Raw genomic sequence first — 57671 nt, 5'->3', positions numbered from 1 at the left:
GCGCTGCTCGAGCCGCTGACGCGCTGGCTGGTCGAGAGCGGCCGCGCCGTCCCGGCCCGCGCGCTGGCCGAGGCGCTCGCGGCCCTCGCCCGGTTCGAGCGGACGCTCGTGGCGCGGGTCGAGGAGCACGACGCCGTGCTGCTGCCGGCGATGGCGATGACCCCCCGGCCCGTCGGCTGGTACGACGCGGAGGACCCCGAGCGGAACTTCGAGCAGCAGTGCCGGTACACGCCGTACACGTCGATGATCAACGTCGCCGGGCTGCCCGCGATCACCGTGCCCGTCACCTGGACCGCCCCCGACGACGCCGCTTCCGCGGGCCTGCCGATGGGCGTGCAGCTCGTCGGGCGCCCCGGCGGCGAGCACACCCTGCTGGCGCTCGCGGCGCAGCTGGAGGACCGGCTGCGGTGGCCGGACCGGCGGCCGCCGGTGTGGTGAGCAGGCGCCGCGCTGAGCCCCTCAGCGCGGTCGGCCCGCGAGGTGCTCGAGCAGCCGGTCCAGGAACGCCGCCTGCGCCGCGACCACCAGCGGCCGGGCGTCCTCGACCGGCAGCCACCGCAGCTCGTCCAGCTCAGGGAACGTCACCGTGCGCCCGCTGCGGGGCGGCCAGTCGACGGTCACCTCGCTGACCGGCCCCCGCGCGGACGCGAGCCCGTCCAGGTCCAGGTCCGCCGCGCGCGCCCACACCCGCACGACCTTGCCGGCGCGCTGCCGGACCTCGCCGAGGTCCACCTCGTCGCCGGGCGGGGCGGGCACGCCGACCTCCTCCGCGAACTCGCGCAGCGCCGTGTCGTGCGGGTCCTCCCCGTCGAGCGGCTCGCCCTTCGGCACGGTCCACGCGCCCTGCTGCTTGCGGGCCCAGAACGGGCCGCCCATGTGCCCGAGCAGCACCTCGACGCCCGCCGGCCCGGCGCGGTGCAGCAGCAGACCCGCGCTGGTGCGGGCGGCGGTGGTCACGGTCAGAACCCGACCGTGCCCTCGATGCAGGTGACGGTCGCGCCGCCGACCCACACCGTGCCGTCGGCGTCGCGCTCCACGTGGATGCGACCGCGGCGGCCCATGACGGTGCCCTGCGACGCGAGGTACTCCGCCGGCGCGCGCCCGGTCGAGGTGAGCCACTGGCCGACGACGGCGTTGAGGCTCCCCGTGACCGGGTCCTCCGGCACGCCGATGCCGGGCGCGAACCCGCGCAGCTCGAACGCGGCGGGCCCGCCGTCCGGGTACGGGCCGACGACGCCCAGGTGCTCGGCGTCGAGGCGGGCGAAGTCGGGCGTCAGCGCCAGGACCCGCTCCGCGGAGTCGAGCAGCAGGACGTTCCAGCGCGGGCCGTTGTCGAGGAACCGGTGGTCGACCACGCTCTCCGGCGGGATGCCCAGCGCGGCGACGAAGCCCCGGAGCGCGTCCTCGGCGATCGGGGCGTCGGTGCTCGGCGGCGGGGCGGCGAACCGCAGGCCGTGCGGTCCCTGGCGCAGCGTCACGAGCCCGACGCCGCACTCCTGGACGACGTCCGCCGCGCCGCCCGGCCGGCCACCCGCCGCGAGCCAGGCGTGGCACGACCCGAGCGTCGGGTGCCCGGCGAACGGCAGCTCCCCGCCGGGCGTGAAGATCCGCAGCCGGTAGTCGGCCGCCGGGTCGGTGGGCCGCAGCAGGAACGTCGTCTCCGACAGGTTCGTCCAGCGCGCGAACGCGGCCATCTGGTCGTCGGTGAGCCCGTCGGCGTCGTGCACCACGGCCACGGGGTTGCCCAGGTACGGCTCGGCGGTGAACACGTCGACCTGCGAGAACCGGCGGGAGTCAGCGGCTGCCATGCCGTCACCGTACGACGCGCGGGGTCCGGGACGCCGAGGTCGTCACTCCGGCACGAGGTCGTCACGCAGGAGTGACGACCTCGGCCGGGAGTGACGACCTCGTGGGCCGCGGCGCGGGTCAGTCGGCGATGAACGCCAGGATGTCCTTGATCAGGGCCTCCTGGTACGCGCCGGAGATGCCGTGCGGGGCGCCCGGGTAGACCTTGAGCGTGCCGAGCTTGACCAGGTCGATCGTCTTCTCGGCCGCCGCGGCGATCGGGACGATCTGGTCGTCGTCGCCGTGCGCGATGAGGATCGGCACGTCGAGGGCCTTGAGGTCCTCGGTGAAGTCCGTCTCGGAGAACTGCTTCACGCAGTCGTACGCGGCCTGCAGCTCGGCCTGCATGCCCATCCGCCAGAAGTCGTCCCGCAGGCCCTGGCTGATCGTGGAGCCCGCGCGGTTCGCGCCGTAGAAGCTCTCCGAGAGGTCCTGGTAGAACTGCGAGCGGTCCTTCAGGACGCCCTCGCGGATGCCGTCGAACACCTCGATGGGCGTGCCCTCGGGGTTGGACTCGGACTGCACCATGATCGGCGGGACGGCGCCGGCGGTCACGACCTTCGACACGCGGCCCTTGCCGTGCTGCGCGGCGTAGCGGACGACCTCGCCGCCACCGGTGGAGTGGCCGACGACCGTGAGGTCGGTGAGGTCGAGCTGCTCGACCAGCGCCGCGAGGTCGCGGGCGTAGGTGTCCATGTCGTTCCCGCCGTTGGTGCGGGAGGAGCGGCCGTGGCCGCGGCGGTCGTGCGCGATGGCGCGGTAGCCGTTGTCGGCGAGGACCTTGAGCTCGTACGCCCAGCCCTCGGAGCTCAGCGGCCAGCCGTGGCTGAGCACGACGGGACGGCCCTGGCCGTAGTCCTGGTAGAAGATCTCGGCGCCGTCGGGCGTGGTGATGTAGGGCATGGGTCCTCCTTCGGGTCGGGGTCCGGACCGACCGGCCCCGGGACGCTTGCCCGGGACGTCCGTCCCCGGTGACGATTGGACCGCGCGGCGTGGCGTGGTCACCAGGAAGAAGACCGGCAGAACTCGCGACGCGCGGGCTGCCGCGAGCGAGGGCGGGACACGTGGGCGAGCAGGCGCTGGGCGAGGTGCTGCGGGGGCACCGCACCGACGCGGACCTGACGATCGAGGAGCTGGCAACGGCCTCGGGCGTCAGCGACCGGGGCATCGGTGACATCGAGCGCGGCGTCAGCCGGGGGCCGCAGCACCGGACCGTCGAGGCGCTGGCGGACGCGCTGCGGCTGGGGCCCGAGGACCGGGCGGCGATCCTGCGCCTCGCGCGCGACGGCCGCCGCCGGCCGGGGACCAGCGCCCCGCACGCCCTCCCGCTGCCCCGGCGCGTGCCGGACTTCACCGGCCGGGAGTCCGAGCGCGCCGCGCTGTCCGGCGTCCTGTCCCGGGCGCGCGCGGGCGAGGCCGCCCCGGTCGCCGTCCTGACCGGGCCGCCGGGGTTCGGGAAGACCACGCTCGCCGCCCAGGTGGCGCGCGACCTGCGCGGGTCGTTCGCCGAGCAGCTGTTCCTGGACCTGCGGGGCGTCGACCGGGAGCCGGTCGCACCGGACGCGGCGGTCCGCCGGGTCGCCGAGGCGCTCGCGCCCGGGACCGTGCCGCCCGACCCGGGCGCGGCGGTCGAGCACGTGCGCGCGCTCCTCGTCGGCCGGCCGGTGCTGCTCGTGCTCGACAACGCCGCCTCGGAGGACCAGGTCCGGCCGCTCGTCCCCGCGGAGGGTCCCGCGGCGGTCCTGGTCACGAGCCGGCGCGTGCTCGCCGGGCTGGACGGGGTGCACCGGACCACGCTGGACCGGCTCGCGCCCGCCGACTCGGTCGCGCTGCTGGACGCGATCCTGCCGGGGCGGGGCAGCCCCGCGGACCTCCAGCGGCTCGCGACGCTGTGCGACGACGTGCCGCTGGCCCTGCGGATCGCCGGGAACCGGCTCGCCGCGCGGGAGGGCTGGTCCATCGGCGGGCTCGTGCGGCGCATGTCGGTGGACGAGCGGCGCCTGGACTCCCTGGCCGCCGGGGACCTGCGGGTCCGCGCCGCGTTCACGTCGTCCTACGAGCAGCTCGGCCCCGGTGCGCAGCGGCTGTTCCGGCGCCTGGCCCTGGTCGACGCGCCCTCGGCGGGCGCCGGGCTGGCCGCCGCGCTGGTGGGGGAGACCGTCTGGCGCACCGAGGACCTGCTGGACGAGCTCGTCGACCTCAGCCTGGTCCAGCACCTGCCGGGGGACCGGTACCAGCTGCACGACCTGCTGCGCCTCTACGCGCGCTCGGAGCTCGACCACCAGGAGGACGCCGTCACCCACGCCGCGGTGCGGGCCGCCGCGGACGACTGGCTCCTGACGACGACGGTCCGCGCGGGCCGCCGGTTCGAGCCGGAGCACGCGGACGACCCCGACGACGGCGGGACCGGACCCGGGGACGTCGACGTCCGGGACCCGGCGGCGGCGCAGGCGTGGCTGCGGGGGGAGTCGGTGAGCTGGCTCGCGGCGCTGCGGCGGGCGTCGGACGCGGGTGAGCACGCCCGGGTCACGGAGGTCGCGGACGCGCTGCACTGGTTCTCCGACCTCTGGGCGACGTGGGACCGCTGGGCCGAGATCTACGACCGCTCCGCCGACGCCGCGACGGCCCTGGGCGACGACCGCCTGATCGCGGTGCACGAGGGCTACCGGGCGTGGGCGCAGTCGATCTGCCGCGGCGACCTGCCCCGCGCGCGGGCGGCGGCGGACCGGGCGCTCGCGGCCGCCCGGCGGTGCGGGGACACCGCGCAGGAGGGCTGGGCGCTCAGCTACCGGTCGTGGATCTCCTCCCAGGGCGGCGACCTGGCCGCGGCCGAGCGGGACGCCCGCGAGGCCGTGGAGCGCATGGTCGAGGTCGACGACCGCGAGGGCGCCCCGCAGGCGATGCTCTCCCTGGCGAAGGCCCAGTCCCGCCTGGGCCGCTACGACGACGCGGTCGCCACGGCGCGCGCGACGATCGCCCGGGTCACCGACCCGCGCACCCGCCCCCGGGCGCAGGTCGCCGCCTACACCGAGGCCAACGCGCACGTGCACCTGGCGATGACCCTGGTCGAGGCGGGGCGCTGGTCCGAGGCGCGGGCGGTGGCGTCCGAGGCCCTACGGCTCGCCGCACCGCTCGAGGTGCCGCGGATCGTCGCGTCCGCGCGGCTGGCCCGCGGGCGGGCGCTCGCGGCGCTGGGGGAGGACGACGCGGCGCTCGCCGACATCGAGGTCGCGGTCGCCACCCGGCGCGAGCTCGGCCTGGACGGGCCGCTGGCCGCGGCGATCGCCGCGCTGGAGGGGGTGCGCGGTGCCCGCGGCGCCGGCGAGCCGGCGGGATCCGCCGCGGGTTAGGGTGCGAGGCATGTCGACGGTGCGTCTCGGAGTCCTCGGTGCTGCCCGCATCCTGCAGAACGCGGTGGTCACGCCCGCCGCGTCCGTCCCGGAGATCGAGGTCACGGCCATCGCGGCCCGCGACCGGTCCCGGGCCGAGGAGATGGCGGAGCGCGACGGGATCCCCCGCGTGCTGGACGACTACGACGCGCTGCTGGCCGACCCCGACGTGGACGCGGTGTACGTGCCGACCCCCGCCGCCCTGCACGGGGTGTGGATGCTGCGGGCGATCGCCGCCGGCAAGCACGTGCTGTGCGAGAAGCCGTTCACCGCGAACGCCGACGAGGCCGAGGACGTCGCGGCGGCCGCCGCGGGCTCCGGGCTGGTCGTCATGGAGGCGTTCCACTCCCAGCACCACCCGTCGTGGGCCCGGCTGCGCGAGCTGCTGGCCGAGGGCGCGATCGGGGACGTGGTGAGCGCCGAGGCCGACTTCTGCGTGGAGATCGCCGACCGGTCGGACATCCGCTGGCAGGAGTCGATGGGCGGCGGCGCCCTCATGGACCTCGGCGTCTACCCGCTGCGGTTCCTCACCCACGTGCTCGGCGCCCCCACGGTGCGGTCCGCCGAGGCCGTCGAGGTGGACGGCGTCGACGCGTCGATCGTGGTGCACCTGGACCTGCCGGGCGGGGTGGACGGCACCGTCCGCGCGAGCATGGTGCAGGCCGAGGACCACCAGGTGCGGGCGCGGATCACCGGCACCGCCGGGACGATCACGGTCGAGGGGCCGTACGCGCCGCAGAACGGCGGCCGGATCGTCGTCGAGCGCGACGGGGAGACCCGTGAGGAGCCGGTGGACCCGACCGGCTCGTACGTCTGGATGCTGCGGTCGTTCGCGGACGCGGTGCTGCGCGGCGGCGACCCCGTGTCCGGGACCACGCAGGCGGTCGCGGCGATGCGGCTCGTGGACGACGCCTACCGCGCCGCGGGGATGGCGCCGCGGCAGCCGGCGCCGCTGCGCTGAGCCAGCCGGGCTGAGCGTCGCGCCGGGCTGAGCGTCCCGAACTGAGCGTCCCGCGCTGGGCTACCCGCGGAGCCGGAGCCGGAGCCGCAGGGCCCGGCCGGCGACCCCGACCACCAGCACCGCGACGCCGCCGACGACCGCCCCCACGGGGAGCGTCGCCGCGAGCACCGCGCAGCCGGCCACGCCGAGCACCTGCAGCGCGCGCGGGAACCGCCGGTGGGCGGGGTCCTGCGTGAGGGCGGCGAGATTGGCGACCAGGTAGTAGACCAGGACGCCGAACGACGAGAACCCGATGGCGCCGCGCAGGTCGACGGTCAGCACGAGCACGACCACCACCGCGCCGAGCGCCAGCTCCGCCCGGTGCGGCACCCGGTACCGGGGGTGCACGGCCGCGAGCGCCGTCGGGAGGTCGCCGGTGCGCGCCATCGCGAGCGCGGTCCGGCTGACGCCGGCGACGAGGGCGAGCAGCGCCCCGAGGGACGCCGCCACCGCGCCGAGGCGCACCACCGGCACGGCCCAGGACCACCCGGTGGCGTCCGCCATCGCCGCGACGGGTGCCGCGCTCGACGCGACGCCGTCGGGGCCCAGCACCGTCAGCAGCGCCACGGCGACCGCGGCGTACACGAGCAGCGCCAGGCCGAGCGCCACCTGGATCGCGCGGGGGATGGTGCGGGCCGGGTCCCGCACCTCCTCGCCCATCGTGGCCAGGCGCGCGTAGCCGGCGAACGCGAAGAACAGCAGCCCCGCCGACCCGAGCACCCCGGACCAGACCGCGCCGCCGGGGGCCGTGACGCGGGCCCAGGACGGGTCGCCGCCCAGCAGGGCCGCGAGCACGGCCGTCACCAGCGCCGCGAGCGCCACGGCCACGACGACCCGCGTCAGCCGGGCGGTGCGCGTGATCCCGCGCAGGTTCACGGCGGTGAGCGCCACGACCGCCCCGGCCGCGGCGGGCCGCTGCCAGCCGGGCGGCACCGCGTACGCCGCGAACGTGAGCGCCATCGCCGCGCAGCTCGCGGTCTTGCCGACCACGAACGACCACCCCGCCACGAACCCCCACCAGGGGCCGAGGCGCTCGCGGCCGAACACGTACGTGCCGCCGGACGTCGGGTACTGCGCGGCGAGCTGCGCGGACGCGGTGGCGTTGGCGTACGCGACGGCGGCGGCGATCACGAGCCCGACCAGCAGCGCCGACCCTGCCGCCTGCGCCGCGGGGCCGAACGCGGCGAACACCCCGGCGCCGACCATCGAGCCGAGCCCGATCAGCACCGCGTCCCCGGTCCCGAGGCGCCGCACCAGACCTGCGTCCGTCACCCGTGCGTCCCCCTCCGCGTCGACCCCGGCGTCAGTGTGCCGGACCCGGGTGTCCGGGAGGTGACGCGACGGGGAGGGGGAGCCGGGGTCAGCCCTCGATCGTCGAGCCTGCGGGGATCTCCCCGGGGGCACCGTCGGCCTCGACGACCGCCGCACCCGTCGCGACGACGCCCGCGCCGAACGTCCAGTCGCCGTGCACCGTGAACGACGTCGCACCGCGCAGCGACGGGGCACCGCCGGCGAACCGCTGCTCGAACGTCCCGACCGTCTTGTAGACCTTCGTGTCGAGATCCACGAGCGGGGCCTTCTCGACCGCCAGGCGCAGCGTCGAGTCCTCGGCCAGGTCGTACGCGTCGGACCGGATGAGCAGCAGGTCGTTGGTGGTCTTGACCGGCAGGAACCGCTCGCGGCCCACGGCGATCGCCGTCGCGCCCTCGAACACCTCGATCGCGGCGCCCATGGCCGTCTCGATCTGGAAGACCTCGGGGGAGGAGGGGTCCGTCGGGTCGACCGTCTTGACGTTGCGGATCAGCGGCAGGCCGAGCACGGCGCCCCGGGCCTCCAGCGCGGCGGCGATCTGCTCCAGGTCGAACCACAGGTTGTTCGTGTGGAAGTACGGGTGCCGGTGCTCGTCGGTGAAGTAGTCCATCTCGTCCGCCGGCGTCTGCGCGGTGTCGCGCAGGATGAGGCGGCCGTCGGACTTCCGGACCGCGAGGTGCCCGCCCTTGCGGTCCGCGGCGGTGCGGCGGCACAGCTCCGCGGCGTACGGCGCGCCCGACGCGGCGAACCAGCCGGCGATCGTCGGGTTCGGCGCGGCGCCGAGGTTGTCGGAGTTCGACACCGAGGCGTACCGGAAGCCGGCGTCGAGCAGCTGCTGCAGCACGCCGGACGCGAGCAGCGCCGTGTACAGGTCCCCGTGGCCCGGGGGGCACCACTCGAGCGTCGGGTCGGCCGGCCAGGAGACCGGGGTCAGGTCCGAGGTGAGGAGCTTCGGCTCCTGGTTCTGCAGGAAGTCCAGCGGAAGGCCGTCGACCGCGAGGCCCTCGTGCTTCGCCAGCGCGGCGAGCGAGTCCTCCTGGGTCCGGAACGAGTTCATCAGGATCAGCGGGAGCCGGGCGCCGGTCTCGGCGCGCGCGTGCTGCACCTGCTCGACGATGAGGTCGAGGAACGTCTTCCCGTCGCGCACCTCCAGCAGCGACTTCGCCTTGTCCATGCCCATCGAGGTGCCGAGGCCGCCGTTGAGCTTGATGACCGCGGTCTTCGCGAAGGCCTCGCGCGCCGCCTCGGGGTCGATGTCGAGGTCCGCCAGCTTCGGCGGGTCCAGCAGCGGGTCGATGGTGCCCTCGGGGATGAGGCCGGTCGCCCCCGCCTCGAGCTCGCGGTAGTAGTGGGTGAACACGTCGATGGCGGTGGGGGCGACGCCCGCCGCCGCCATCTTGTCCTGGGCCTGCCGCAGTCCGGAGTCGCTCATGACCCTGATCCTAGGAACACCGGGTGAGGCGCGGCGACCGCCGGTGCTGTGACGTGCCGGACGGACCGCCCGCCCCCGTCAGTCGCCGACGTGCTTGCCGTAGCGCTGGCGGGCGGCCTCGCCGGACGTGCCGACCAGGTCCCCGATCACCTTCCACGACGTCCGCTCCTGGCGGGCGGCGGCGATGGCGTCGGCGAGCTCGCGTTCGGCCTCCGCGCGCCGGTAGGCCGCGAGGCGCACCGCGGTGACGGGCGAGACGGTGTCGCGGTCGCCCGGGGCGGGGTCGTAGGACTCGAACTCGTCGGCGAGCTGCTCGGACCGGGCCAGGATCTCGTCGAGCGATCGGGGCATCGTCGTCACCTCCGGAGGAACTTCGTGCGGGCGGGGATGCTCCGCTGGTACAAGGTAACTTGCGGACAGCGCGGTGGGAAGGCGCAAGGCCGTCGTCCACAGGCCCGCCCCGCGGCTCGGCTCCCGCGTCAGTCCAGCGCGCCCCGGACCGGGGCGAGCGCCCGGTCCAGCAGCTCCGGCAGCCGCGTCCGCCCGGCGCCGGCGTGCGCCCACGCCTCGACCGCCGCCACCAGCGCCCCCGCCCACGCCGTCCCGGCGACGCGCGCGTGCAGGGGCTCGACCCCCCGCGCGGCGGCGTAGGCCGCGAGAACCCCGCCGAGGTCGGCGGTCCGGCGCGCGGCGGCGAGCCGGAGGTCGTCGCCGAGGCCCATCGCGTCGGCCTGGGTGAACGCGAGGGCGACGTGCTCGGCGGGCAGGTCGGCGGCCAGCTCGTGCAGGGCCCGCGCGACGGCCTCGCCGACCGTCATGGACGTCCCGGACGTCCCCGACGTCCCGGCCAGTGCCGCGCGCAGCCGGTCCACGCGCTCGTCGAACGCCGCCCACAGCAGGTCGGCCTTCGCGGGGAAGTAGTTGAAGAAGGTGCTGCGGCTGACGCCCGCGCGCTGCGTGATGTCCGCGACGGAGGTCGCGGCGTAGCCGCGCTCCAGGAACAGCTCGCCCGCGGCCTCCTCCAGCATCGCGCGGGACGAGGCCGGCGGTCGGCCCGTGCGGCGGGCGGCGGGGTCGGGCACGCCCGTCATCGTAGGACGCGGATCACACCGCGGACGCGGGTCGACGCGCCTCGCCGGGCCTATTGTTGGACGCAGTGCAACAACGGCGCCGAGTGCTGCGCCGACCCCCGGACCCCCGAAGGCGGACCCCGTGCCCCACTCCCTGCGACCCACCCGCGCGCGCCTCGGTGGCGCCCTGGCCGCCGGCCTCGTCCTGGCCCTCGCCGCCTGCTCCGGCGGCTCGGACGGCTCGGGCGGCGCCGACGACGCCGCGGCGACGGACGGCGGCACCCTGGTCTACGCGACCGGCGACGCCGAGCCGACCTGCCTCGACCCGCACGTGGGCGGCAACTACCCCCAGGCGCTGATCAGCACCCAGTACCTCGAGCCGCTGGTCGGACGCGACGCGGACGGGACGATCCTGCCGTGGCTCGCCACGGAGTGGACCACGTCCGAGGACGGCCTGACCTGGGACTTCACGCTGGCCGACGACGTCACGTTCACCGACGGCACGCCGTTCGACGCGGAGGCCGTCAAGGTCAACGTGGAGCACCTGCAGGACCCGGACACGCAGTCGTCGACGGGCTACCTGGCGATGCAGAAGGTCCAGCAGGTCGAGGTCGTCGACGCCACGCACGCGCGGTTCCACCTGACCGAGCCGGACGCGGCGCTCCTGGAGTCGCTCAGCCAGCAGTGGACCGCGATGGAGTCGCCGACGGGGATCGCCCGGGGCATGGACGCGAACTGCGCGGAGCCGGTCGGCACCGGCCCGTTCGTCGTGGACGAGTGGACGCCGCAGCAGCAGGTGGTGCTGGTCCGCAACGACGAGTACGTCAACCGGGACCCGCAGTCCGACCACGACGGCGTCGCGCACCTCGACCAGATCGTGTGGCGGTTCATCCCCGACGCCGCGACCCGGTACGCGGCGCTGCGCTCCGGCGAGGTGCAGGTGATCGACAACCCGCAGCCCGACGCCGTCGCGCAGGCCGAGGAGGGCGGGGACATCACGCACGTCGACGCCCCGCGACCGGGGTCGTCCAACCGCATCGAGCTGAACAGCCTGCAGGCGCCGTTCGACGACGTGCGGGTGCGCGAGGCGTTCGTCCGCGCGGCCGACCCGGAGCCCGGCATCGAGACCCTGTTCGCCGGCACGGCCACGCGCTCGACCTCCCCGCTGTCCAGCGTCGAGCCGGTCGCGTACTCCGACGCGGACCTGTTCACGACCGACGCCGACGCCGCCGACGCCCTGCTGGACGAGGCGGGCTGGACGGAGCGCGACGACGAGGGCTACCGGACGAGGGACGGGCAGCGCCTGACCGTGCGGTTCCCCGTGAGCACCAACCAGTCGGTCGCGGCGGAGCAGTCCCTGTTCGAGCAGATCCAGGCGAACACCAAGGAGGTCGGCTTCGAGGTGGTCCTCGAGCCGATGGACCTGTCCGGCTGGTACGGCGCCCTGGGCGCGCACGAGTACGAGGCCGTGTCCGCGCCGTACACGAAGGTGGGCCCGGACGTCCTGCGGATCCTCTACCACTCCGAGGGCACCGTCCCCGCGCCCAGCGGGTACTTCGCGAACCACGCCGGCGTCACCGACCCGGCGCTGGACGACCTGCTGGACCGGGCCGCGACCACGTCGGACGACGCCGAGCGCGCGGACCTCTACGAGCAGGCGCAGAAGATCGTGCTCGAGGGCTACTACATCCTCCCGCTCTACGACCAGCAGAACCACTTCCTGACCCGCGGCGTGACCGGCGTGCGGACCCTCGACACGGTGTCGACGCCGACGTTCCTCGACGCGCGGCTGGGGGCCTGACGAGCGCGACCACGGCGGCCGCCCCGGCCCGGCGGGCGGGCCCGCGGCCGCCGGGGTGGCTCCGCTGGCTGCTCGGCCGGCTCGGGTCCGCCGTGCTGGTCGCGTGGGTGGTCGCCACCGCGGTGTTCTTCGCGCTGCGCGCCGCCGGCGGGGACCCGACCGAGGCGATCCTCGGCGGGCCGGGCTCCCAGGCCGGGCCGGAGGCGGTCGAACGGGCGCGCGCCGAGTACGGGCTCGACCAGCCGCTGCTCGTCCAGTACCTCGTGCAGCTGTGGCGGGTGCTGACGCTCGACCTCGGCGACTCGTACTCCCGGAAGGTGCCCGTCGCGGACCTGCTCGCGGAGCAGCTGCCCGGGACGATGCTGCTCGCCGTGCTGGCGCTGGTCGTCGCGTGGGTGCTCGCGCTCGCGGTCGCGACGCTGGCCGTCCGGGCGACGGGGCCGGTCGGGCGCGCCTGCGCGGCCCTGCTGCGCGGCACCGAGGTGGTCGCCGCGGTGGTCCCGCACTTCTGGCTGGGGGCGGTGCTCATCGTGGTGTTCTCCTCGACGCTGGGCTGGTTCCCCGCCACGAGCAGCGGCACCGACCCGGCCGGGCTCGTGCTGCCGACCCTGACGCTGGCCGTGCCCGTCGCCGGGTTCCTCGGCCAGGTGATGCGGGACTCCCTGGAGGAGGCCGCCGCCGCGCCGTTCGCGACCAGCGCCCGCGCACGCGGGGCGTCGCCGACGCGGGTGCTGTGGCGGCACACCCTGCGGCACGGGGTGCTGCCCGCGGTGTCGCTGTCCGGCTGGGCGTTCGGGTCCCTGCTCAGCGGCGCCGTGGTGGTGGAGACGCTCTTCGGCCGCCCCGGCCTGGGCCGGCTGCTGCTGGACGCGACGATGCAGCGGGACGTGCCGGTGGTGGTCGGGGCCGTCGTCGTGGTCGCCGTCGCGTACGTCCTGGTGATGCTGCTCGTCGACCTCGCGGAGCGGGCGCTGGACCCGCGGCTGCGCGGCGCGGCCGGGCCTTCCGGGACGCCCGGCGCCGTGGGCGCGCGCGTGCCCGGCGCAGGGGAGCCGGCGGTGCTCGGATGACCGCCGCGACGCTCGACCGGGCGCGTGCCGTCCGTCCGGCCGGTCGCATCGGCGTCGTCCTGCGCGGCCTCGGCGTCCCGGGGGTGCTGGCGGCGCTCGCGGTCGTCGGGATGGTCGTCGCGGTGCTCTGGCCGGAGGTGCTCGCACCGGGCGACCCGAACGCCATCGACGCGCGGGCGGCCTTCACCGCCCCGGGGGCCGCGCACTGGTTCGGCACCGACGAGTCCGGCCGCGACGTCTACACGCGCGTCGTGCACGGCGCCGCCGCCTCCCTCGGCATCGGCGCGGCGGCCACGGCCATCGGCGTCGGCGCGGGGCTCGTGCTCGGCTTCGCCGCCGGGCTGGGGCCGCGCTGGCTCGACGCCGCGATCGGCCGGGTGCTGGAGGTGCTGTTCGCGCTGCCGACCCTGGTGCTGGCGCTGCTGCTGGTGGCGGTGCTGGGCGCGGGCGTCGAGGCGTCGGTGCTGGCGGTCGGCGCGGCGACGGCTCCCGGGTACGCGCGGATGCTCCGGGCACGGGTCCGGTCGGTCGCGTCCAGCGGCTACGTGGAGGCCGCGCGCCTGGAGGGGCACGGCCCGGGGCGGGTGCTGCTCCGGCACGTCGTGCCCAACACCCTGTGGCCGCTGGTGTCGGTCGCGACCCTCGGCATCGGGCAGGCCGTCGTGTGGGTGTGCGCGCTCAGCTTCCTCGGCCTGGGCACGCTGCCGCCGTCGCCGGAGTGGGGCGCGATGCTGAACGCCGGGCGGGTGTACATCGACACCGCGTGGTGGCTGACGGTGTTCCCCGGGCTCGCGATCACCGTGACCGCGGCGTCGCTGACGGTCCTGGGGCGGCGCGTCGGGGCGGTGGCCGCGTGACGCGGGCGCCGGTCCCGGCCGGCGGGGCCGTGCTCGACGTCGCCGGGCTCCGGGTGCAGTTCCCCGGCGGCCCCGAGGTGCTGCGCGGCGTCGACCTGCGCGTCGGCCCGGGGGAGTGCGTGGCCGTGGTCGGCGGGTCCGGGGCAGGCAAGTCCGTCCTGGCCCGGACGCTCGTCGGGCTCGCGGCCGAGGGCGGCCGGGCGCAGGTCCGAGCGGAGCGGTTCCGGCTCCTGGGCCGCGACGCCGCCGCCCTCACCGCGCGCCAGTGGCGGTCCGCGCGCGGGCGGGACGTCGGCCTGGTGCTGCAGGACGCGCTCGGGTCGCTGGACCCCCTGCGCACCGTGGGCGCGGAGGTCGGCGAGGCGCTCGACGTGCCGCGGCCCGGTGGCTCCCGGCCGTCACGCGTGGACCGGGCGGAGCGGGTGCTGGCGGCGCTCGCGGACGCCGGCCTGCCGGACCCGGCGGTGCGCGCGCGGCAGCGGCCGGGCGAGCTGTCGGGCGGCATGCGGCAGCGCGCCCTGATCGCGTCCGCGCTGGTCGCGGACCCGCCGCTGCTCGTCGCGGACGAGCCGACCACGGCGCTCGACGCGACGGTCGCCGCGCGGGTGCTGGACCTGCTCGCCGGGCTCCGCGACCGCGGGACGGCCGTGCTGCTGGTGACGCACGACCTCGGTGCCGTCGCGCGGGTCGCGGACCGCGTCGTGGTGCTCCGCGACGGGCTCGTCGTCGAGGAGGGCGCGACGGCCGCGGTCCTGGCCGCGCCGCGGGAGCAGTACACCCGCGACCTCGTGGCCGCCGCGCGGCTGGGCGACGGGCCGGGCGCGATGCCGCCCCCGGGGGAGGTCGTCCTCGAGGGGCGGGGCCTGCGGCGCGCGTTCCCGCTGCCCGGGGGCGGGCGGGTCGACGCGGTCGACGGCGTGGACGTGCGGGTCCGGGCCGGCGAGGCCGTCGGCCTGGTCGGCGAGTCCGGCTCGGGCAAGACCACGCTCGCCCGCCTGCTGCTCGCCGCGGACGTCCCCGACGCGGGGGAGGTGCTGCTCGACGGCCGGCCGTGGTCCGCGCTGCCCGAGCGCGCGCGCCGGCCGCTGCGGTCCGGAGTGCGGCTGGTGCCCCAGGACCCGCTCGGCACCGTCGACCCGCGCCTGACCGTGCGGGACGTGCTGCGGTCCGCGCTCGCGACGGCGCCGCTGCCCCCGGCGCGCGCGGACCGGGACGCGGCGGCGACGGCGCTGCTCGACCGGGTGCACCTTCCCGCGTCGGTGCTCGACCGCCGGCCGCGCACGCTCTCGGGCGGTCAGCGGCAGCGGGTCGCGATCGCCCGGGCGCTCGCGTCGGACCCGCGGGTGCTGCTGCTGGACGAGCCGGTGTCGGCGCTCGACGTGCAGGTGCAGGCGGCGGTGCTCGACCTGCTGGTGGAGCTGCGGCGCGAGCACGGGATCGCGATGGTGCTCGTCTCCCACGACCTCGGCGTCGTGCGGCGGGTGTGCGACCGGGTGCTCGTCATGAGCGCCGGCGTCGTCGTCGAGCAGGGCACGGTTGCCGAGGTGCTCGGCGCCCCCCGGCACGACGTCACGCGGGACCTGGTCGCCGCCCGCGCGTTCTGACGCCGCAGGGGCCCGGCCGGGCCGGCGGCGCCCCGGGGTGCGGGGCGCCGCGGACCGGTCAGACCGTGACGACGATCTTGCCGCGCGTGTGCCCGGTCTCCAGGGCGCGGAACGCGTCGGCGGCGTGGTCGAGGTCGAAGGTCTGCGAGACCTCGACCTGCACGACGCCCCGCGCCGCGAGGTCCGCGAGCTCCGCCAGGCCGGCGGGGTCCGGGCGGACCCAGACGTACTGGCCGCCCAGCTCGTCGCGGGCCCGCGCGTCGGTGATCGACACGATGGTGCCGCCCGGGGCCAGCAGGTCCGGGGCGGTGTCGATCGCCTGGCCGCCGACGTAGTCGAGGATCACGTCGAAGCCCTCGGGCGCGACGGCCCGCGCAGCCTCGACGAGCCCGTCGCCGTACGCCACCGGCTCCGCGCCGAGCGCGCGCAGGTACGCGTGGTTGCCCTCCGACGCCGTCCCGACGACGCGCGCCCCGGCGTGCACCGCGAGCTGCACGGCGATCGACCCGACGCCGCCGGCGGCCGCGTGCACCAGCACCGTCGACCCCTCGCCGAGCCCCGATCGGCGCACCGTCTGCAGCGCGGTCAGCCCCGCGAGCGGCAGGCCCGCCGCCGCCTCGAACGACAAGCCGGCGGGCTTCTTCGCGGCGGTGCGCACCGGCACGGACACGTACTCCGCGAGCGTCCCGTCCGACACGACGTCCTTGCGGGCGTACGCCAGGATCTCGTCGCCGGCCTCGAACTCGGGGGTGTCCAGCCCGGGCTTCACGACGACGCCCGCGACGTCCCACGCGGGCACGGCGGGCAGGTGGGTGTCGATCAGCCCCTGCAGGTACCCCTCCCGGACCTTGTAGTCCACGGGGTTCAGCCCCACGGCGACCACCTTCACCAGCACGGTGTCCGGGCCGATGTGCGGCTCCGGGCGCTCGACGACCTGCAGGACCTCGGCCCCGCCGAACTTCTCGTACACGACTGCCTTCATACCGACTGCGAACCCGGCGCCGGCGCGGTGCATTCCGTCGCGGGTGCCGGGAAAGGCGTGACCGCGGACACCCCGCGGTTCTACGGTGGAGGCGTCCGAGGGCACGGGGGATGTCGTCGACACCCCGCCGGAAGACTCTCGGCGCGACTCGAGAGGCGTGGTCGAGATGGATTTCTGGACCGACTTCTGGGACATCATCTGGTGGTTCGTGTGGGCGTTCGCGTTCATCGCGTACCTGTTCGCCCTGTTCTCGATCATCGGGGACCTGTTCCGCGACCGAGAGCTCTCCGGCTGGTGGAAGGCCGTCTGGCTGGTCTTCCTGGTGGTGCTGCCGTTCGTGACCGCGCTCGTGTACCTGATCGCCCGCGGCCGGGGGATGGCCGAGCGCAGCGCCCGCGCCGCGAGCACCGCCCGCGCCGCCGGCGAGGAGTACATCCGCGACGTGGCCGGGGCCGCGCCGGGTCAGCAGATCGCGCAGGCGAAGATCCTGCTCGACGACGGCGCGATCGACCGCGCGGAGTTCGAGGCGCTCAAGGCGCACGCCCTGGCGCAGGCGCGGGGCGCGTCGAGCAACGGGTCGGACGGCTCGGGGGTGCACCGGGCGCCCGCCGCCACGGCCTGACGGCGCCTCCTCCCCTCGGCCGGGTGGACGGTTCGGACCGACTCGCCGTCGGCGTGTCCGCTCGCACCGTCCACCCGATGGTGCGCGGCGCCGGGCTCAGTCCGGCCGGCCCGACCGCTGCGACCGCTGCACCGCCGCGAGGAACAGCCGCCCGACGACGCCCAGGAACGCGAGCCCGCACACCATCTGCACGGTGGTCACGACGCGGGCGGCGCCGGAGACCGGCGCGATGTCGCCGAACCCGACCGTCGCGAGCACCGTCATCGTGAAGTACAGCGCGCCCAGCTTGTCGAGCGGCTCGGTGAACGAGGCCGGCGCCGCCTCCGAGAGCGCCGCGTACCCCGTCGCGAACACCGTCACGAACAGCACGGCGGCCACCACGAAGGCCTCGACCGCGCGCAGCATGGGGTACGGCGACCGGATGACGGCCCGCACCTGCCACACCAGGACGGCCACGAGGACGACGAGGCCGACCACCAGCAGGGTGAGCACCGCGGCGGTCGGCCGGTCGGCCGGGCGCACCGCGTAGACGAGCAGCAGCAGCAGCGTGGTCGCCGCGGTGCGCGCGGCGGCCCTCGCCTGCTCCGCGCGCGGTGGCGGCACTGCGGGCGTGCCCGGACGGGATGCTGCCGGCGGTGCCGTCATGGAACGACATCATGGCCGCCCGCGCGCCGGGGCGGGAGGTCTCAGGCGGTGAGCAGGTGCGGCATCGCCGCGACCGGCGTCTCGAACCACACGGTCTTGCCGCGGCCCGGGTGCAGGTCGATGCCCCACCGGGAGGCCAGCGCGTCCACGATCCGCATCCCGTTGCCGCCGGTCCGACCGGCGTTGCCCGGGCGGACGACCGGCAGCGTGGGGTCGGGGTCCGTGACCGTGACGCGGACGCAGTCGTCGTGGCACTCCGCGGTCAGGGAGATGTGCCGGTGGGCCCGGGTGTGCACGACCGCGTTGGTCAGCACCTCGCTGGTCAGCAGCTCGACCGTGGCGGCCTCCTCGGCGCTGGCGTGCGCGCGCGTCGCCCGCTGCACGACCCAGGTGCGGCCCTCGGCCACGGCGTGCGGCTCCGGGTCCAGGACGAGCCGGTCCGGACGGTGCGTCATGGTCGATCCTCCCGGTCGCTCTGCTACGACGTCCGGTCCAGGGTGCGGCAGCGACGGGCTGCGCGCATCCGGGCGGGGGCGGGATCACCCCCGCGGTCACCCGGGGTCGCCCGCGGGCGGGTCCTCCGGCGGGGGCACCACCCGCACCCGGGCGATGCGGCGGCCGTCGACCGCGGTCACCTCGATCCGGTGCCCGTCGACCTCCACCGCGTCGCCGACGTCGCCGAGCCGCCCGAGGCGCGCGATCACGAACCCCGCGACCGTCTCGTACGGGCCGTCCGCCAGCTGCACGCCGGTGAGCTGGGTGAACTCCTCGATCGTGATGCCGGCGTCGTACGACCCGGGCGCGCCCTCGCGGGCCTCGGCACCGGAGGAGCCCGGCATGTCGTACTCGTCGCGGATGTCGCCGACGAGCTCCTCGACCAGGTCCTCCAGGGTGACGATCCCGTCCGTGCCGCCGTACTCGTCGACGACGACGGCGATGTGCACGCCCTCGCGCCGCATCCGGGACAGCGACGGGAGCAGCTTGTTGGTGCCGGGCAGCACGACGATCTCCCGCATGACGTCGCGCACCCGGACGCCGTCGCGGCCCTGCGCCTCGAGCAGCTCGCGGATGTGCAGGAACCCGAGCACGTCGTCGAAGTCCTCGCCGATGACGGGGTACCGCGACCACGGCTGGTCGCGCACCCGGTCGAGCGCCTCGGCGAGCGACAGGCGGGCCTCCAGGAAGTGCACCTCGCCGCGCGGGCGCATCACCTCGGCGACGGACCGGTCGGTGGCCTCGAAGACGTCGGTGAGGATCCGCCGCTCGTCCTCGGGCAGGCCCTGGTGGGCGATGACGAGGTCCCGCAGCTCGGACTCGGTCATCTCCTCCCCGGTCGCGTGCGGGTCGCCGCCGAACAGCTTGACCAGCAGGTTCGTGGACGCCGACAGCAGCCACACGACCGGCCGCACCAGGGACGCGAACCGGTCGAGCGGCGGCGCGACGGCCAGCGCCACCCGGGCGGACTGCTGCAGGCCGATGCGCTTGGGCACGAGCTCGCCGAGCACGAGCGACAGGTAGGCGATGATCAGCGTCAGCACGATGAGGGCGATGGTGTTCGCCAGGCCGGGGGAGGCCCCCAGCGCCTCGATGGCCGGGGCGAAGTCGGGCGCGATCGTCGACGCGCCGTAGGCGGCCGAGAAGAAGCCGGCGACGGTGACGCCGATCTGGACGGCGGCGAGGAACCGGTTGGGGTCCCGCGCGACGGACGCGACGCGCGCGCCGCGGGCGCTCTGCCGCTCGAGGTGGTTGATCTGGGTCTCGCGCAGGGAGACGAGCGCGATCTCGCTGCCGGCGAACACCCCGCCTACGAGGATGAAGAGCAGGACGAGGGCGATGCTGCCCCAGGTCTCGGAGTCCATCAGCGGCGAGCCCCCGTGCCGGACGCGCGCGGGGTGCGGGCTCGCCGCACGGGACTGCAGGGCAGATCGGGAGGGGACATCGCCCCATTCCAGACAACGCTCCCCGCGGCGTCAACCGGACCGCCGGGCGCCTCGCACAGGATGCGCACAGCACCCGCGCGAATCCGTTCGCCGTTCCGGCCGTCCCGGGTGGTCAGGATCCCTAGGCTGACCTGGCGCCGGACCACCTGGGACCGGCGACCGCGTGCCGCGGCGGACGGCGCAGCGTTGTGAGGATCGGGGCGAGGCGCGAGTGGTCGACGTGGCAGCACGCTGGGTGCCGGGGGCGACGTGGGCCCGACGGGGCGCGCGTCCGGATGGTCCGGCGGGCGGTGCCCGCGCGCGCCGGCCGCTCACGGTGCTCACCGTCGCGGCTCTGGTGATCGCGCTCGGTGCCTGCAGCGGGGGCGACGACGACGAGCGGCAGCAGGTCGCCGCGGCGCTCGCCGACGCCCTGGCCACGGGCGACTTCGCGGGCGTGCCCCTGGACGGCACGACGGCGGGCGCGGCCGCCGAGCGGCGCACCGCGGCGTACGAGGGTCTGGACCCGTGGGTGCCGCAGGTCGAGGCCGGCGAGGTCGTGGCCGCCGAGGACGACGAGACCACCGCGTCCGTCGAGCTGGCCTTCACCTGGGACGTCGACAGCAGCGACGCGGACTGGACCTACACGACGCACGCCCGCCTGGTGCGCGTCGACGACGAGTGGCGGGCCGCGTGGTCGCCGATGCTGCTGGCGCCCGACCTCACCGACGCCGAGGTGCTGTCGGTCCGGCGGGTGCAGGCGGAGCGCGCGGACGTGCTGGGCGCGGGCGACGCGGTGATCGTCGAGGCGCGGCCCGTCTTCCGCGTCGGCATCGACAAGACCCGGGTCCCGGCCGCCGAGGCCGACGCGGCGGCGCGTGGGCTGGCGGGCGCGCTCGGGCTGGACGCCGAGGCCTACGCCGGCCAGGTGGCGGCGGCAGGGGAGAAGGCCTTCGTCGAGGCGATCGTCGTGCGCGAGGGCGACCCGGCGTACGACGTGGCGGCGCTCGCGGCCCTGCCCGGCGTCAACGCCGTGCCCGCGGAGCTGCCCCTGGCGCCGACCCGGGCGTTCGCGCGGCCGGTGCTCGGGACGGTGGGCCCCGCGACCGCGGAGATCGTCGAGGAGTCGGAGGGGGCGATCCAGGGCGGCGACCTCACCGGCCTCGGCGGGCTGCAGAAGCAGTTCGACGAGCAGCTGCGCGGGCTGCCCGGGCTCACCGTCGTCGCGACCTCGGGCGGGGCAGCCGAGCGGCAGCTGTTCCACGTGGAACCGACGGCGGGCCGGCCGCTGCGCACGACGCTGGACCCGGCGGTGCAGCAGGCGGCCGAGGACGTGGTCGCGACCGTCACCGGCAGCGCGAGCGCGGTCGTCGCGATCCGGCCGTCGACGGGCGACGTGCTCGCCGCGGCGAGCGGCCCCGGGGGCGGCGGCCAGAGCACGGCGACGCTCGGGCTGTACGCGCCCGGGTCGACGTTCAAGGTGGCGACGTCCCTCGCGCTGCTCCGGGCGGGCCTGACCCCCGACAGCGTGGTGACCTGCCCCGAGACGGCCTCGGTCGACGGCCGGGAGTTCCAGAACTACCCCGGCTACCCGGCGTCCGCGCTGGGCGACATCACCCTGCGCACCGCGGTGGCGGAGTCGTGCAACACCGCCTTCCTCACCGCCGCCGACCAGGCGCCGCAGGAGGCGCTGGCCGCCGCCGCGCAGGCGCTCGGCCTGGTGGAGGACGCCGACCTGGGCTTCGCCGGGGCCCTGGGCTCCGTGCCCGCCGAGGCCACCGGGGGCACCGACCACGCGGCGTCGATGATCGGGCAGGCGCGGGTGCAGGCCACGCCGCTGGGCATGGCCACGGTGGCGGCGTCCGTCGCGGCCGGCGCGCGCGTCACCCCCCGGCTCCTGCTGGACGAGGGCGCGACGCCCACCCCCGCGCCGGAGCCGGCCCAGCCGCTCACCGCACCGGAGGCGGAGGCGCTGCGGGCGATGATGCGGGCGGTCGTGACCGAGGGCGGCGCGACGTTCCTGCAGAGCGTCCCCGGCCCCGAGGTCATCGCGAAGTCCGGCACGGCGCAGTACGGGACCGGCGCCGACCTGCAGAACCACGCCTGGATGATCGCGGCGCAGGGGGACCTCGCGGTCGCGGTGTTCGTCGAGACGGGCGACTTCGGGTCGACGACCTCGGGTCCGCTGCTCGACGCGTTCCTGCGCGCGGTGCCGCAGGGCTGACCCGTCCCGCCTTCCCGCGTCAGGCCCGGGGCATATGCCCGATTTGGCCTGAGTGGGTGAAATGCGGCGTCTGTTCCTCGATCTGCTGGAGGAACCCTTCCGCCACGGCGGGCCGCGGGCCTACAGTCGGGATCGTCAGCGACAAGGGCAAACCCTCCGCGAGGAGGGGACGCAAAGCCACGGGACCCCCGCAGGTCAGCCGGGCTGCCGAACGAAGGACTCGTCATGGAACAGCGCGGCTTCTACGAGCCGGCCGAGCGGGACCGCACCGGTTCCGGCCTCCGCCCCGACGTCACGGGACGCACCGCCTCCCGTCTCACCTCCTGGTCCCGGGTCGCCGCCGCGCTCGCGGCCAGCGGTGACCTGGTCCCCACCCAGCGGGAGTGCACCGCGGCGTCCTGACCGGCGCTACAGCTCGCCGACGCGCTGCAGGTACCGCATCGACGCCCAGCCGACCGGGATCCGCAGCCAGTAGGTGAGCACCCGGAACAGCACCGCGACCGAGGTGGCGACGCCGGGGTTCACGCCCACGACCGACAGCGCGCCGGCGAGGGCGATCTCCGTCGTGCCGATGCCGCCGGGGGTCGGGGCGACCGACCCGGCGGTGTTCCCCACGAGGAACACGATGGCGACCTGCACGAGCGACAGCTCCTGCCCGAACGCCAGCAGGCACACCTCGAACGCGAGCACGTAGCCGAAGGTGGTCAGCACGTTGCCACCCAGGCCGATCGCCAGGCGGGTCGGCTGCCCGACCACCTCGATCAGCCGCGGCCAGGTCTGCCGCAGCGTGGGCAGCGTCTTGGTGCCCACCCACTGCCGCACCCGGGGCACGAGCATGGCGGCGGCGACCAGCGCCGCGAGGACCCCGACCGCGACGATCACGGTGGGGGAGACCGTGAACCGCTCGAGCTGGTTCGTCCCGGAGGCCACCGACAGCACGAGCAGCAGCAGCATCGTGACGATGAACTGCGCCACCTGGACCAGCGCGACCGTCGCCGTCGCCAGGGACGTCGAGGTCCCCCGCCGGGTGAGCAGCCGCAGGTTCAGCGCGGCCGGGCCGATGCCCGCGGGGGCGGCCAGCGCCACGAACGTCGCGGCGGACTGCGCGACCGTCGCGCGCCAGACCGACAGCTTCACCGGGGAGAACGCGACCAGCGAGAGCCCGGCGCCCAGCAGCGTGAGCATGCCGAGCGCGAACGCCAGGACGCTGAGCCGCCAGTCGGTCGTCGCGAGCGCGTCGAGGATCGTCCGGAGGTTGATCGACGTCAGCAGGATGATGACCGCGGCGGTCGTCAGCAGGATCGTCAGGACCGCCCGGGCCCCGAACCGCACCAGCTGCACCGGCTCGACGTCGGCCTCGGGCAGGCGCGCGACCAGCGCGGAGCGCAGCTCGGTCAGCACCTCCTTGTGGGCGCGCAGCTCCTCGCGGGTCCGGCGGGGCAGCGCGATGGTCTGCAGCAGCGGGCCGATCGCGGCGATCTGGTCCTCGCGCAGCACGGCGACCGCCGACTCGAGCGCCCGGGTCGTCCCGACGCGCAGCGCGAGCAGCGCCACCAGCTGGGTCCGGTCCATCCGGCGCGCGAGGTCCGAGGACGCGACGTCGCCCTGCTCCCACCCGACCAGCCAGACCGTGGGCCGCGCGCCGCCGTCCGACACCAGGATCACGTCGCTGGTCAGCGCGCGGTGCGCGAGCCCGGCCTCGTGGGCCCGGCCGAGCTGCGCCCAGATCTCCCGCAGCACGTCGTCGCTGATGTGCTCGGGGTCGAGGTCGGCGAGCGGCACGGCGTCCGCGACCCGGTCCTGCACGAGGATCATCGACGAGTCGGCCTCCGCGATGCCGCGGAGCCGCGGGGTGCGGACGCCCGCGGCCGTGGCCGTGTAGGACAGCAGCGCCGCGCGCTCGGCCGCCTGCCGCAGCGACACCACCGACCGGCCGTCCAGGCCGCGCAGCCGCAGCGACCGCCACAGCCGGCTCAGCGAGCCGACGACCTGCCGGTCGCCGTCCAGCACCAGGACGTCGAGGAGCTGCCCGTCGGTCGTCGTCATCTCGTACACGCGGTGGTCCGCGGACCGCACGACCGCGCGCGCGGCCGGGGTGCCCACCGTGCCCGCGACCTGGGCGCTCTCGCCGTCGGGCCGGTCCTCGTCCTCGCCGGCCACCCGGACCAGCAGGCGCGGGTGCCAGCCGGCACGGCGCACGCCCGCCACCAGGCTCGCGCCGTACGCGCGCTCGGACCGCACCCCGGACACGTACCGGACCGCGAGGCCGGTCGCCCGGCCGAGGAGCAGCGCCACCGCGACCCCCGGCAGGGACACGCCCGCGGTGATCACCATGATCCCGACGGCGACCCACACCAGGTTCCAGGACCACGCGACCGTCCGGCGGCGGGTGCGCGGGCCGGTCGCGGTGAGCAGGCCCGCGATGAGCGCGATGTACCCCGGGATGGTGAGCGTGAGCTCGCCCGCCAGCCGCACCGACAGGCCGGCGACGAGCTGGTCGGAGCCCAGGTTCTCGATCAGCCACGCGACGCCCGAGGTCACGAGCACCGCCGCGATCGCCGCGACCGACGCCTCGATCATCTGCCGGCCGAGCCGCCGCAGGGCCAGCTCGGTCAGCACGGCCAGCGGGACGATGAAGGTGACGACGCTCTCGAGCAGGGCGACCGGCACGATGAGCAGCTGGCGCAGCAGCGTCGCGAAGCCCTGGACGTCCTCGGCGACGCCCGTCGTGGTGTTGTGCGCGTAGGTGGCGAGCACCATGACCGCGACCGCGCCGAGCAGGCTGAAGACGACGCCCAGCAGGTCGCTCGGGTGGTGGACCCGGACCTCGGGGGTGTCGACGACCTGCGGCCGGTCGAGCCCGTCGGCGGGCGTCGGGATGCGCGGTCCCGTGGCGGGGCCCTCGGGTCGACCGGGCGCCGCCGGCGCGCTGGTCGAGGCGTCGGGCATGACGTGGAGTCTAGGCAGCGAGGCGCCACTCAGAGGGGCTCCCCGCCGCACCCGGCCGCATGTCCGTCCCTGAGGATGACGGCGGCCGGGTGGTGCCTCCGTCGCGGGGATGACCTGCGCGGACTAGCGTGGCGAGCACGAGGAGCACGGCACGTTCGACGAGCGGGAGGCGCACGTGGCCCAGGACCTGGACGACCGGCTGGCATCGGTGCTGCGGTCGGTGTGGTGGCTGCCGGTGCTCCGCGGGCTGCTGATGATCGTGCTCGGCCTGCTGCTGCTGGTGGAGCCGCTCGGCACCCTCGTCGCGCTCGTGTGGGTGTTCGGCGTGTTCGCGGTCGTCGACGGAGTCGTCGTGCTGCTGCAGGCGCTGCTCGCCCGCGGGAAGCCGGGCTTCGGGTGGCTGGTCGCCGAGGGCCTGGTCGACATCGCGTTCGGCGCCCTGATCATGCTCTGGCCCGACGTGACCGCGCTCGTCCTGTTCTACCTGCTGGCCCTGTGGGTGCTCGTGCTGGGGGTCACCGCCGTCGTCGTCGCCGTGGTCCAGTACCGGGCGCGCGACCTGGCGTGGTCCGGGACGCTGGTGTTCGGCCTGGTCGGGTTCCTGTTCGGCCTGCTGCTGGCCATCAAGCCGCAGGGCACGGTCGACGTGATCCTCACGGTGTACGGGCTGTTCGCCTTCGTCGCGGGCGTCGTGATGCTCGTGTCCGGCTTCGCGACGCGGACGCTGGCGCGCCAGCTGTCGTCCGGTGGCGCGCCCCCGACGGCCGGGTCCACGGCCGCCGACCTGCCGTGAGGCGTCAGACCAGCCCCAGCGCCGCGCGCCACTGCGCCGGCACGAGCGCGTACCCGACGAACGCCACCACGTCGAGCACCGTGTGCGCCACGACGAGCGGCATGGTCCGCCGGCGCCGGCGGTAGTACTCGGCGAACACCAGGCCCATGACGACGTTCCCGACGAACGGCCCGATGCCCTGGTACAGGTGGTACGACCCGCGGAGCAGGGCGCTCGCGGCCAGCACGGCCGGCGTGCGCCACCGCAGGTCCCGCAGCCGCTCCATCAGGTAGCCGACCACGACCACCTCCTCGAGCAGCGCGTTCTGCAGGGCGGCCAGCACCAGCACCGGCACGGTCCACCACGCGGCGTTCAACGCGGCCGCCTGCACCTCCACCGTGATCCCCACGACCCGCCCGAGGGCGTACAGGCCCAGGCCGGGCAGCCCGATCAGCGCCGCGAGCCCCAGCCCGACGCCGAGGTCGCGGCCGGGGCGGGCGCCGTCCAGGCCGATGCGCCGCACCGCGCTGCGCCCGTTCGCCGACAGCAGGTACAGCGCGAGCGCGACGGGCACGAGCGCGAACCCGATCGACAGGAGCTGGTAGGTCAGGTCGAGGTACGGCCGTGGCGACCGGCTGGCGTTCAGGGTCGCGGACTGCTCGGCGAGCGGGGCGTCCTCGGTGAGGCGCGCGACGATGTTCACCAGGGCGTACACGCCCGACTTCCCGAGCGACAGGCCCAGGACGATCCAGATCTCCGCGGTGAGCCGGCGGCGCCAGGCGCGGTCCGAGACCGGCGGCGTCCCCGGGCGGGGTGCCGCCGGCGCGGGTGCCGCGGGCCCGGGCGCGTCGGGATCGGGCGCGGGCAGGGCGGCGGCGGTCACCCGCGCAGCGTAGGACGCCGCGCTGGACGACGCCCGGGTGATCGCTGAGCGGCACCGGGAAGCGCGGGTCCCGGTCGTGCGCCCCCGTGCGGCGCGCACCCGCAGAACCGCGGCTCTCCACCTCCACCCCTTGCGGCGCGCGCCCGTCAGCGACTACTTTGCAGCACAAAGTTGTTGGCGCCCGCAGAGCCCCGGTCGAAGGACACCCGCATGACGCAGCCCACCGACGCCGGCCCGGCCGACGCCCCGCTCGACCCGGCGGCGGCCCGCGCCATCATCGACGCGCAGCGCACCCGCGTCCGGAGCGGTGCGTACACCGACGACCGCGTGATCTTCGGCATCTGGGCCGTCGCCTGGTCCGTCGGCTACGGCGTGCTGTGGGCGACCAGCCGCGACGGGGTCGCCGCGATGCCGTGGTGGGCGTGGGCGGTGTTCGGCGTCCTCATCGCCGCGGGGGTGGCGACGACGATCGTGCACTCGCTGCGCCGGATGTCCGGCCTGGAGGGCGTCAGCCGCACCACCGGCGCCCTGTACGGCTGGTCCTGGTTCGTCGCGTTCGTCGGCGGGCAGGGGATCGTGGCCGGGCTGGCGGGCACGGGGCTGCCGGACGAGACCATCACGCTGCTCGCCAACGGCGTCTCGGCGCTCATCGTCGGCGTCCTCTACATGGCCGGGGGCGCGCTCTGGCAGGACCGGGCGCAGTTCGCCCTCGGGGTCTGGATGGTGCTCGTCGCCGCGGTCGCGACCGTCGTGGGCATGCCGGCGACGTTCGCGGTCATGTGCGTGGCGGGGGGCGGCGGCATGGCGCTCGGTGCGGTGCTGGCGCACGCGGCACGGCGGCGCGGCGGGTCCGCCCGTCGGGGGGCGCGCGCATGACCGACGCGGACCTCGACCCCGTGATCCACGCCCAGTCCCGGCTGCGGGTCGTCGCGACGCTCGCGGCGCTCGCGCCGGGTGACCGCCTGACCTTCCCCCGCCTGCAGCAGCTGCTCGACATGACGGCCGGGAACCTGTCCACGCACCTGCGCAAGCTCGAGGAGGCGGAGTACGTGACCGTGCAGAAGACGTTCGAGGGCCGCACGCCCGCGACGTACGTGGAGCTCTCGGCCGAGGGCCGTGCCGCGTTCGAGCGGTACTCCCGGGCCCTGACCGAGCTGCTCGGCGGTTCGCGATGACCGCCCTCGTCGAGCTCGACCACGTGACCCGCCGGTACGGCGACGTCGTCGCGCTGGACGACGTGTCCCTGCGGGTGCACGAGGGGGAGCTCGTCGGCCTGCTCGGCCCGAACGGCGCCGGCAAGTCGACGCTGCTGTCGCTCGTCAGCGGCCTGCGACGTCCCGACAGCGGCACCGTCCGGCTCTGCGGTGGCGACCCGCGGGACCCGGCCGCCCGCGTCGCGCTGGGCACCACCCCGCAGGAGACCGGGCTGCCCTCGACGCTCCGGGTCGGCGAGGTGGTCGACCTCGTGGCCGGGCACTACCGCGACCCGATGCCGCGCGGGGAGGTGCTGGAGCGGTTCGGCCTCACCGGCCTGGCCCGGCGCCAGACCGGCGGGCTGTCCGGCGGGCAGCGGCGCCGGCTCGCCGTGGCCCTGTCCCTGGTCGGCCGGCCCCGCGTCGTGCTGCTGGACGAGCCGACCACCGGGCTGGACGTCGAGGCCCGGCACACCCTGTGGGAGGCGCTGCGCGACTACCAGTCCGACGGCGCGACGGTCCTCGTGACGAGCCACTACCTGGAGGAGATCGAGGCGCTCGCCCGCCGCGTCGTGGTCATCGGGTCCGGCCGCGTGCTCGTCGACGACCAGCTCGCCGCCGTCCTCGCGATGGCGGCCGCCCGGCGGGTGCTCCTCGAGGTGCCGCAGGACGCCGAGCCCGCGCTCGCGGCCCTGCCCGGCGTGCTCGACGTGCAGCGGGAGGGCCGGCGCACCGTCCTGCTGGCGTCCGACGCCGACGCGGTGGTCCGCGCGCTGGTGCGCGACGACGTGCCGTTCCGCGGCCTCGAGGTGCGCGGCGCCTCGCTCGAGGAGGCCTTCCTGGCCCTCACCACCACCGCACCGGAGGAGACCCGATGAGCACCGTCCCCCTCCCGCTGCGGGCGGGCACCCGGTCCTGGCTGGCGCTCGCGTGGCTGCACACGAAGTTCCAGCTCCTGGAGTCCGTGCGCGTCCCGATCGCCGTGATCGGGAACCTGCTGTTCCCGTCGCTCGCCCTGCTGTTCTTCGTGGTGCCGCAGCCGGCGGTGTCCGGGGACCCGCTCGCCGCGGTGGCCGCCGTCGCGCAGCTCGGCACGTTCGCCGTCATGTCGGCGTGCCTGTTCACGCTGGGCGCCGGGGTGTCCGAGGACCGCCAGCTCGCGTTCGACCCGTACGTCCGGACCCTCCCGGCCGGCGCGGGGCCGCGGCTCGCGGGCCGGATCGTCAACGGCATCGTGTTCTGCCTGGGCGCGCAGGTGCCCGTGCTGCTGATCGCGTGGCTGCTCACGGACGCGTCGACCGCGCCGTGGCGGGCCGCCGCGGGGATCGCGCTGGTGCCGGTCGTCGCGGTGCCGTTCCTGCTGCTCGGGCTGGCGATCGGGTACTCCCTGTCCGCCAAGGCGGCGATCGCCGTGGTGCAGGCGGTCCTGTTCCCGCTCGCCTTCGCCGGCGGGCTGTTCCTCCCGCCGCAGGCGTTCCCCGACTGGCTCGACACGCTGTCGCAGGCGCTCCCGTCGCGGGCCGCGCGGGACCTGGTGGTCCAGGTGACCACCGGCATCGAGGGCTCGGCGGTGGCGCTGCCGGTGCTGCTGGGGTGGACGGCGGTGTTCGCGGTCCTCGCGGTGCTGGCGTACCGGCGGGACGAGGGGCGCCGGTTCCGCTGAGCCGGGGAGGGGCTGAGTGGACCACGCAGCGTTCCGTTCGTCTCCTGCGGCGCACCACTCAGTTCGGCCCCTGACCTGCCACCCATTTCGTCGCTGAGCGCCTGCTGAGTGGCGCCTGCACGCCTCACTGGTCGTGCACGGGACCCCGTCGGGTCGTCGTGCTGGCGACTCAGGGAGTTCCGTGGTGGGTGCGGCGTGCCGGGTGCTGGTGTCTGTCCTTCTCGTCCTCGGTGGCGCGCTCGGGCTCGCCGGCGAGGCGTCGGCCGGCCCGCCGCGCCCGGTGTCCGCCGACCTGCGGTGCGATCCGGGTGACCGCTCGTGCGACCAGGACGGCGACCGGATCCCCGACGCGGTCGAGCAGGCCGTCTGCGGGTCCGTCACCTGCGCGACCGGGCACGAGGACGACGACGGCGACGGCGTCCCCGACTGGGTCGAGCGGCTGGCCTCCCGGTCCACGACCGCCGTCGACCCCGGTGCCGACCGGGACGCCGACGGGATGCCCGACTACGCCGAGCGCCTGACCTGCGGTTCTGCGGTCTGCGCGACCGGCCGCGAGGACGTCGACGGCGACGGCGTGCGCGACTGGGCCGAGGTCGTCATCTGCGGGGACGCGACCTGCGCCACCGGCTCGGAGGACTACGACGGGGACGGCGTCTCGGACGCCGACCAGCTGCACGCCTGCGTCGTCTACGACCGGGGCACGTGGTGGGGTGACCTCGCCCGCACCGGCGGTGACTGGTGGCCGCTGCTGCTCGCGGCGCTCGGCGCCCTGGGTGCCGGCGCCTGGCTGGTCCGGCGCCGGTCGGCAGCCCTGGCCACCGAGAGCGGCCCGGGCACCACCGAGCGCTCCGAAGGCGCGCGGTGACGGCGCCGGGCACCGCCGGTCGCCTCCGCGCGCTCCGGGGGTGCCGCGTGCTGCGGGTCGGCGTCGGGAGTGCGGTCGCGGGGACGCTGCTCGTGACGATGGCGGGGCCGGTCGCGGCGAGCGAGCCGGCGGGCCTCCTGACGAGCGAGGAGGTCGTCGCACTGGCCCGGGAGTGGGCCCTGCAGGCGACCGAGGCGGCCCCGAGCCCGGAGCAGGGCGGGCCGACCAATCCAGCGGATCCGGTGGAGGAAGCCGCGCCCGACCCGCTCACCGGCGCCGAGGTCGGCGACGTGCTCGCCGACCTGACCCGGACTCTCACGCAGCCCGCTCAGGCCCCGGACGGCACCGTGGCCGCCGGGTCGGGCGGCACCGTGGTCGCGGCGGATCTGGGCGTGCGGGCGCAGTTCTCGGGTCACGACGTGGCCACCGACCTGGCCGTACGGGTCGACGACCTGCCCGGGACCACCTCGGCCCGCTCCCGCTCGAGCATCGACCCGGGCCTGCCCGCGGACGCGGTGCTCCTGGTGGACCCGTTCGAGGTGGTCGCCTCCGGGCCGGACGGCTCGACGGTGACGTCCTTCCCGGCACGGTTCGCGACCGTCGCCCCCGAGACTCCCGAGGACCCGTCGATCGACACCGACGTGGTCCCCGGTCTGCGGCTCGAGGTCGCCGTGGACCCCGAGCGCGTGTCGGCGGCCGGGGTCGACCGGGGGAGCGTGCGGTTGTTCACCCGTGAGTCCGGCGACTCCGCCTGGACGCAGGTGCCGTCCTACCTCGACGCCGAGGCGTCGCAGGTCGTCGGTGAGCTCGACCACCTCTCGCAGTTCGTGGTCGTCGGCACCCCCAACGACCCGGACCCGCGCCCGCGGATCGTGCTGGACCCGGACAACGACGCCGCGGACACGACCGCACCGAACGGCGCGCACGTGACCGAGCTGCCGTACAACATGCAGCTCGCGACCGGGTTGCAGAGCCTGTTCTCGCAGGCGTGCCACGCGGACGTGGTGCTGACCCGCGACGGCAGCTCGCCGACGGTGTCGCGGGACCTGCGCGCGGGGATCGCGGCCGCTGCGAACCCGCACCTGCTGCTGACGATCGGGTTCAACTCCTTCGACGACGACCCCAGCGGCAGCGAGAGCGGCGGCGGGTCGCGGGTGTACTTCCGTGAGGACCCGCTGTCGATCGACGCGGCCCTGCGGTTGAACGACGAGCTGCCGGGCTACACCGGCCGCCCGTCGCTGCCGATCAACGTGCACCCCCTTCTGCCCTACCCCGAGTACGCGGGCCTGCCGGGTGCGAAGGTGCACCTGGAGGCGCTGTTCCTGAACCACAACTACGACTGGCCGGTGATCGAGAACGGCTTCGGCCACATCGTGAACGGCGTCTTCACCGGCCTCGGCAAGCACCTCGAGGGCCAGGGCTTCAACTGCACCGACTACTTCGGGGGCGGCTGGCCCGACCGGCCCAGCGCGGCGGAGCTGGCGCGGTGGCGGCTGCTGGGCCACATGAACTACCTGGTCTACGGGGCCGACCCGGTGTCCTTCTCGACGGGCAACCTGTTCGAGGACGAGCCGCTGTTCACGCTGCCCGGCCGGGGCGCCGGCGACACCGAGCTGACCCTGTTCTACAACTCCCAGGACGGGCGACCCACGCGGGTCGGCGCGGGCTGGTCGTTCGACCTCGGAGGGCGGGCGCAGCGGTTCTCGGACGGCTCCGTCATGGTCGTGCGCGGCGACGGGGCCTCGTTCGTGTACGAACCGGACGGCGCCGGTGGGTTCACCGCCGACCCCGGCAACACGTCGACGCTGCGGGAGGCCGCAGGCGGGCGCCTGGAGCAGACCGACGCGGACGGCACCCGCCGCGTCTACGACACCAGCGACCTCGAGGGCATCGGCGAGCTGGTCTCGATCACGGACCGCACGGGGAACACGACGACGCTGACCTACGGCGTCCCGGACGGCGACGACGCCTTCGTCCCGCTGACGGCGATCACCGACGCCGCGGGTCAGACGATCGCCGTCACGAACGACGGCGCCGGGCGGGTCACCGGGTTCACGCTGCCCGACGGACGCACCTGGCGTCTCGGGTATGACGGCGCCGGCGACCTGACCGTCATCACCGACCCCGACGGGCGAACCCGCACCTTCACCTACGACGCGGCCCACCAGATGCTCACCGCCACCGACCGCGCGGGGGTGCGGTACCTGCGCAACGTCTACGACGGCGCCGGTCGGGTCGTCGAGCAGTACGACGCCCAGGACAACCGGCGCACCTGGAGCTACGCGGACACCCCGGACGCCGACGGTCTGCGCCACGTCGTCTACACCGACAACGAAGGCCGTCCCGCGACGTACTGGTTCGACGCGAAGTACCGGGTCGTGAAGACGCAGGACACGGCAAGGCAGGTGGAGCGGTTCACGTACGACGGCGCGGACCGGCAGACCAGCTACGTCGACGCCGAGGGCCGCCGTACGACCTACACCTACGACGCCGCCGGCAACATCGCCACGGAGACCGGTCCGGACGGGACCGCCAGGTCGTACACCTACGACGTGGGCGGCGAGGTCACCTCGGTCACCGACCCGGGCGGACCTGACGGCGGCGACCGGACCACGACGTGGGCCCTGTCCCCGGCCGGTCTGGTGGACGCGGTGGTCTTCGCGGACGGCACGCGCTCCACCGCGACGTACGACGCGGCCGGGGACGTGCTGTCGCAGACCGACCCCGAGGGGGGCACCAGCACCTACGTCTACGACGGCCGGGGCAACGTCGTCTCGGCGACCGATCCGACCGGCGGCGTCACCAGGTACGCCTACGACGCGGCGAACCGCCTGATCGCGGTGACGGACCCGGTCGGTGCGACCACGACGTACGCCTGGGACGCCGGCGACCGTCTGGTCACGCAGGCCGACCCCGACGGTGGCGTCGTGTCGATCACCTACGACGCCAACGACCACCCGCTGACGGTCACCGACCCCACCGGAGCGGTCACCGCCTACGGGTGGGACGACATGTTCCGCCTCACCTCGGTCACCGACCCCGAGGGTGGCGTGACGACGTACACGTACAACACCGAGGACGCCCTGGTGTCCCAGACCGACCCTCTGGGCGGGGTCGTCACGTACGAGCTCGACGGTGCCGACCGTCCCGTGACCGTGCTGGACCCGAACGGCGGTGCATGGGTGATCACCTATGACGCCACGGGGAACGTGCTGACCGAGACCACCCCCGAGGGCGGCACCACGACGTCGACCTACGACGACGCCGGCCGCCTGGAGTCGGTGACCGACCCCACCGGTGCGACCACCGCCTACGCCTACGACGCGGTCGGCCGGCTGGTCGCCGAGGTCGACCCCACCGGCGCGAGGACGACGTACGCGTACGACGTCATGGACCAGCTCGTCGCCGTGACCGACCCCGCCGGGGAGATCACCACGTACGCGTACGACGACGCCGGGGACCTGACGTCGGTCGTGGACCGGCGCGGACAGACGTGGGCAGCAGAGCACGACGCCTCCGGGCGGCTCGTCAGCCAGGTCGACCCCCTCGGGAACCGCACCGCGTACGAGTACGACCTCGCGGGCAACCTCGCATCGGTGACCGACCCGCTCGGCGCGGTGACCGGCCTCGAGCACGACGCGATGGGACGCGTCGTCACGCAGACCGACCCGCTGGGCCACGTCACGTCGACGGCCTACGACCTCGCGGGACGGGTTGTGTCCGAGACGGACGCGCTCGGCGCGGCGACGGTCTACGCCTACGACCTGGCGGGGCGCCTGGTGTCTCGCACAGACCCCACCGGTGCCGCCGTGGCCTACACCTACGACGCAGCCGGCCGGCAGACCAGCTACGCCGACCCGAACGGCACGCCCACCCGGTACGCCTACGACCCCGCGGGGCAGCTGGTGTCGGTGCAGGAGGGCGCGGGAACCGAGGTCGAGGCGACCACCGGGTACGCCTACGACGGCGACGGCAACCTCACCGGCATCACCGAGGCCCGCGGTGGTGTCACGTCGTTCGCGTACGACGCGGCGGGTCGCGTCGTGTCGGAGACGAACCAGGTCGGCTCGGTGTGGACGACCGCCTACGACGCCGCCGGCCGGGTCGAGCGCGCCCAGGACGCCAACGGCCATGTCACGCGCTACACCTATGACGCCCGCGGCGACCTGGCGACCACCCGGTACGCCGACGGCACCACGGTCGACCTGGAGTACGACGCGGAGGGCCTGCCCATCGCCATGACCGACGCCACCGGCGCGACGGCCTGGGCGTACGACGCAGCGGGTCGCCTCTCGAAGCAGACGGACGGCAACGGGCAGACCCTCGAGTACGCGTACGACGCGGCCGGTCAGGTCACCGGGCTGACGCTCCCGTCGGGCGACACGGTTGCCTCCACGTACGACCTCGCGGGTCAGCTGGTCGCCCAGCACACCCCCTGGGGCGACCTCGACCACACCTGGGACGCGAGCGGTCGACTCACCGCGACGGCCCGCACCGAGGCCGATGGCGCGCAGGGCGTGGAGTCGACCTTCGCCTACGACCCCGCGGGGCGGATCACCACGCTCGCGCATCTGACGCCGCGGGACCCGGACGCGGACGCCGCGGTGCCGACCGAACCGGCGGTGGCGGTCACACCGGTGCGGCGCGGCGGGGCGGAGTGCACGTCGGCGGACGCCTACCTCGCGAGCCGCACGGTGCCCGAGGCCGGTGCGGGCGTGCGCTGCCAGGCGGCGGCGGACTACGCGAAGAACCGCGTGCTGCCCGTGCCGGACCCGGTGGCCACCGACGGCGAGGGCATCCGCCTCGACTACACGTACGACGACGCGTCCAACGTCACCAGCCGCACCCGCACCACCGGCCACGTGGCAGGCGCGACCGACCCCGTGGGGACCAGCGCCCTGCCCGGACCGGCGGCGACCCACAGCACGCAGTACACCTACGACGCCCTTTCCCGACTGACCGCCTCCGCATCGAGTGACGGGGACGAGGCCCACTACGGGTACGACGCGACAGCCAACCGGACGTCGTGGTCGACCACGGTCGCCGGCGAGTCCACGCAGTGGTCGGCGACGTACGACCAGGCGCACCGGCTGGTCGCCGCGGACGTCGTGCGTGGTGGAGCCACCGCGCACGTCCAGTACGCGGTCGACCGCAACGGCGCGCGCCTGTCCGCGTCAGCCACGGGGGACCCGGCCCTGTCAGCGGACCTGCGGTCGAGGGCGACGTACGACGCGGCGGGCCGGATCAGCTCGTACGCCACGGACGACGCCGCCACGACGTACACCCGCGACGGCCTCGGACGAGCCGTCGGTACCGCGACCCAGACCGCGACGGGCACCGTCGCGGAGACCTGGACCTTCGACGGTCTGACCGGGGTCGCCGGACGCTCCGGCGACGACACCATGGCCGTCATCCGCGACCAGCTCGGAACGCTCGCGCTGGGAACGGATGAACGCCTCGCCGGCACGCTCGACGGTCCCACCCGGTGGGGCCTGGTCGACGCACTCGGCTCGGTCATCGCGCAGGCATCCGGCGCCACCGGCACGACCTCGATCACGCAGGCGATGGAGTACAGCGACCTCGGCGGCAGCGAACCGGACACATCGGGGTGGGGCTCGGAGGTCGGGTACTCCGGCCAGGACACGGACCTGGCCACCGGCACCGTCAACTACCACCAGCGCCTGTACGACCCTGTGACCGGTAGCTGGGCCTCAATGGACGCGTGGCGGGGACTGCTCGAGGCACCGGCCACCCTCAACGGCTTCGCCTTCCTCACCGGCAACCCCACGTCCCAGATCGACGTCCTGGGGTTCGCGGGCATGCTGATCGACGGCATGTGGGGCTCGCCCAGGTCGTACGCAGCCGCGAAGAACGCTCAGGCCAAACCAGCAAGCGCTGGATACGCGCCGGGTTGGCGCCCCGGATACTCACCCAAGGAAACCCGAGCGCAGAGCGCGAGCCCGCTTCGCGCCAAGAGAACGGTGGCTGCACAAGCGAGCCCGGTCGGACTCGTGCACAAACCGAACGCGCGCGAAGCGCTGACACATGCGGAACGCACCCTCGGCAACATGCATATCCGGCTCGATCGCGTCGCTGACTCCATCTGGAACTCGGCCATCACGCTCGCGACGCGCGAATGGGGGTTCGACTGGGGGACCGCTAGCGCAGGAATCATCAATATCGCGTGGGGAGCCACATCGTTTGCCAGCGGCGTCGCGGGTGTTTTGGCCGGAAGTGTCGCGACTGCGACGGTCGCCGGCATTCCCATAGGCATCCCCGTGTTGATGGTGTCCATGTACAAGGTCGTCAGCGGCGGGTCGAAGACGACGCGTGGAGTCAATCAACTCGTGCAAGCGTTCGGCGCCGGGACGTGCACGGAAGCGTGCGGCACGGCTGACAATCTCAAGAGAGCAACAATCAAGGTGCTTCCGGGCGGACAGCTAGCGTATGACGCCGGGGTTCTCGACTGGCTCGGCGGAATGCCATAGCGCCGGGAATATGATAAAATCGAGACCGCGGCCAGAGGGAGGAGCTCATGTATGCCGCGTGATCAAGCACAAGTGAAGCGACACATGATCAACTCGCGGCACAGTGTCAAAGATATCGCTGACATGCTGTTCCCCGGGGCGTTCGTGTGCTCAGTAGTAAAAGGCAGGCATCCGATACCTGCTGTCTCGCGCGCGCTCATTTTAGCGGCAGTCTCGGCATATTTCGGCGGCAACTTCGATCGCAAACTTGCGCGCGCATCCGGCGTCCTTACGCTCGCATTCAATCGAGAATTCGCGGCCGTCTTCACGTCCTCGGCCGCGTCGAAGGGGGAGCCTACGATCCACGTGGAGGACGCTCGCGATAGTTTCCATTTAGTGAGGCGCGGCGGCAAGTTTGCCGTTTTCGCGGTGGAAGGCGTTCATTATGTGATGTGTGGCGTCTGTTGTGAGGCGCTCGTCTCCGAACCCTGGTTTATGGACGAGTAGATGAGTGGCGCACTGCAGCGAGCTATATCGTCCACCCGATGCCACGGTTATTCAATGGCGACTGAGCTCAACGTTAGGCTGGTCGACGTCTCTGGGCACAAATTGTTGATGTGCGCGCAATGCGCTCGAGAGTTGGAGGCGCAGTGGGCGTCATGACGGTCGTGCGTACCGCGGCAGACACGAGTCGGCGACGTTGGCCACGAGGACGACTTTCCGGTGCGAAGCGCTCGGAACCCCGAAACGGAACTATGTATGTGAGAAACTGATGGAGCACATGCCGGAGAGGCTACGCGCCGATAATGCTGCCGATCTAGTCGTATGCGCGCGCAGAATCCTCGGCGATACCGCTATGGATCCACGAGTTAGCGGAGTTGTTCTTTCGGACGAAATCACTACATTCGCGGAGGTGAATCGACCTCAAGACAGCGATCGCCTCACCCCGATCCCCTTGTCCGGACAGTTGCTCTTCGGTCGAGATGATCGCGGTAATCCGCAAGGTGAGTTGATTTTCTGGATTGACAGCCGAAAAGTCGTAATTGAGATTGAACTCGTTTGGTATACCGAGATGCCTCCGAGTGTCTGGCCGACCGGCGAGATGCTGTGGCGATAAGGTGAGCACACCCTGGAATCGTGCGACCGCACCTACAGGCGCACCGACTCCTCGCCGCGGACGTCGACCGGGGTGGTGCCATCGCGCACGCCCAGTACGCCGTGGACGGGAACGGCGCGCGCTCGTCCGCGTCGGGGACCGGCGACCCGGCCCTGTCTGCGGACGTACGTTCGAGTGCGAAGTACGACGCGGCGGGCCGGATCAGCTCGTACGCCACGGACGACGCCGCCACGACGTATACCCGCGACGGCCTGGGACGAGCCGTCGGTACCGCGACCCAGACCGCGACGGGCACCGTCGCGGAGACCTGGGCCTTCGACGGTCTGACCGCGGTCGCCGGACGCTCCGGCGACGACACCATGGCCGTCATCCGCGACCAGCTCGGAACGCTCGGACTGGGTTTTCGATCGACTGAGGTTCACATTATGAGCACATGGCACGCGGGCATCGAATTTGAACAACTCAAGGGTGTCAGTGCCGCATGCTATTCGAGACCCGGGTTCATCTGGGCTGCCAGCTTTCTTGCGTTCCTGCTGATCGGGGTGATCTGCGGCCTCATATTCGACGAGTCCTTCGTGGATTCGCCCTTGTCGCTCCTGGTGATCGTCCCGGCTCTGATCTCGGGGACAGCAATGGGTGGCTATTCGGCAGGGTATGAGGTGAGGCTGAAGCAGGAGGCGCGGGCGGGATATGCGACGGTGTACGGTCGCTCCGTCGATCTTGTCGAGGTGGATTGGCTTTCGAGTCGCGTGATCCGACTCGCGAGCGAACCGCGGTAGAGTCGCGAAGAGCACTCGCGTCGTATCGCTCTAGTACGGGGGGCTGCGCGCCACGACGACTCATCAAGCACTGCGTGATGAGTCTTCATCGCGAGGATTTCCTCCAGATATGCAAAGATGCTTCTCGCGCTAATGGCGCCCGTGGTTGCCGCTGCGGCGACGCCGGCTCTAGGTCGGTCGGCATGCTACACACGCTTGATCGCCGCTGGACTGTGCGCATGGATGGGCCTCAGCCACGGGGGCGCATCATTGTCGTCGCATGGTTCGATCCCGCGAGCTCTGATCTCGGCTCTCATCGGGGCCGCGCTGGCTCCGTGGGCGTTGATTTGGGAGCAGATGGTCGACGTGAGAATGGGGACATAGTGACTGACGATCGCCGATCGTATGAGCGCCTCTCGCGACGTAACAAGCAGGTAGTCACCGCAGTTGCCTATCTATCAATAGCGATCGGTGCAACCCTGCTCACAATATCGGGAGCGAAGGGAACGAACGTTGACGGCCCCGGGCCTGGACTGGAGATCATCGTGCTCTTGGGTCTGAATCCGGAAGGAGAAGCGGACGCCTTCTGGCTCTGGTTCGGGCGTGTGATGATCTACTTGTGCCTCATTTTGATTGCGGGTGGTGGCGTCGTCCTCCGCGGACGAAATCGGTCACGTAGATAGGAAGCACGTGCGAACGGCGATGCCCCCTGAGGTCTACCGCTCACCAGGCGGCACGGTCACTCGGTGGCGGCGACACATCCACACCACCCCCGGGCGAGGACGAGCGCCGACGGTGAGTGCGGAAACGCGTCGCTCGTCGACATCTTTGGGTACATGTTGTCGAAGTGCTCGCACGCGAGCGCAGCTCTTCGTCAGCCCCGCGCGAGCGCCGCCACCGCCGCGGCGACCACGTCCGGGTCCGTCACGGTGTGCCCCGACGCCCCGCCGCCCCCGGGGCCGCCGTCACCGGCGACGGCCCGGCTCGCCGAGAGGTGCACCGCGTCGACCCCCGCGGCGACCAGCGCCCCGATGTCGACCGGGCGCACGCCGCCGCCGGCCTGGATCTGCACGGCCCCGGCGGTGTGCTCCACCATCGCGGCGAGCCGTCGCACCCCGTCGATGCTCCGGGAGGCGCCGCCGGAGGTCAGGACGCGCGTGACGCCCGCCGCGGCCAGGTCGTCGAGCACGGCGAACGGGTCCTCGACCGCGTCGACGGCCCGGTGGAAGGTCACCTCGCGGCCGTCGGCGGCCGCGACAAGCACGCCCAGGGCGGCCGTGTCGACCGCGCCCGACTCCGTGAGCACCCCGACGACGACGCCGTCGACGCCGGCCTCGACGCACGCGCGGACGTCGCGGACCTGGACGTCGAGCTCGTCGGCGTCGTAGACGAACGACCCGGGGCGCGGCCGGACGAGCACGTGGATGCCGGGGGGCGTCCCGCCGGCGGCGGCGCGCGCGTCCCGCTCGGCGACCAGCGTCGCCAGCAGCCCCGCGCTCGGGGTGATGCCACCCGTCGCGGCGAGGGCCGCGCAGACCTCGGTGCGCGCGGCCCCGGCGTCGGCCGCGATGCGGTAGCCCGCCAGGTCCTGCACGGCGATCTCGAGGACGGGGCGGCGCGCGGTCACGCAGATCTCCTTCACTGGGCGCCGGGCGGACCGGCGGCGGTCAGGTGCACCGTAGCGGCTGACCGCCGCCCCGCGGCGGGACCGTTCAGGAGAACCGGCGCAGCCGCAGCGAGTTCGCCACGACCAGCACCGACGAGAACGCCATCGCCGCGCCCGCGATCATCGGGTTGAGCAGGCCGAGCGCCGCGAGCGGGATCGCCGCGACGTTGTACGCGAAGGCCCAGAACAGGTTCTGCTTGATCACCCGCAGCGTCGACCGGGACAGGCGCACCGCCTGGGCGGCCGACCGGAGGTCCCCGCGGACGAGCGTCACGTCGGCGGCCTCGATGGCCACGTCCGTGCCGGTGCCCATCGCGAGGCCGAGGTCCGCGGTGGCGAGCGCCGCGGCGTCGTTCACGCCGTCGCCGACCATCGCGGCCCGGCGGCCCTCGGACTGGAGCCGGCGGACGACGTCGACCTTGTCGGCCGGCAGCACCTCGGCGATGACGTCCGCCTCCGGGATGCCGACCTCGCGGGCGACAGCGCGGGCCGCACCGGCGTTGTCCCCGGTGAGCAGCACCGGGCGCAGACCGAGCGCGCGCAGCTCGTCGACCGCCTGCCGGGACGTCGCCTTCACGGGGTCGCGCAGCACCAGCACGCCGCGCGCGGCGCCGTCCCACGCGACCTGCACGGCGGTGGCGCCGTCGGCCTCCGCGGCCGCGAACCGCGCGGCGAGGTCGTCGTCGGCGGGCACGCCCTCCTGGGCCAGCCAGGCGGGGCGTCCGACGAGCACCCGGCGGGACAGCGCGACGCCGGAGTGCGCCGCCCGGACGACGCCGCTGACCCCGAGGCCCGCGGTCGCACGGAAGTCGTGCACCTGGTCCGAGCCGATGCCCACGCCGTCGCCACCGACGCCCGCGGTCACGGGGGACACGGCGGCCGCGGCCTCCGCGACGGCCCGCGCGATCGGGTGCTCGGCGAGCGCCTCGACCGCCCCGGCGTACCGGAGCACCTCGTCGGCGTCCGCGCCCTCCGGGACGAGCACGTCGACGAGCGCCATGCGGCCCTCGGTGACGGTCCCCGTCTTGTCGAGCACGACGGTGTCGACGGTCCGGGTCTGCTCGAGCGTCTCCGGGCCCTTGATGAGCACGCCGAGCTGCGCGCCGCGGCCGGTGCCGACGAGCAGCGCCGTGGGCGTCGCGAGGCCGAGGGCGCACGGGCACGCGATGATCAGCACCGCGACGGCGGCGGTGAACGCCGCCTGCGCCGAGGAGCCGGACAGCAGCCACGCCCCGAGCGTCGCCAGCGCGAGCACGAGCACCACGGGGACGAACACCGCGGAGATCCGGTCGGCCAGCCGCTGCACGGGCGCCTTGCCGGTCTGCGCGGCGGCGACCAGGCGGCCGATCTGCGCGAGGCGCGTCTCGTCACCGACCCTCGTCGCGCGGACCACGAGGTGGCCGCCGGTGTTGATCGTCGCGCCGGTCACCTCGTCGCCGGGGCCGACGTCGACGGGCACCGGCTCGCCGGTCAGCAGGCTGGTGTCGACGGCGCTGGTGCCGGAGACGACGACGCCGTCCGTGGCGACCTTCTCGCCCGGGCGCACCGCGAACTCGTCACCCGCGCGCAGGCGGTCGACGGGCACGCGCTGCTCGGTGCGCCGGCCGTCCGCGCCCGTGACGAGCAGGGCGACGTCCTTCGCGCCGAGGTCCAGCAGCGCCCGGAGGGCGTCCCCGGCGCGGCGGCGGGACCGGTGCTCGGCGTAGCGGCCGGCCAGCAGGAACGTCGTGACGACCGCGGCGACCTCGAAGTACAGCTCGGGCATGTGGCCGCCCATGTCGGCCGCGGGCCAGAGCGTGGGCTCCATGGTCATGCCGAGCTCGCCCGCCCCGCCGAGCAGCAGCGCCCACAGCGACCAGCCGGTCGCCGCGACGATGCCGATCGACACGAGCGTGTCCATCGTCGACGCCCCGTGCCGCGCGGCCCGCACGGCCGCGCGGTGGAACGGGTACGCCGCCCAGGTCGCCACCGGCAGCGCGAGCAGCGCGACCAGCCACTGCCAGCCGCGGAACTGCCACGCGGGGACCATCGACAGCAGGAGCACCGGGACGGTCAGCACCGTCGCGACCCGCAGCCGGCGGCGCAGGTCGGTGCCGCGCGCGTCGGTCGGGGCGGAGGTGTCCTCGTCGGGGTCCATGTCGTGGCCCGGGGCCATGCTGTGGCCGGACAGCGCGTGCTCGCGCGGGTCCATGCCGGCCATGTCGTGCCCGGCCATGTCGTGGCCGTGCCCGTGCGCGGTGCCCGTGGGCTGCCCCGTGTGCTCCGTGTGCGCGGCGTGCTCGGCCGGCGCCGCGGTCGCTCCGGGGACGTCCCGGCGGCCGGTCACCCGGGCGTCGTACCCGGCGGCGCGCACGGCCTCGACCAGCGCGTCCGTGCCGGGGGTGCTGCCGTCGTCGGCGGCGGACACCTCGACGTGCGCGGTCTCCAGCGCGAGGTTCACCGTGGCCCGGGCGCCGGGCACGCGGTTCAGCCGCTTCTCGACGCGCGCCACGCAGGACGCGCAGGTCATGCCCTCGACGGCCAGGTCGACCGTGGCGACGGGCAGCGGGCGTGCGGGGGTGGTCTCGTCGGTGGTCACAGCAGCGACCCCCTCGGGGTGACGGCGTACCCGGCCTCGTCGACGGCGGCGGCGATCGCGTCGTCGGCGAGCGGGGCGTCGGACGTCACGGTGACCGGGGACGAGCCCCCGGCGACCAGCTGGACCTGCACGTCGGTGACGCCGGGCAGCGCGGTGAGCTCCTCGGTGACGTGGCGCACGCAGTTGCCGCAGGTCATGCCGTCGACGGCGAAGGTGGTGGTCTGGCTCATGGGGGTGGTCCTCTCGGGTTCGGTGGGGGTCAGGAGCGGACGAGCCGGGCGATGGCCTCGGAGGCCTCGCGGACCTTCTCGGCGCCGGCCTCGGGGGACTGCCGGGCGGCGTCCACGACGCAGTGGCCCAGGTGGTCCTCGACGAGGCCGATGCTCACGGCCTGCAGCGCCTTGGTCACGGCGGCGACCTGGGTGAGGACGTCGATGCAGTAGACGTCCTCGTCGACCATGCGGGCGATGCCCCGCACCTGGCCCTCGATGCGCTTGAGGCGCTTCAGGTACTCGTCCTTGTCGCCGCTGTAGCCGTGCACGTCGTGCTCCCTCCGTGCGGGCGCCGACGCGCCCGTCACGATCCCCAACGGTATACCCCCCCGGGGTATTCCCCAGGGCCGGAGGTCCCAGGTGGTGGTCCCGGCATCTCCGAGTGAGCCGGTGGTAGATGTGGGGGACAGCGCACGAACCTGATGCACCGATGGGGGCGAGGAACAGTGGAGATCGGCCCGTACCACATAGTGGGACCGCACGATGATGAGCAGGAGCCGGACGTGCTCGTCCTCGACACCAACGTCGCGATCGACATCGAGCGCTTCTACTTCGGACGGGGTGGAGTCGATCCCATCGCATTGCGCGCGCTGCTCGAGCGGTTCCCGCATCGCGGAACACGTCCGGTCCAGTTCTCTTACGGCTGGGCGGTCGCCGAAGCAAGCTATGTCCGGGGTCGCGGCGTCGACGAGGTCAAGTACCGCTCGATCGACTATGCGTGCGACGTGGTCGCCAACTGGTCGCCGGAGGACGTGCAGAGAGCCTTCGATGATCGACGTCCACCGGTGGCACGGGACAAGAGGTGGCCGAGAAGGGTGCCGCTCCCGGACAACCCGGCCGATCCGAGGGTCGCGCTGGTGGCCCCCTACGGTGCACTGCTCATGCTCGCCCACCTCGACGCTCGACGAAGCACGGGGCACCGCCAGGACGGTGAGGTCGCTCTCCGTGAGTACGTGCGGTGGTTGACCGATGAGCTCGGTGTCCGACAGGCCTACCCGATGACCTTGGCAAGCGGAATCTTCGTGGGCACAGGGCTCTCGAACGAGTCCGCACGGCGGGTGCTCAAGATCTCGGGTGCGGCTGACCCGGACAGACTCGCAAGCACGGCTTGGAATGCGGCGTGGGACGTCCTCCTGACCAGCTTGGGTGAAGGACTCACCTACGGGCTCGCACCGGTAGCGGGAGGCCGCCTGCACAAGGTCGTCACCAGGAACGTCGACCCCATCAACCTCCGCCGTGATGTCGAGGCGCGAGTGATCGTGGACACGGGCACGTCGAAACTGCCCTTCGTATCGTCCAGGGTCGACGTGTCGAAGCGAGCCAACGAGAGGGCCGTCACCGAGATCCTGGAGATGGATCCACTCGAGGCGTTCTCGCGGCACCAGCGAAGTCCCGAAGCGATGTTGACGCAGGCCGCCACTGCAGTCGCGCAGCTCGAAGAGCGCATGGGGGTGTCCCAGAGACTGTCGTTCGACGGATGGAACCTGCGCCCGCCGGCGTAGGGACAAGTCGCCCGAGGTGCTTCAAACTGCGGGCGGGTGCACGACGGTGCACCCGCCCGCAGCGGTGTCATCGCTGGCGCGCGGAGGTCAGACCAGCGCCCGCCACGCCTCGCGGCGCCGCGCCTGCTCGGCGGGGTCCGGGACCGGGAGGCTCGCGAGCAGCCGGCGGGTGTACTCCTCGCGCGGGGCGCCGAGCACCTCCTCGCCGGTGCCCTGCTCGACGAGCTTCCCGCGGTGCAGCACCGCGATCCGGTCGGCGAGCAGGTCGACGACGGCCAGGTCGTGGCTGATGAACAGGCACGCGAACCCGAGGGACTCCTGGAGCTCGGCGAACAGCTCGAGCACCCGCGCCTGCACCGACACGTCCAGCGCGGAGGTCGGCTCGTCGGCGATCAGCAGCTCCGGGTCGAGCGCGAGCGCCCGGGCGAGCGACGCGCGCTGGCGCTGGCCGCCGGACAGCTCGTGCGGGAACCGGTCGCCGTACGCCTTCGGCAGCTGCACGGACTCCAGCAGCTCGTCGACCCGTGCCCGGGCCGCGCGGGCGTCGGACGCCCGGCCGTGCACGACGAGCGGCTCCGCGACGCACTCCGCGATGGTGAGCAGCGGGTTGAACGACGTCGCCGGGTCCTGGAACACGAACCCGATCCGGGGCCGGACGGGCCGCAGCTGCCGCTCCTTGACGCCGTTCATCTCGACGCCCAGCACCTCCAGCGAGCCGCCGGTCACCCGGGTGAGCCCCGCGATCGCCCGGCCGATCGTCGTCTTGCCGGAGCCGGACTCGCCGACCAGGCCGACGACCTCGCCCGGGCGGATCGACAGCGACACCTGGTCCACGGCCCGGAACCCGGGCTGCCGGAGCCGGCCGGGGTAGGTGATCTCCAGGTCCCGCGCTGCGACGACCGGCGCCTGCTCCGCCCAGCCGGGCGCACGGGCCTCGGCACGGGCCCGGGCGTGCGCGCCGCCCTGGCCGATCCGGGGCACGGCGTCGAGCAGCGCCCGGGTGTACGGGTGCGCGGGCGCGCCGAACAGCTGCGCGACCGGCGCCTGCTCGACGATCTCGCCCTGGTACATGACCGCGACGCGGTCGGCGAGGTCGGCCACCACGCCCATGTTGTGCGTGATGAGCACGATCGCGGCGCCGAACTCGTCGCGGCACCGGCGCAGCAGGTCGAGGATCTCGGCCTGCACGGTGACGTCGAGCGCGGTCGTCGGCTCGTCGGCGATGATCACGCCCGGCTCCAGGACCAGGGCCTGCGCGATGACGATGCGCTGCTTCTGGCCGCCGGAGAATTGGTGCGGGTAGTGGTCGATCCGGTGCTCCGGGTCGGGGATGCCGACGCGGCGCAGGATGTCGATCGCCTTGGTCTTCGCCTCCGCCCGGCTGAGCTTCTCGTGGGCGCGCAGGCCCTCGATGATCTGCCAGCCGACCGTGTAGACGGGGTTCAGCGCGGTCGACGGCTCCTGGAACACCATCGCGGCGTCCCGCCCCCGCACCCGGCGCAGGCCCGGCTTGTCGAGCGCGATGACGTCATTGCGGTGCGCGCCGTCCCGGGAGGACAGCACGACGGCGCCGCGCGTGGTGGCGGTCTCCGGCAGGAGGCCCAGGATCGTCTTGGCGGTGACCGACTTGCCGCTGCCGGACTCGCCGACGACGGCCAGGACCTCGCCGGCGCCGACCGACAGGGACACGTCGTCGACGGCCCGGACGTCGCCGGCGTCGGTCGCGAACGACACCGACAGGCCGGTGATCTCGACCAGCGGCGCGGAGGCCGGGCCGGTGCTGCTCGTCGCGGTGCTCATCGGCCCGCCTCCGTCCCGGGCTCGAGGCCCTCCAGGCCGCCGGGCGCGGTGAGCGCACCGCCCGGCACGACGGACGTCGCGGCGACGTCCCCGGCCACGTCGGCCGACGCGCGGCGGTTGCGCAGCCGCGGGTCCGCCAGGTCGTTCAGCGACTCGCCGACCAGCGTCATGCCGAGCACCGACAGCACGATGGCGACACCCGGGAACACGGCGGTCCACCAGATGCCGCTGGTGACGTCGGCGACCGCGCGGTTGAGGTCGTAGCCCCACTCGGCGGCCTTGGTCGGCTCGATGCCGAAGCCCAGGAACCCGAGGCCGGCGAGCGTGAGGATCGCCTCGGACGCGTTCAGCGTGATGATCAGCGGCAGGGTGCGGGTGGCGTTCCGGAGCACGTGCTTGGTCATGATGCGCCAGTTGCTCGCGCCGATGACGCGGGCGGACTCGACGAACGCCTCCGACTTGATCCGGATGGTCTCGGCCCGCACGACGCGCAGGTACTGCGGGGTGAACACCACCGTGATCGACAACGCCGCCGCGAGGACGCCGCCCATCATGCTCGACTGGCCGCCGCTGATGACGATGGCCAGCACGATCGCGAGCAGCAGGCTCGGGAACGCGTAGACGGCGTCGGCGATCACCACGAGGACGCGGTCCAGCCAGCCGCCGAAGTACCCGGAGATCAGGCCCAGGAGCACGCCGATGAACAGCGACGCGACGATGGCGATCACGATGACGAGCAGCGCCGTGCGGGAGCCCCAGATGACGCGGGACAGCACGTCGTAGCCGCCGACGGTGGTGCCGAACCAGTGCTCGGCCGACGGCGGCTGCTGCGCGCCGAAGCGCCCGTCCGCGTCGCGGAGCTGGCCGTAGCCGTAGGGCGCGAGCAGCGGGGCGAAGATCGCCCCCAGGATCAGCAGCGCCGTGAGGACGAGGCCGGTGACGAGCATGCCGCGCTGCAGGCCGACGGACTGCCGGAGCTGGTGCACGACGGGCAGGTTGCGCCAGGTGCGGCGCACGGGGGCCGCCGCGGGGGCGGGGGTCGCGGTCGCCATGTCAGTACCTCACCCTCGGGTCGATCAGCGCCGCGATGACGTCGACCAGGAAGTTCGTGACGGCGACGATCACCGCGAGCATGACGACGATGCCCTGCACGGCCACGAAGTCGCGGGCCTGCAGGTACTCCGAGAGCTGGAAGCCGAGGCCGCGCCACTCGAAGGTCGTCTCGGTGAGCACCGCGCCCACGAGGAGCATCGCGATCTGCATGCCGATCACCGTGACGATCGGGATGAGCGCCGGCCGGTACGCGTGCTTGCGCAGCAGCCGGGACTCCGCGACGCCGCGCGACCGGGCCGCGTCGACGTAGCCGGAGCCGAGCGTGCCGATCACGTTGGTCCGGACGAGCCGCAGGAACACGCCGGCGGTCAGCAGGCCGAGGGCCAGCGCGGGGAGGATCGCGTGCTGCAGGACGTCGACGACGACGTCGGGGTTCCCGGTGCGGATCGCGTCGATCAGGTAGATGCCGGTCGGGTCGTCGAGCTGCCGCATCTCGATCTCGGAGCGCGTCGACGCGCGCCCGGCGACCGGGAGCCAGTCGAGCTGCACGGCGAACACGAGCTTGAACAGCAGGCCGGAGAAGAACACCGGGGTGGCGTAGCAGGCGATCGCGAACACGCGGAGCACGGCGTCCGGCACCCGGTCGCGGAAGTACGCGGCGGCCAGGCCGAACGGGATGCCCACGACGAACGCGACGATGAGGGCGTAGAACGCCAGCTCGAGCGTCGCGGCGCCGAAGGTCGTGATGACCTCGGTGACGGGCCGCGTGTCGCTCAGCGTGGTGCCGAAGTCGCCGCGCAGCAGCTGCCCGAGGTACTCGACGTACTGGGTCAGGACCGGCCGGTCGTAGCCGGCCTGGTGGATGCGCTCCGCGAGCTGGTCGGCGGGGAGCCGGCCGCCCTGCGCGGCGGTGATCGGGTCACCGGTGGCACGCATCAGGAAGAACACGACCGTCACGAGGATGAAGACGGTCGGGATGATGAGGAGGAACCGGACCAGCAGGTACCGGCCGAGCCCGCCGCCGGAGCGCCTGCGGGCCTGTCGGACGACGGGGGAGTCGCCGTCGGGTGCGGTCCCGGACGGCACGCCCGTGGGCTGCTGCGGTCCGGTCAGTGAGGTGGAGGTCATGTCTCTCGTTCGTCCCTGTGACGACCGACGCGGGCCGCTCGGGAGGTGAGCGGCCCGCGTCGGGTGTCAGGTGAGTCGATCAGCCGTTGGACAGTGCGCCGTAGCGGAACTTGAACGAGGCGTCGAGGGTGTCCTCGGCCCCCTCCACGCCGGAGCCCACGACGGCGACCTGCGCGCCCTGGAGCAGCGGCACCGTGGACAGGTCCCCGGCCACCGTCTCCTGGATCTGCTCGATGAGCGCGGTGCGCTCCGCCGGGTCGGCGGTGACGGCCTGCTGGAGGATCAGGTCGTTCACCTCCTGGTTGTCGTAGTGGTTGCCCAGGAAGTTCTCCGTGAGGAAGAACGGCGTCAGGTAGTTGTCCGCGTCGGAGTAGTCCGGGAACCAGCCGAGCTGGTAGGCCGGGTAGACGTCCGAGGTGCGGTCCTTCGCGTACTGCACCCACTCGGTGGTCTGCAGGTCGACCGCGAACAGGCCGGTGGACTCGAGCTGGTCCTTGATCAGCGCGTACTCCTCGCCGGAGGACGGGCCGTAGTGGTCGTTGCTGTACTGCAGCGACAGCTGGACCGGGGTCTCGACGCCCGCGGCCTCGAGGCGCTCGGCCGCCTTGTCGGCGTCCGGGCCGCCCTCACCGTCGCCGTAGAGGGGCTTGAGCGCCTCGGTGGCGCCGGTCAGGCCCTCGGGGACGAACGAGTACAGCGGCGTGTACGTGCCCTTGTAGACCTGGTCCGCGATCTCCTCGCGGTCGACCAGGTCGGCGACGGCCTGGCGGACGGCGAGCGCCTTGGCCGCGTCGGCCTCCGGCGTCGTCGCGCCGAACGGCTGCGTGTTGAAGTTGAACGTGATGTAGCGGATCTCGCCGCCGGGGCCGTCCACGACCTTCACGTTGTCGTCGCCGCGCAGGTCCTCGATGTCCGTGGCGGACAGGCTGCGGAACGCGACGTCGACGTTGCCCTCCTGGACGTCGAGCTTCAGGTTCGAGGAGTCGGCGTAGTACTGGACGCTGACCTCCTCGGTCTTCGGCGCGCCGAGCAGGCCCTGGTACTCCGGGTTGGCCTGGTACGTGATCAGCTCGTTCTGGCTGTAGTCCGTGATCGTGTACGGGCCGGCGAAGGCCTCGCCCGCGACGATCTCGTCGTCCGGCGTCAGCGCGTCGGCGGCGAAGACGTCCTCGTCGACGATCGGGCCCGCGGGGCTCGACAGGATCTGCGGGAACACCTGGTCGTCCGGGGACTTCAGGGTGAACACGACGGTGGTGTCGTCCGGCGCCGCGACGCTGGCCAGGTTGTAGAGCAGCGAGCCGGGGCCGTTGCCCTCGTCCGCGCCCGACTCGAAGATGGCGAGCTGGCGGTCGAACGTGAACTTCACGTCGGAGGACGTGAGCTCGTTGCCGTTCGCGAAGGTCAGACCCGGCTTCAGCGTCACCGTGTACTCGGTGGGCGAGGTGAACTCGGCCGACTCGGCGATGTCCGGCTCGACGTCCGGGCTGCCGAACGGCGTGTTCATCAGGAACGGGTAGACCTGGTTCATGACGGCGAACGAGCCGTTGTCGTACGAGCCGGCGGGGTCGATCGTCGTGATCTTGTCCGTCGTGCCGATGAGCAGCGAGCCGCTGCCGCCGCCGTCGCCGTCCGAGGCGTCGTCGTCGCTCCCGGACCCGCCGCCGCACGCGGCGAGGACCAGGGCGGTGGCGACGAGGCCGGCGCCGGTCGCGAAGCCGCGTCGGCGGCCGTGGGGAACCGCAGTCATGCGTGTACCTCTTCCCTGAAGTGATGGCCCCTACCCGCTGCCGGTGGCAGATCCGCCCGGCCGGAGCCGGGCGTCGCCCTGCGGCGGGGTGGTCGTGCGCTCACGAGCGCGGGGGCGCACGTGACGAGGGTCTTAGGGATAGCACAGAGAACGTACGAACAGGACATTCCTGTGTTACAGGCGCATTTCAGGAAGGTCACGGTCCAGGTCAGCGCCGACGCCCGCCGGGTGGTGGCGCGGCCGCGGTCAGGGGGTCGGCGGGGTCGCCTCCGCCGCCGCGCGGGCCGCCGCGGGGAGCGCGTCGACGACCCGCTCCAGCGCCGCGTCGTCGTGCGCCGCCGACAGGAACCACGCCTCGAACGCCGACGGCGCCGCGTAGACGCCGTCGCGCAGCAGGCTGTGGAAGAACGCGGGGTAGCGCCACGACTCCGAGGCGAGCATCTCCGCGTAGTCCCGGGCGCCGGCGTCGGTGCCGAGCACGGTGCTGAACAGGTTCCCGGCGTGCTGCACCGCGTGCGGCAGCCCCGCCGCGGCGAACGCGTCGTCGACCGCCGCCTGGAGCGTGGCGGAGGCGACGTCCACCCGCGCGTACACGGCGTCGTCCGCGAGCCGCAGCGTCGCGAGCCCCGCGGCGACCGCCACCGGGTTCCCGGACAGCGTGCCGGCCTGGTAGACCGGGCCGACCGGGGCGAGCGCGTCCATGACCTCCGCCCGGCCGCCGAGCGCCGCGACCGGCAGACCGCCGCCGACGACCTTGCCGAACGTCAGGAGGTCCGGGTCCCAGCCCTCGCGCTGCGCCTCGAGCCCCCACCAGCCGGCGGGGCCGACGCGGAAGCCGGTGAGCACCTCGTCCTGGATGAGCAGCGCGCCGTGGGCGTGCGCGATGCGGGCGAGCGCGGCGTTGAAGCCCGGCGCCGGCGGGACGACGCCCATGTTCGCGGGCGCCGCCTCCGTGATGACCGCGGCGACGGTCGGGCCGTGCTCGGCGAACGCCGCCTCGACGGCCGCGAGGTCGTTGTAGGGCAGCACGATCGTCTCGGCGGCGATCGACGCCGGCACCCCGGCGGACCCCGGCAGCGCGAGCGTCGCGACCCCCGAGCCCGCGGCGGCCAGCAGGCCGTCGGCGTGCCCGTGGTAGCAGCCGGCGAACTTGATCACGCGGTCGCGCCCGGTCACGCCGCGGGCGAGCCGGATCGCGGTCATCGTGGCCTCGGTGCCGGTGGACACCAGGCGCAGCCGCTCGATCATCGGCACGCGGGCGCGCACGGCCTCCGCGAGCTCCACCTCGCCGAGCGTCGGCGCACCGAACGACAGGCCGCGCCCGGCGGCCTCGCGGACCGCCTCGACGACCTCCGGGTGGGCGTGCCCCAGCAGCGCCGGGCCCCACGACCCGACGAGGTCGACGTACTCGCGCCCCTCGACGTCCGTGACGTACGCGCCGCGCGCGGACGCGAGGAACCGGGGCGCCCCGCCGACCGACCCGAACGCGCGCACCGGCGAGTTCACCCCGCCGGGCACCGAGGCCCGGGCCCGCTCGAACAGCTCCTCCGACGTGGTCATCGCCACTCCTCCCGCAGCCAGCAGGCCAGCTCCACGGCCCAGTAGGTCAGCACCTGGTCGGCGCCGGCGCGGCGGATGCCGAGCACCGACTCGGTGATCGCGCGCCGCCGGTCCAGCCAGCCCTGCGCGGCGGCGGCCTCGACCATCGCGTACTCGCCGGACACCTGGTAGGCCGCGACGGGCACGGTGCTCATCGCGGCGACGTCGGCCAGCACGTCCAGGTACGCCCCGGCGGGCTTCACCATGACGACGTCGGCGCCCTCGGCGATGTCCAGCTCGACCTCGCGGACCGCCTCGCGCCGGTTGGCGGGGTCCATCTGGTACGTGCGGCGGTCGCCCTCCAGCGTGGACTCGACCGCGTCCCGGAACGGCCCGTACAGCACGCTCGCGAACTTCGCGGCGTACGCGAGCACGGCGACGTCGGTGCGGCCGGCGGCGTCGAGCACGTCGCGGATCACGCCGACCTGACCGTCCATCATGCCGCTGGGGGCGACCATGTGGGCGCCCGCCTCGGCCTGGACCAGCGCCATCTCGGCGTAGCGCACCAGCGTGGCGTCGTTGTCGACCGTGCCGTCCGCGGTGAGGACGCCGCAGTGGCCGTGGTCGGTGAACTCGTCGAGGCAGAGGTCCGCCTGGATCACGAGCGCGTCCCCGACCTCGGACCGCACGTCCGCGATGGCGGCGTTGAGGACGCCGTCGGGGTCCGTGGCGCCCGAGCCGACGGCGTCCCGCACCTGCGGGACGCCGAACAGGTTGACGCCCGCGATCCCCGCCGCGGCGGCCTCGGCGGCGGCGCGGCGCAGGGAGTCGCGCGTGTGCTGCACGACGCCCGGCATCGAGGCGATCGGCTGCGGCTCGGAGAGGCCCTCCTTGACGAACATCGGCAGCACGAGCTCGGCGGGGTGCAGCCGCACCTCGCTGACCGAGCGGCGCAGCGCCGGCGTGCCGCGCAGGCGGCGGGGGCGCGTCCGCCCGGGCCGGGCCGCGGCGACGGCGGCGGCCGCGAGGGTGGGGATGTCGGTCGGCTGCGTGGTCATGCGTGCTCTCCGTCGGGGTCGGCCGCCCGGGGTGCGGCGGCGGTGTCGGGGCCCGTCGTGGGCCGCGCGGCGGGGTGGGCCGCGGGGCCGTCCGGGTCGGGTGCGGGGGTGTCGGCGTCGCTCGTGCCGGCCGCAGGGCCCGCAGCGGCGAGCGCCGCCCCGGCCAGCGCGGCGACGAGGCCGCCGGGCGTCTGGTCCTGGGCGACGGCGTCCACCCGGAGGCCGGCGCGGCGCGCCTCGGCGGCCGTGGACTCGCCGATGCAGCACACGAGCGTGCCCGCGGGCGGGGCGCCGAGCATCGTGAGCAGGTTGCGCGCCGTGCTGCCGGAGGTCAGCAGGACGGCGTCGACGTCGCCCGCCGCCCAGGACGCGCGCGTCTCGGGCTCCGGGGCCGGCCCGGGCACCGTGCGGTAGGTCACGACGACGTCGACGAGCCACCCGTGGGCGGTCAGCCCCTCGGCGAGGGTGGGCGACGCGAGGTCGCCGAGCGGCAGGAGGACGCGCTGCGGCTCGTCGCCGACGGGCGGCCACGCGGCGAGCAGCGCCGCGGCGGAGGACGTGCCGACGGGGACGAGGTCGACCCGGACCCCGGCCTCGCGCAGCGCCCGCGCGGTCGTCCCGCCGACGGCCGCGACGCGGCACCCGGCGAGCAGGTCCGGCAGCGTGTTGCCGGTCTCGTCCGCGCGGTCCACGAGCACGGGCACGGCGGCGGCGCTCGTGACGGCGACCCACGCGTAGTAGCCGACCTCGAGGGCGAGGAGCGCGTCGTCCAGCTCCGTCGGGTCGAGCGGCGGCACCGTCTGGATCAGCGGCACGACGAGCGGCTGGGCACCGGCGGCGCGCAGGGCGATCACCAGCGGGTCGGGGCCGGGGGTCTCGCGCGGGACCAGCACGGTCCGCCCGGCGAGGGGTCCGGCGGTGACGACCTGCGGCGTCTGCGGGCCCGTCACGCCCCGAGTCCCGCCAGGTCGGCGGCGCCGTCGGCGAGCAGCTCGTCGGCCAGGCGGGTGCCCAGCGCGGCGGCGGCCAGCGCCGAGCGCGCGTGGTCCTCGGTGCCCGCCAGCGCGGTGGAGCCCGTGCGGCGCAGCGAGGCGGAGCCGTCCGGCCGCAGGACCACGGCCTCGAGCGTCAGCACGTCGTCGTCGCCGAGCCGGGCGTGCGCCCCGACCGGCGCGGCGCACCCCGCCTCGAGTCGGCTGAGCAGCGCACGCTCGGCCAGCACGGCGAGGTGGGTGGGGCGGTGGTCCAGCGTGGCGAGCGCCCGGGCGAGGGGGCTGCCGTCCGCCGCGTCCGCGGTGCGCACCTCGACAGCGAGGGCGCCCTGGGCGGGGGCAGGTGTCATGACGTCGAACGGGAGGGCCTCGGTCACCGCGTCCAGCCGCCCGAGCCGGGCGAGCCCCGCGCTGGCCAGCACGACGGCGTCGAGGTCGTCCTCGATGCGCCGCAGCCGCGTGTCCACGTTGCCGCGGATGTCGACGACCTTCAGGTCCGGCCGCGCGGCCCGGAGCTGGGCGGCCCGGCGCGGGGAGCCCGTGCCGACGGACGCGCCCTCGGGCAGCGTCGCCAGCGTCCGGCCGTCGCGGGCGCACAGGGCGTCGCGCGGGTCCTGCCGGAGCGGCACGGCGGCGACCACGAGCCCCGGGGACGCCGCGGTCGGCAGGTCCTTGAACGAGTGGACGGCCACGTCGCACCGGCCGTCGAGGAGGGCGTCGCGGAGCGCGGTCACGAACACGCCGGTGCCGCCGAGGGTCGCGAGCGACCCGGTGAGCCGGTCGCCGTCGGTGCGGACCCGGACCAGCTCGTGCTCGCCGGCGCCGAGGGCGGTCAGGGCGTCGGCCACGTGTCCCGTCTGCGTCAGGGCGAGCGCGCTCGCACGGGTACCGACCCGGACCGTCAGGGGCATGGTCACAGTGTCCGTCACCCTCGGCGAGGATGTCGAAACGGCCTGGTCAGCCCGGGGGGCGGCGCTCACGGCGCGTCGGTCGGGTCGGGCGCGCCGACGGCGGCGACCGCGGCGGCGGTCGCCCGGGCGTCCGGCACCACGGACGCGAGCCCGTTCCCGGACACCCACGCGCCGACCACGGCGAGCCCGGGCACCCCCGCGACGGCCGCGCGGACCTGCTGCACGGTGCGGCGGTGCGCGGCGCTCGGCACGGGCAGCCCCTGCGACCACGGCACCCGCGCGGCGGCCCGGACCTGCGCGGCCGTGAGCGGGACGCCCAGCACCGCCGCGGCGTCGCGCAGGGCGAGGTCGGTGAGCGCGTCGAGGTCCCGGGGGAGGGGGTCGCCCGCGTCGTCGCCGGCCCGGCCGTACGACAGCCGGACGACGTGCCGGCCGGGTCCCGCGGCCTCGGCGAGCCAGCCCCACTTGGCGGTCGCGTGCGTCAGGGCCTTGGCGCGGACGCCCTGCACGCCGCGCGCCACCAGCACGCCGGTGCCGCGGGGCGCGGAGTCGAGCTCCGGGGCGTCGAGCACGAGGGTGACCAGCACGATGTCGGCGCCGGGGTCGGTGTGCAGCCCGGCGAGGTCGGGCGCGACGCCGGCGAGCAGGTCGACGGCCCGCGGGGTGGCGACCACGAGCCGCCGCGCGCGCAGCACCTCCGTCGCGCCGGCCTCGCCGGTCACCGTCACGTGGAACACCCCGTCGGTGCGCTCCACCGCGACGACCGCGGTGCGCGTGCGGACCGTCCCGCCGCGCGCCTCGACGTCCGACGCGAGCGCGTCGACGAGCACGTGCAGCCCGCCCCGGAACCCGGCGACCGCCGAGCCCGCCGGGGCGAGCGCGCGCATGGCGGCCACGGCGCCGGCGAGCGAGCCCTCGCGCCGCACGGCCGCGGCCAGGCCCGGCGCGACCGCGTCCGCCGCGACGTCGTCCGGCTCGGCCGCGTGCACCCCGGCGACCACGGGCCGGACGAGCCGGTCGAGGACCCGCGCGCCCATCCGGGCCCGGACCAGGCCGCCGAGGGTCGGGACCTCCGCGCGCAGTCCGACGGAGGCCGGCAGCACCCGGTCGAGCGCGGCACGCAGCGAGCCGACCGTCCCCAGGGTGCGCCGGACGTCGGGCGCCCACGGGTCCGCGGGGATGCCGAGCAGGCCGGTGCGGGGCAGCGGGCCCGCGCCGTGCGGCAGCCGCACCCAGGCGCCATGCGGCTCCGGGGTGACGACGCGGTCCGTCAGGCCGAGCTCGGCCGCGAGCGCCGCGACCACGCCGCCGCGCGTCGCGAAGGACTCGGCGCCGGCGTCCAGCAGCAGGCCGTCGACCTCGTGCCGGCCGACGACGCCGCCGGGGGCGCGCCACGCCTCCAGCACCAGCGGGCGCAGTCCCGCGACCGCCAGCTCCCGCGCGGCCACCAGCCCGGCGACCCCGCCGCCGACGACGACCGCGTCGTCACCCCGCAGCCGCATCGCGCCTGGGTGCGGCCGCCGCACGGCCCGGGCCCCCCGCCCCGCCCCGGCCTGCTCCGCATCCCCGCGGTCCCGCGTGCGCCCCACGCCCGCCGCCCCCTGGGGCCGGTCGGCCCCCCGCGTCCCCTGCTCGGCCGGGGCCTGCTCGCTCGTGGTCCGCTCCTTCGCCTCGTCCCTCGTCCCACCCTGCCCGCCCCGCGGCGCGCGCGGGTGGGACCTCCGGGTCAGATCTCGTGCACCAGCCGCACGACGCGGGTCAGCACGTCGGGGGCGGTCTCGGGCGGCACGCCGTGCCCGAGGTTGACGACGTGCCCGGGTGCGACGGCGCCGCGGGCCACGACGTCCCGCACGTGCGCCTCCAGCACCGGCCAGGGGGCCGCGAGCAGCGCGGGGTCGATGTTGCCCTGCACGGGCACGCGGCCGTCGAGCCGGCGGACCGCCTCGTCCAGGCCGATGCGGTGGTCGACGCCGACGACGTCCGCTCCGACGTCGCGCATGGCCGCGAGCAGCTCACCGGTGCCGGTGCCGAAGTGCACCCGGGGGACCCCGAGGTCGGCGACGTGCGACAGCGCCCGGGTGGACGCCGGCGCCACGCGCCGCGTGTAGTCGGTCAGCGAGAGGGAGCCCGCCCAGGAGTCGAACAGCTGCGCGGCGCTGGTGCCCGCCAGCACCTGCGCGCGCAGGAACGCCCCGGTGACGTCCGCGGCCCACTCGGTCAGCGCGCGCCACGTGTCCGGGTCGGCGTGCATGAGCGTCCGGGCGGCGAGGTGGTCGCGCGACGGGCGGCCCTCGACCAGGTAAGCGGCCAGGGTGAACGGCGCGCCGGCGAACCCGATCAGCGGGGTGCTGCCCAGCGCGGCGACGGTCAGGCGCACCGCCTCGGTGACCGGCGCCAGCACCTCGGCGGTCAGGGACTCCGCCGGCGACTCGGCCCGCAGCCGCGCCACGTCGTCCGCGGTGCGGACCGCCGCGCCCAGGACCGGCCCGACGCCGGGCTCGATCTCGACGTCGACGCCCGCGAGCCGCAGCGGGATCACGATGTCCGAGAAGAAGATCGCCGCGTCGACCCCGTGCCGCCGCACGGGCTGCAGCGTGATCTCGGACGCCAGGTCCGGGGTGAGGCAGGCGTCGAGCATCGCGGTGCCGCGGCGGGCCTCGCGGTACTCGGGCAGCGACCGGCCGGCCTGCCGCATGAACCACACGGGGCGCCGCGCCGGGGTGCGGCCGCGGTAGGCGTCGACCAGCGGGGCGTGCGCGGTCCGGCCGTCGACCAGCGGGGGGGCGGCGGGCAGGCCCGCGGCGGGGAACGGCCGCCGGGACCGCCCCGGCAGGGCGCGCGGGGGGGGGGGGGCGGAGGCCCCGCCACGCCGCACCGGCCTGGTCGGAGAAGTAGAGGATCTCCCCGAGGACGCACGCGTGGACGCGGATGCCCAGCGCGTCGACCTCGTCGTACGCGGTGTCGAGCATCCGCCGCTGCCACCGCTC

The 57671-nt window shown here is 74.6% G+C and carries 47 protein-coding genes and 1 riboswitch (1 of these 48 running past the window's edge); of the genes, 20 read left to right on the top strand and 27 right to left on the bottom strand.

What is annotated here, in order from left to right:
* Positions 1-438: the 3' portion of an amidase gene (locus QNH85_RS15095; RefSeq protein WP_282947729.1), read on the top strand. It extends 1041 nt beyond the left edge of the window; only the last 438 of its 1479 coding nucleotides appear in the window; its start codon lies off the left edge, out of view; the stop codon is at positions 436-438.
* A 21-nt stretch (positions 439-459) separates the two neighbouring features.
* Here the strand turns inward: QNH85_RS15095 and QNH85_RS15090 are convergent, their stop codons facing one another.
* The 3 genes from QNH85_RS15090 to QNH85_RS15080 form a co-directional block, all read right to left on the bottom strand.
* The gene (locus QNH85_RS15090) at positions 460-957 is read right to left on the bottom strand and encodes an NUDIX hydrolase (RefSeq protein ID WP_282947727.1); all 498 of its coding nucleotides are present in this window, start codon (positions 955-957) and stop codon (positions 460-462) included.
* 2 nt (positions 958-959) lie between these two features.
* Positions 960-1808: a PhzF family phenazine biosynthesis protein gene (locus QNH85_RS15085; RefSeq protein ID WP_282947725.1), complete on the bottom strand. Its 849-nt coding sequence runs from the start codon at positions 1806-1808 to the stop codon at positions 960-962.
* Between the two features lie 118 nt (positions 1809-1926).
* Positions 1927-2748 (bottom strand): alpha/beta fold hydrolase, encoded by an 822-nt coding sequence (locus tag QNH85_RS15080; RefSeq protein WP_282947724.1) that lies wholly within the window; start codon positions 2746-2748, stop codon positions 1927-1929.
* Positions 2749-2909: 161 nt separating this feature from the next.
* On the opposite strand from QNH85_RS15080, the gene QNH85_RS15075 reads away from it, so the two are divergent.
* Both QNH85_RS15075 and QNH85_RS15070 read left to right on the top strand, forming a co-directional pair.
* Positions 2910-5195: an ATP-binding protein gene (locus tag QNH85_RS15075; RefSeq protein WP_282947723.1), complete on the top strand. Its 2286-nt coding sequence runs from the start codon at positions 2910-2912 to the stop codon at positions 5193-5195.
* Between the two features lie 10 nt (positions 5196-5205).
* The gene (locus tag QNH85_RS15070) at positions 5206-6195 is read left to right on the top strand and encodes a Gfo/Idh/MocA family protein (RefSeq protein WP_282947721.1); all 990 of its coding nucleotides are present in this window, start codon (positions 5206-5208) and stop codon (positions 6193-6195) included.
* A gap of 60 nt (positions 6196-6255) precedes the next feature.
* Here the strand turns inward: QNH85_RS15070 and QNH85_RS15065 are convergent, their stop codons facing one another.
* From QNH85_RS15065 to QNH85_RS15050, 4 genes are all read right to left on the bottom strand, one after another.
* On the bottom strand, positions 6256-7506 hold the full coding sequence (locus QNH85_RS15065; protein WP_282947719.1) for an APC family permease: 1251 nt from the start codon (positions 7504-7506) through the stop codon (positions 6256-6258).
* A gap of 88 nt (positions 7507-7594) precedes the next feature.
* Positions 7595-8977, bottom strand: coding sequence for a UTP--glucose-1-phosphate uridylyltransferase (locus QNH85_RS15060; RefSeq protein WP_282947717.1), 1383 nt, complete (start codon positions 8975-8977; stop codon positions 7595-7597).
* Positions 8978-9055: 78 nt separating this feature from the next.
* Entirely contained in the window at positions 9056-9328 is a 273-nt protein-coding gene (locus tag QNH85_RS15055) for a hypothetical protein (RefSeq protein ID WP_282947715.1), read from the bottom strand.
* Positions 9329-9456: 128 nt separating this feature from the next.
* Entirely contained in the window at positions 9457-10059 is a 603-nt protein-coding gene (locus QNH85_RS15050; protein WP_282947713.1) for a TetR family transcriptional regulator, read from the bottom strand.
* A gap of 130 nt (positions 10060-10189) precedes the next feature.
* Here QNH85_RS15050 and QNH85_RS15045 point away from each other — a divergent pair, with 130 nt between their 5' ends.
* The 4 genes from QNH85_RS15045 (at position 10190) to QNH85_RS15030 (ending at position 15379) form a co-directional block, all read left to right on the top strand.
* Positions 10190-11848: an ABC transporter substrate-binding protein gene (locus QNH85_RS15045; protein ID WP_282947711.1), complete on the top strand. Its 1659-nt coding sequence runs from the start codon at positions 10190-10192 to the stop codon at positions 11846-11848.
* A 92-nt stretch (positions 11849-11940) separates the two neighbouring features.
* A complete protein-coding gene (locus QNH85_RS15040; protein ID WP_428830422.1) occupies positions 11941-12918 on the top strand; it encodes an ABC transporter permease in 978 nt (325 codons plus the stop codon).
* Complete coding sequence (locus QNH85_RS15035) at positions 12915-13775, top strand: ABC transporter permease (RefSeq protein WP_282947710.1); 861 nt, start codon at positions 12915-12917, stop codon at positions 13773-13775. The genes QNH85_RS15040 and QNH85_RS15035 overlap by 4 nt, the downstream gene beginning before the upstream one ends.
* A complete protein-coding gene (locus QNH85_RS15030) occupies positions 13772-15379 on the top strand; it encodes an ATP-binding cassette domain-containing protein (RefSeq protein ID WP_282947709.1) in 1608 nt (535 codons plus the stop codon). The genes QNH85_RS15035 and QNH85_RS15030 overlap by 4 nt, the downstream gene beginning before the upstream one ends.
* A gap of 58 nt (positions 15380-15437) precedes the next feature.
* Here QNH85_RS15030 and QNH85_RS15025 read toward each other — a convergent pair whose 3' ends face one another.
* A complete protein-coding gene (locus QNH85_RS15025) occupies positions 15438-16361 on the bottom strand; it encodes an NADP-dependent oxidoreductase (RefSeq protein ID WP_282947708.1) in 924 nt (307 codons plus the stop codon).
* Between the two features lie 166 nt (positions 16362-16527).
* On the opposite strand from QNH85_RS15025, the gene QNH85_RS15020 reads away from it, so the two are divergent.
* Positions 16528-16983 (top strand): SHOCT domain-containing protein, encoded by a 456-nt coding sequence (locus QNH85_RS15020; RefSeq protein ID WP_282947707.1) that lies wholly within the window; start codon positions 16528-16530, stop codon positions 16981-16983.
* Positions 16984-17079: 96 nt separating this feature from the next.
* Here the strand turns inward: QNH85_RS15020 and QNH85_RS15015 are convergent, their stop codons facing one another.
* From QNH85_RS15015 to QNH85_RS15005, 3 genes are all read right to left on the bottom strand, one after another.
* Entirely contained in the window at positions 17080-17628 is a 549-nt protein-coding gene (locus QNH85_RS15015; RefSeq protein ID WP_282947706.1) for a potassium channel family protein, read from the bottom strand.
* A 41-nt stretch (positions 17629-17669) separates the two neighbouring features.
* On the bottom strand, positions 17670-18083 hold the full coding sequence (locus tag QNH85_RS15010) for an ATP-binding protein (RefSeq protein ID WP_282947705.1): 414 nt from the start codon (positions 18081-18083) through the stop codon (positions 17670-17672).
* A gap of 96 nt (positions 18084-18179) precedes the next feature.
* Positions 18180-19487, bottom strand: coding sequence for a hemolysin family protein (locus QNH85_RS15005; protein ID WP_282947703.1), 1308 nt, complete (start codon positions 19485-19487; stop codon positions 18180-18182).
* A gap of 301 nt (positions 19488-19788) precedes the next feature.
* On the opposite strand from QNH85_RS15005, the gene QNH85_RS15000 reads away from it, so the two are divergent.
* Positions 19789-21771 carry a penicillin-binding transpeptidase domain-containing protein gene (locus QNH85_RS15000; protein ID WP_282947701.1) on the top strand — a complete coding sequence of 661 codons (1983 nt, stop codon included), beginning with the start codon at positions 19789-19791 and terminating at the stop codon, positions 21769-21771.
* 136 nt (positions 21772-21907) lie between these two features.
* Positions 21908-21983, top strand: a riboswitch (cyclic di-GMP riboswitch).
* A 13-nt stretch (positions 21984-21996) separates the two neighbouring features.
* Positions 21997-22173, top strand: a complete 177-nt coding sequence (locus QNH85_RS14995; RefSeq protein WP_213282382.1) for a hypothetical protein — start codon at positions 21997-21999, stop codon at positions 22171-22173.
* Positions 22174-22179: 6 nt separating this feature from the next.
* On the opposite strand, the gene QNH85_RS14990 is transcribed toward QNH85_RS14995, so the two are convergent.
* Positions 22180-24720, bottom strand: a complete 2541-nt coding sequence (locus tag QNH85_RS14990; protein WP_282947699.1) for a flippase-like domain-containing protein — start codon at positions 24718-24720, stop codon at positions 22180-22182.
* 175 nt (positions 24721-24895) lie between these two features.
* Between QNH85_RS14990 and QNH85_RS14985 the strand changes: the two genes are divergently transcribed.
* Positions 24896-25513 carry a DUF308 domain-containing protein gene (locus tag QNH85_RS14985; RefSeq protein WP_249669225.1) on the top strand — a complete coding sequence of 206 codons (618 nt, stop codon included), beginning with the start codon at positions 24896-24898 and terminating at the stop codon, positions 25511-25513.
* A 4-nt stretch (positions 25514-25517) separates the two neighbouring features.
* Here QNH85_RS14985 and QNH85_RS14980 read toward each other — a convergent pair whose 3' ends face one another.
* Entirely contained in the window at positions 25518-26375 is an 858-nt protein-coding gene (locus QNH85_RS14980) for a CPBP family intramembrane glutamic endopeptidase (RefSeq protein ID WP_428830421.1), read from the bottom strand.
* Positions 26376-26585: 210 nt separating this feature from the next.
* Between QNH85_RS14980 and QNH85_RS14975 the strand changes: the two genes are divergently transcribed.
* From QNH85_RS14975 to QNH85_RS14940, 8 genes are all read left to right on the top strand, one after another.
* Positions 26586-27251, top strand: coding sequence for a hypothetical protein (locus QNH85_RS14975; RefSeq protein WP_282947696.1), 666 nt, complete (start codon positions 26586-26588; stop codon positions 27249-27251).
* Positions 27248-27550 carry a transcriptional regulator gene (locus tag QNH85_RS14970; protein ID WP_282947694.1) on the top strand — a complete coding sequence of 101 codons (303 nt, stop codon included), beginning with the start codon at positions 27248-27250 and terminating at the stop codon, positions 27548-27550. Before QNH85_RS14975 ends, QNH85_RS14970 begins: the two co-directional genes overlap by 4 nt.
* Positions 27547-28446 carry an ABC transporter ATP-binding protein gene (locus QNH85_RS14965; protein WP_282947692.1) on the top strand — a complete coding sequence of 300 codons (900 nt, stop codon included), beginning with the start codon at positions 27547-27549 and terminating at the stop codon, positions 28444-28446. The genes QNH85_RS14970 and QNH85_RS14965 overlap by 4 nt, the downstream gene beginning before the upstream one ends.
* Positions 28443-29231, top strand: coding sequence for an ABC transporter permease (locus QNH85_RS14960; RefSeq protein WP_282947690.1), 789 nt, complete (start codon positions 28443-28445; stop codon positions 29229-29231). Before QNH85_RS14965 ends, QNH85_RS14960 begins: the two co-directional genes overlap by 4 nt.
* 202 nt (positions 29232-29433) lie before the next feature.
* Complete coding sequence (locus tag QNH85_RS14955) at positions 29434-30096, top strand: hypothetical protein (protein WP_282947689.1); 663 nt, start codon at positions 29434-29436, stop codon at positions 30094-30096.
* 47 nt (positions 30097-30143) lie between these two features.
* Positions 30144-36584 (top strand): DUF6531 domain-containing protein, encoded by a 6441-nt coding sequence (locus QNH85_RS14950; RefSeq protein ID WP_282947687.1) that lies wholly within the window; start codon positions 30144-30146, stop codon positions 36582-36584.
* Between the two features lie 84 nt (positions 36585-36668).
* On the top strand, positions 36669-37070 hold the full coding sequence (locus QNH85_RS14945; protein WP_282947685.1) for a hypothetical protein: 402 nt from the start codon (positions 36669-36671) through the stop codon (positions 37068-37070).
* Between the two features lie 630 nt (positions 37071-37700).
* Positions 37701-38459 (top strand): hypothetical protein, encoded by a 759-nt coding sequence (locus tag QNH85_RS14940; RefSeq protein WP_282947683.1) that lies wholly within the window; start codon positions 37701-37703, stop codon positions 38457-38459.
* An 853-nt stretch (positions 38460-39312) separates the two neighbouring features.
* On the opposite strand, the gene QNH85_RS14935 is transcribed toward QNH85_RS14940, so the two are convergent.
* From QNH85_RS14935 to QNH85_RS14920, 4 genes are all read right to left on the bottom strand, one after another.
* On the bottom strand, positions 39313-40065 hold the full coding sequence (locus tag QNH85_RS14935) for a copper homeostasis protein CutC (RefSeq protein ID WP_282947681.1): 753 nt from the start codon (positions 40063-40065) through the stop codon (positions 39313-39315).
* A gap of 85 nt (positions 40066-40150) precedes the next feature.
* Positions 40151-42682, bottom strand: a complete 2532-nt coding sequence (locus tag QNH85_RS14930; RefSeq protein ID WP_282947680.1) for a heavy metal translocating P-type ATPase — start codon at positions 42680-42682, stop codon at positions 40151-40153.
* Entirely contained in the window at positions 42679-42912 is a 234-nt protein-coding gene (locus QNH85_RS14925) for a heavy-metal-associated domain-containing protein (protein WP_213282375.1), read from the bottom strand. Before QNH85_RS14925 ends, QNH85_RS14930 begins: the two co-directional genes overlap by 4 nt.
* 29 nt (positions 42913-42941) lie before the next feature.
* Complete coding sequence (locus tag QNH85_RS14920; protein WP_213282374.1) at positions 42942-43223, bottom strand: metal-sensitive transcriptional regulator; 282 nt, start codon at positions 43221-43223, stop codon at positions 42942-42944.
* A 234-nt stretch (positions 43224-43457) separates the two neighbouring features.
* On the opposite strand from QNH85_RS14920, the gene QNH85_RS14915 reads away from it, so the two are divergent.
* On the top strand, positions 43458-44456 hold the full coding sequence (locus QNH85_RS14915; RefSeq protein ID WP_282947679.1) for a hypothetical protein: 999 nt from the start codon (positions 43458-43460) through the stop codon (positions 44454-44456).
* A gap of 87 nt (positions 44457-44543) precedes the next feature.
* Here the strand turns inward: QNH85_RS14915 and QNH85_RS14910 are convergent, their stop codons facing one another.
* From QNH85_RS14910 to hemE, 10 genes are all read right to left on the bottom strand, one after another.
* On the bottom strand, positions 44544-46256 hold the full coding sequence (locus QNH85_RS14910) for a dipeptide ABC transporter ATP-binding protein (RefSeq protein ID WP_282947678.1): 1713 nt from the start codon (positions 46254-46256) through the stop codon (positions 44544-44546).
* Positions 46253-47308, bottom strand: a complete 1056-nt coding sequence (locus tag QNH85_RS14905) for an ABC transporter permease (RefSeq protein WP_282947649.1) — start codon at positions 47306-47308, stop codon at positions 46253-46255. The genes QNH85_RS14910 and QNH85_RS14905 overlap by 4 nt, the downstream gene beginning before the upstream one ends.
* 1 nt (position 47309) lies before the next feature.
* On the bottom strand, positions 47310-48437 hold the full coding sequence (locus tag QNH85_RS14900; RefSeq protein WP_213282369.1) for an ABC transporter permease: 1128 nt from the start codon (positions 48435-48437) through the stop codon (positions 47310-47312).
* A gap of 79 nt (positions 48438-48516) precedes the next feature.
* Positions 48517-50184: an ABC transporter substrate-binding protein gene (locus tag QNH85_RS14895; RefSeq protein ID WP_282947646.1), complete on the bottom strand. Its 1668-nt coding sequence runs from the start codon at positions 50182-50184 to the stop codon at positions 48517-48519.
* 246 nt (positions 50185-50430) lie between these two features.
* On the bottom strand, positions 50431-51744 hold the full coding sequence (gene hemL / locus QNH85_RS14890; protein WP_282947644.1) for a glutamate-1-semialdehyde 2,1-aminomutase: 1314 nt from the start codon (positions 51742-51744) through the stop codon (positions 50431-50433).
* Positions 51741-52781 (bottom strand): porphobilinogen synthase, encoded by a 1041-nt coding sequence (hemB, locus tag QNH85_RS14885; RefSeq protein WP_282947642.1) that lies wholly within the window; start codon positions 52779-52781, stop codon positions 51741-51743. The genes hemL and hemB overlap by 4 nt, the downstream gene beginning before the upstream one ends.
* Positions 52778-53731 carry a uroporphyrinogen-III synthase gene (locus QNH85_RS14880; protein WP_282947640.1) on the bottom strand — a complete coding sequence of 318 codons (954 nt, stop codon included), beginning with the start codon at positions 53729-53731 and terminating at the stop codon, positions 52778-52780. Before QNH85_RS14880 ends, hemB begins: the two co-directional genes overlap by 4 nt.
* The gene (gene hemC, locus QNH85_RS14875; protein WP_282947638.1) at positions 53728-54684 is read right to left on the bottom strand and encodes a hydroxymethylbilane synthase; all 957 of its coding nucleotides are present in this window, start codon (positions 54682-54684) and stop codon (positions 53728-53730) included. Before hemC ends, QNH85_RS14880 begins: the two co-directional genes overlap by 4 nt.
* Before the next feature lie 65 nt (positions 54685-54749).
* A complete protein-coding gene (locus QNH85_RS14870; protein WP_282947636.1) occupies positions 54750-56186 on the bottom strand; it encodes a protoporphyrinogen/coproporphyrinogen oxidase in 1437 nt (478 codons plus the stop codon).
* A gap of 224 nt (positions 56187-56410) precedes the next feature.
* Complete coding sequence (gene hemE, locus QNH85_RS14865; protein WP_428830423.1) at positions 56411-57517, bottom strand: uroporphyrinogen decarboxylase; 1107 nt, start codon at positions 57515-57517, stop codon at positions 56411-56413.
* Between the last annotated feature and the right edge of the window lie 154 nt (positions 57518-57671).

Origin of the sequence: Cellulomonas endometrii, assembly GCF_949769265.1 — a bacterium.
Classification (GTDB): Bacteria; Actinomycetota; Actinomycetes; order Actinomycetales; family Cellulomonadaceae; genus Cellulomonas; species Cellulomonas endometrii.
This window is presented reverse-complemented; position numbering and strand designations above follow the sequence as displayed.

What these genes read in the sequence shown, in the direction of transcription:
- QNH85_RS15085 (WP_282947725.1), bottom strand. Translation starts at nt 1,808, where the DNA reads ATGGCAGCCGCTGACTCCCGCCGGTTCTCGCAGGTCGACGTGTTCACC.
- QNH85_RS15080 (WP_282947724.1), bottom strand. Translation starts at nt 2,748, where the DNA reads ATGCCCTACATCACCACGCCCGACGGCGCCGAGATCTTCTACCAGGAC.
- QNH85_RS15070 (WP_282947721.1), top strand. Translation starts at nt 5,206, where the DNA reads ATGTCGACGGTGCGTCTCGGAGTCCTCGGTGCTGCCCGCATCCTGCAG.
- QNH85_RS15060 (WP_282947717.1), bottom strand. Translation starts at nt 8,977, where the DNA reads ATGAGCGACTCCGGACTGCGGCAGGCCCAGGACAAGATGGCGGCGGCG.
- QNH85_RS15055 (WP_282947715.1), bottom strand. Translation starts at nt 9,328, where the DNA reads ATGCCCCGATCGCTCGACGAGATCCTGGCCCGGTCCGAGCAGCTCGCC.
- QNH85_RS15035 (WP_282947710.1), top strand. Translation starts at nt 12,915, where the DNA reads ATGACCGCCGCGACGCTCGACCGGGCGCGTGCCGTCCGTCCGGCCGGT.
- QNH85_RS15025 (WP_282947708.1), bottom strand. Translation starts at nt 16,361, where the DNA reads ATGAAGGCAGTCGTGTACGAGAAGTTCGGCGGGGCCGAGGTCCTGCAG.
- QNH85_RS15020 (WP_282947707.1), top strand. Translation starts at nt 16,528, where the DNA reads ATGGATTTCTGGACCGACTTCTGGGACATCATCTGGTGGTTCGTGTGG.
- QNH85_RS15015 (WP_282947706.1), bottom strand. Translation starts at nt 17,628, where the DNA reads ATGACGGCACCGCCGGCAGCATCCCGTCCGGGCACGCCCGCAGTGCCG.
- QNH85_RS15010 (WP_282947705.1), bottom strand. Translation starts at nt 18,083, where the DNA reads ATGACGCACCGTCCGGACCGGCTCGTCCTGGACCCGGAGCCGCACGCC.
- QNH85_RS15005 (WP_282947703.1), bottom strand. Translation starts at nt 19,487, where the DNA reads ATGGACTCCGAGACCTGGGGCAGCATCGCCCTCGTCCTGCTCTTCATC.
- QNH85_RS14995 (WP_213282382.1), top strand. Translation starts at nt 21,997, where the DNA reads ATGGAACAGCGCGGCTTCTACGAGCCGGCCGAGCGGGACCGCACCGGT.
- QNH85_RS14990 (WP_282947699.1), bottom strand. Translation starts at nt 24,720, where the DNA reads ATGCCCGACGCCTCGACCAGCGCGCCGGCGGCGCCCGGTCGACCCGAG.
- QNH85_RS14975 (WP_282947696.1), top strand. Translation starts at nt 26,586, where the DNA reads ATGACGCAGCCCACCGACGCCGGCCCGGCCGACGCCCCGCTCGACCCG.
- QNH85_RS14970 (WP_282947694.1), top strand. Translation starts at nt 27,248, where the DNA reads ATGACCGACGCGGACCTCGACCCCGTGATCCACGCCCAGTCCCGGCTG.
- QNH85_RS14965 (WP_282947692.1), top strand. Translation starts at nt 27,547, where the DNA reads ATGACCGCCCTCGTCGAGCTCGACCACGTGACCCGCCGGTACGGCGAC.
- QNH85_RS14960 (WP_282947690.1), top strand. Translation starts at nt 28,443, where the DNA reads ATGAGCACCGTCCCCCTCCCGCTGCGGGCGGGCACCCGGTCCTGGCTG.
- QNH85_RS14945 (WP_282947685.1), top strand. Translation starts at nt 36,669, where the DNA reads ATGATCAACTCGCGGCACAGTGTCAAAGATATCGCTGACATGCTGTTC.
- QNH85_RS14925 (WP_213282375.1), bottom strand. Translation starts at nt 42,912, where the DNA reads ATGAGCCAGACCACCACCTTCGCCGTCGACGGCATGACCTGCGGCAAC.
- QNH85_RS14910 (WP_282947678.1), bottom strand. Translation starts at nt 46,256, where the DNA reads ATGAGCACCGCGACGAGCAGCACCGGCCCGGCCTCCGCGCCGCTGGTC.
- QNH85_RS14905 (WP_282947649.1), bottom strand. Translation starts at nt 47,308, where the DNA reads ATGGCGACCGCGACCCCCGCCCCCGCGGCGGCCCCCGTGCGCCGCACC.
- QNH85_RS14900 (WP_213282369.1), bottom strand. Translation starts at nt 48,437, where the DNA reads ATGACCTCCACCTCACTGACCGGACCGCAGCAGCCCACGGGCGTGCCG.
- QNH85_RS14895 (WP_282947646.1), bottom strand. Translation starts at nt 50,184, where the DNA reads ATGACTGCGGTTCCCCACGGCCGCCGACGCGGCTTCGCGACCGGCGCC.
- hemL (WP_282947644.1), bottom strand. Translation starts at nt 51,744, where the DNA reads ATGACCACGTCGGAGGAGCTGTTCGAGCGGGCCCGGGCCTCGGTGCCC.
- hemB (WP_282947642.1), bottom strand. Translation starts at nt 52,781, where the DNA reads ATGACCACGCAGCCGACCGACATCCCCACCCTCGCGGCCGCCGCCGTC.
- hemC (WP_282947638.1), bottom strand. Translation starts at nt 54,684, where the DNA reads ATGCCCCTGACGGTCCGGGTCGGTACCCGTGCGAGCGCGCTCGCCCTG.
- QNH85_RS14870 (WP_282947636.1), bottom strand. Translation starts at nt 56,186, where the DNA reads ATGCGGCTGCGGGGTGACGACGCGGTCGTCGTCGGCGGCGGGGTCGCC.